This window comes from Flavobacterium rarum (SeqCode), assembly GCF_965234445.1.
GTDB lineage: Bacteria > Bacteroidota > Bacteroidia > Flavobacteriales > Flavobacteriaceae > Flavobacterium > Flavobacterium rarum.
This window is the reverse complement of the sequence record NZ_OZ248490.1, coordinates 1-57,671: the sequence shown is the minus strand read 5'-3', so window position 1 is coordinate 57,671 and position 57,671 is coordinate 1. Positions and strand designations below refer to the sequence as shown.

Sequence of the window (57,671 nt, the reverse complement as noted above, 5' to 3'; positions counted from 1 at the left end):
TGTCTTTTTTATCATAAAAAATAAAATACACTTTACAAATATATTGTAAACTATTCTAGAAAACCAACTTTTTTATTAACATCTATTTGCTGTACTTTCTTTTTCTTAGGAATGTAAATATAAGACCAAATAAGAACAAAATTAGAAGTGGTAGTCCGATAGTTAGGAACTGTGTGAAGGTATAGTTTTCATACACTTTTTCTTTATCCAACAATGGTAAATCAAGATCCTTGCTTCGAATGTTAATAAGTCCGGTGTCGTCCAAAAGGTAATTAACGCAGTTCATCATAAAATCTTTGTTGTCATACAAGTTTCCTGAGCGTTGATCAAACCCCAATTCTACAGGTTGTCCTGCCTTATCCAATTGATTTTTTATAACATCTCCATCCGAAATCACAATCATTTTACTTTCTTTTCCTTTGGCTGTAAATGATTTTTCTTCAAATGGCAATACTCGATTCTCATACATTGAATGAAATGAGCCTTCTAATAATACGGCTAATGGAATATTTCCTTTATTGGCATATTCTGCAGGTGAGGATTGTTCCGAAACCATATTTAGGTTAATTTCGACGGGTGTGCCCACCTTTTTTGAATAAGGAGAAGACTGCAGTAATACCGTTTTTTTGATTCCGTTTTTTAAAGTGTCCATAGCGTTGGCAAAATCAAATTTAATTCCGCCCAGATTTTTTACAATTGGATGTTTGCTGATAGGATACACTTGAGGGGCAAATTTCCAGTTAAAATCTTGGTATTGCGTTCCGCTTCCTTGTTCTCCACTGGCTAGTTTAATTGGACTTCCTTGTTCGTCTTTGACTAAATCGGGATTGATACGCACTCCATATTTGAAGAGCATATCATTTAAATTCAAGTCTTTTGGAAATGCTAATGTTGCTCCCGAAGGATTGTAAAGACTGTCCATTTCAGCATTGACTTGATCTATAAGCCAAAGTGTTTTTCCGCCATGCATGATAAATTGATCCAAAACCAGTTTCTCTTCATCGGTAAAAGCTTCGGTTGGTTTGGCTATAACTGCTAAATCATAATTTTGTAATGATTTTAAAGTTCCTTCTGGATTTTGGGCAACCGAATCCAATGTGAATGGACCTATGAAATAACTTTCACGTACTTGCATCAGGAATTTGGCAATGTGTCGTTCCTGAAGTTCGCCGTTTCCTTTGATGATGGCAACCTTCTTTTGTTTGTCTTTGGAAATTTTATTGATTCCATCCGAGATGGAATATTCAAGATGCTGAACTGATCCAATCACTTTTTGAGTGGTAGATGCGCCCATAATGTTTTTCAACAGCGGAATATTCACTTCTTTATTGTTGTAAACAGCAATTGCCCAAGGAAAAACCATCGATTGAGATTGCTTTCCTTTGTCATCAACAGTAATGTTTATTGGTGTTAAGCCTTTTCTGTACAACTCTTTGATATTGTCCATGCTTTCGTCTTTGTTCTCCAACGGATCCACAAATTCGATGATAATATTAGAATTGAACGCTTGAAATTCTTCCAAAAGTTGTTTGGATTCCAGTTGTAATCGTTTGAATTCAGCGGGTAATTCTCCCTGGAGGTACACTTTTAAAGACAAAGGATTTTTCACCTCTTTAAGTATCTTTAAAGTTGTTGGTGAAAGGGTATAGCGATGATCTTGAGTTAAATCAAAACGATGAAAAACGAAATTGCTTATGATGTTTAAAAGTAGAACAACAGCAACAGTAATTAATAATGATTTGGCGTTTTTTATATTAAATGCATTCATTATGATTTAATGGATTTTAAATTAAAAACTGTGAAAGAAAGGAATAAGAAGGCAACACTTACGAAATAAATTACATCTCTTGTGTCTATAACACCTCTGCTAATACTTTTGTAATGATCTTGCATTCCGAAGTAGGAAATGAAAGTGGAAAAGCTTGGTATAATAGAAGCCAATCCTTGAAATCCAAAATAGAAAAAGAAGCAAAGGAAAACTGCAATAATAAAAGAAACGATCTGATTTTCTGAAATTGAAGAAGTAAATATTCCAATAGAAGAATATGCCGAAATTAAGAATAATAACCCAAAATAAGAGCCAAGAGTGCTTCCCAAATCAAGGTTTCCTTCGGGAGAGCCTAGATTCCAAACCACTTCTACATAAATAAAAGTTGGAATAATTGCCATTACAATTAATAGAAAAGCGCCCAAGAATTTCCCAATTACAATTTCCCAAAGACTAATGGGTTTTGTAAGTAATAATTCAAGTGTTCCTTGTTTTTTTTCATCCGAGAAACTTCGCATGGTTACGGCAGGAATTAAGAATATTAAGATCCAAGGAGCCAAAGTGAAAAAGGGAGTTAAATCGGCAAAACCAGTGTTTAAAATGTTGTAATCTCCTTCAAAAATCCAAAGGAATAATCCATTCCCAATCAGGAAAAGGGCAATTACTAAATATCCAATTGGAGATCCAAAAAAGGATTTTATTTCTCGTAATACAATTGACTTCATTTTTTTTATTTTTTGTTTAAAAAGTTTAAGGGTTTAAAAGTTTAAGGATTTAAAAGTTTAAGGTTTAAAAGTATAATGGTTTTTGAATTGGTTTTTCAATTAAACAACTTTAAACCTTAAACTAAAGAAACTAACTTTTCAACACTCCAAGCCTCGGGTTTTGCATTGAATAATTGTTTGGTGAATGTCCAAACAGTATTGAAAAGTTCCGAATTTCGATAGTTTTCCAAATCAGCTTCGGTTTCCCAATAGCTGTATGTAAAGAAAATGCTTTTATTGTCTTTATCCTGATACAGCTCTAAAAAACGATTTCCTTCCGCATTTCGTATTTTATCTTTCATTATTTCGAAGTTTTCCAAAAAGGCAGGTATATTTTCCTCGTGAAAACTCAGTTTTACTATTCGTACAAACATGGTGATATTTTAGATTTTAGATTGCAGATTTTAGATTTTTGGATTTAATTTAGAACTTGATTTTTATTCAAGGAATTGTGTTTTTTTGTTTTTATAATTTAATCCTATATTTTCTTCATCTACTAATTTTTATGATAATCGATATTCTAGAGTTTACAATTTATAAAATCTATATTCTATGTTCTTTTCTCTCTTTTCTTTTCCAAAATCTACAATCAAAAATCTCAATTCTTAAATTGTATCGAAACCACATCTCTATAATTCAATCCTAATAATGTACTTGCAGAGCCAACGGTCAATGGATTACTTCTAAAAATGGCAATTTCAAGAAAACCAGCTTCATTAAATAGGGCCAGTTTTTGACCTTCATAATACTTTACAGGATATTTGTCTGAATTGGCAATTGCAGAATAATAAGGCAAAATAGTTTTGATACTTTGGTTTCTGAATATAATTTCATAGTCTCTTCCTTTGGCGCTTTCAATAAAGTGTTTTTTTGAAATATTAGTAACTACATTTCCAAAATGATCAATATAAATTACATTTCCTTTCAACAAATTCCCTTCTTCTGTTAGTGTTACTTGTAAATCGGTTACTTGTTTTAAAGTGTTAATTTCCTTTCCAACAACATTTAAAACGCCGCCCTTTGCAATATGGCAAGCCACTTTTACAAAAACATCCAAATCTGATGCGTCACTATGAAGTCGATCGTGAATGGTAATTGCTGCTATTTTTTGTGGAATAATCTTTTGTGTTAGCATACTCAAAATACCATTATCGGCTGCTATAAAGAAATGATCGTCCCATTGCATTACAATATGTTGATTTTCTTTATTCGATTCCAAATCTACTCCAATAATATGAACGGTTCCTTTTGGGAAACTGGAATAAGATGCTGAGATAATATAACTTGCTTCAACGGTGTTGAAAGGATCTATATGATGCGAAATGTCAATAATAGTGGCGTCTGGATACTCAGATAATATTTTTCCTTTCAAAGCACCTACAAAGTGGTCTTTCAAGCCATAGTCAGTTGTAAGAGTAATTATCGACATAAAATTGTTTATAACTATTGGCTTTTGTTGGTGTTGAAACTTTTTTTTTACTAAATTTGAGAAATGCAAAGCTAAAGTATTTTACTCTTTATTTGAATAGATTTTTTATTTGAATTAAAACAAAATGTATGTCAAAGTCAATTTTTATTTTATTTCTTTTCTTTTCTAGCCTATATTCATTTAGTCAGAAGGTCTTGCCTAATGATAAAATGCATTATTCAGAATTTTCTAGTAATGTAATTAAATTTAAAAATGAAAAAGAAAAGAAAGTAAATATTCAAAAACAGAATGAATCTGAAATAGATTTACTTTTAAAAGACAATCTTTGTGAAATATTATCCTTGAAAATTTCAGATTTATTGAATGAATCAATGTTAAAAAAAAAGAACGCTATCGTATAATTTTAAACTAGAATTTTTTAAATTCTAGAAAGATGTTTTGGAGTATTATTTACAGAATTAAAAATTAAAAACTGAGGTCTAAAGGACGCTCAGCGTAAATATTAAAAATTGAATTTATCTCAATTTATTAACTTAAAAACTTCTTATTTTGAACGAAAGAATCATCGAACTCATCGACATTGCTCCAAAAGATTTTTGGGGTGCACAGGACTCACACTTGGAGTCTATTAAAAAATATTATCCAAAATTAAAGATTGTCGCCAGAGGAACAACGTTAAAAGCGTTTGGGGACAAAGAAGTTTTAGATGAATTTGAAAAACGGTTTCAGCGGTTGATGTTGCATTTTACCAGATACAATACTATTGATGATAATGTAATTGAACGTGTCATTCAAAGTGATTCGCAAGAGGATAGGATTGCATATGGACATGATAAAATTTTAGTTCATGGAGTAGGAGGCAAAATCATTAAACCCATGACACCCAATCAGCAATTGTTGGTGGATACAATGGCAAAAAATGATATGGTTTTTGCGGTTGGTCCAGCTGGAACGGGTAAAACCTACACTGGAGTAGCAATGGCAGTAAAAGCACTGAAAGAAAAGCAAGTCAAAAGAATTATTCTAACTCGTCCCGCTGTTGAGGCAGGGGAAAATTTAGGTTTTCTTCCAGGTGACATGAAAGAAAAACTGGATCCCTACATGCAACCTTTGTATGATGCACTTCGGGATATGTTACCCAATGAAAAACTAGAAGATTATATCTTGAAAGGGATTATTCAAATTGCGCCTTTGGCATTTATGCGTGGGAGAACATTAGATCATGCTTTTGTAATTCTTGATGAAGCACAAAATACAACGCATTCTCAAATGAAAATGTTTTTGACGCGTATGGGGAAAAGTGCCAAGTTCATGATCACGGGCGATCCTGGTCAGGTAGATTTACCTCGCAGAACAATTTCGGGATTAAAAGAAGCAATTTTGGTTTTAAAAGATGTTGATGGTATTGGAATAATTTATCTGGACGATAAAGATATTGTACGCCATCGATTGGTTAAAAAAGTTATTGACGCCTACAAACAAATTGAAAATAATGATTATTAAATACGAGACAAATTCTTAGATTTTCATTTAATGATAAAATTAAATAATTTAATTAAAAAGGAGTAACTCTGTTATTGAGTTTCTCCTTTTTTTTAAACAAAAAACAATGGGATTATCAGTTGAGTATGTGTTTTGCCAAATAAAGTTAACATAACTATATAAATACGTTAAATGCGTTTTATTAAAGGCTAACTTTTTGGGTTTCTTCTTCAAATGCAATAAATTTGGCTAATGATAAAAATGCAATTGAAAGAAAAAATGTCGAAACAAAAAATTAAAGTAATAATTAGCGATCTTGACGGAACCTTACTGAACTCAGATCATTCTATTTCTGACTATACCAAATCTGTTTTTCAAGAATTACACAATCAAAATTATTTAATCATCGTTGCAACTGGGCGGCATCATCTGGATGCCATGTCGATTATTGAAAATTTGCAATTTCCTGTTTATTTGGTGACTTCAAATGGAGCAAGGATTCATTCGCCTCAAAAAGAGCTTTTGTATTCTTTTGATATAAAAGGAGATGCAGTTAAATCGGTTTTGGCATTAGATATTGACCCAGAAATCACAACGGTTTTGTTTAAAGAATCCGTTTGGCAAACTTCTAAAACGAATAAAAAGTTAAATGCATTTCAAAAAGATTTGGCTTATCCTCCTGAAGTAGTTGATTTTTCGAAATTGGAAGATTTTAGCGCGATAAAAATGTTTTTTACCCATGATGATCATCAAAAATTAGTCGATTTAAAAGATAAAATTCTGCTGAATCATTCCGATAAGTTTAGTCATGCTTTTAGTTTGCCTATTTGTTTGGAGTTTATGGACAAATCCGTAGATAAAAGTGTAGCTATTGCTAAAATTCTAGAATTGGAAGGTTTTTCTTTTGAAGAATCTATCTCTTTTGGTGATGGTTTTAATGATGAAAAAATGTTGGATACTGCTGGAATTGGCATAATTATGGGGAATGCTCCAGAAAATTTAAAAAATAAATTGCCTCATTTAGAAGTCATTTCTACAAATAACGAAGATGGAGTAGCTCGATATTTAACCGAAATTTTAGAGGGAATTAGAGTTTCATATTAAAATAGTTTTGAGAGCATTGAAAGCATCTATTAGTGCTTGTAAAAGTGCTTTTGGCTTAAAAATAGAACTTTTGGTTTTCCTTGCGTTCTCTATTAAATAGTTTTAAATTTGCATCCATAAAAACAACAACACAACACATAACTACTGATGAGCAATACAATTACCACTACCGACTTTAATTTTCCAAACCAAAAATCAGTATATCGTGGAAAAGTTAGAGAAGTATACAACATAAACGATAATTTATTGGTAATGGTCGCCACAGACAGACTTTCGGCTTTTGATGTGGTTTTACCAAAAGGAATTCCTTACAAAGGACAAATTTTGAATCAGATTGCTACTAAATTCATGGAATTGACTCAAGACATTGTGCCCAATTGGTTGATAGCTACACCAGATCCAAGCGTTGCTGTTGGTCATTTGTGCGAACCTTTTAAAGTAGAAATGGTAATTCGTGGCTATGTTTCAGGTCATGCGGCTCGTGAGTATGCTCTTGGAAAAAGACAAATTTGTGGCGTAACAATGGCGGAAGGGTTGAAGGAAAATGATAAATTTCCTGAACCAATTATCACCCCAACTACTAAAGCTGAAAATGGAGAACATGATGCTGACATTTCTAGAGAAGCTATTTTATCAAAAGGAATTGTAACCGAAGAAGATTATTTGGTTTTGGAAAAATATACTCGTGCATTATTTCAAAGAGGCACCGAAATTGCTGCAAGTCGTGGATTGATTTTGGTGGATACAAAATATGAATTTGGTAAAACAAAAGAAGGTGTGATTGTTTTAATTGACGAAATTCACACGCCAGATTCTTCTCGTTATTTTTATTCTGAAGGATACCAAGAAAGACAAGATAAGGGAGAAGAGCAAAAACAATTGTCTAAAGAATTTGTAAGACGTTGGTTGATTCAAAATGGTTTTCAAGGTTTGGAAGGGCAACAAATTCCGGATATGACCGATGAATACATTGAAACTGTTTCTGAGAGATATATTGAATTGTACGAAAATATTCTTGGTGAAAAGTTTGTAAAAGCAGATATTTCGAATATAAATGAGCGAATTGAAAAAAATGTTTTGGCTTATTTAGCAAATCTTTAATATGGATCCTAAAAATAGAATGGGATGTAAAATCATACTTATTTTTTTTGCATTATTCTGGATAGTTGTTTTTATTGTTATATATTTTACTGTAAATACTACAATTGGTTTATTAGAGGAGCAATCGAAAGATAATGAGTTAGCTGAAGCTGAAAAAAATAGATTTGAAAATCTTCCATTATTAAAAGGGGTAGTTTTGGAAGAAAACAGCATATTAACGCCTTTTTCTAAAGTAAAAGTTAATGTTTGTTTTGTGAATTTTGGGTTGACCAACTCGCATCCTACACATATGGGAGGGTATAAAAATAATAGGCGAAGTTCAACTAGAGTATATGAGACTGAATTTTCAAAAATCAGTACAATTTATAAGAAAAACTCTGTAAAATTACTTATTGATAAAAAAATATATATTCTAAACTCTCACGAAATTATTCTTACGAACATTTACAGCGACCAAATGGATAAGGGTAATAAAATTGGAATATGGGGTGAAACTTTTAGCACGAATGAGGACTACGACAAACTTCTTTTTTTGAATAAATATAAATTTTATAAGCAATATTCCAAAACAACATTACAGCAAGAAAAAGATTATTTGAATAAGATTAAGATATTTTGTTCGTTTAGAAATGAAAATGATCATATAAATTGTTACTACTTAACTAGATTTCATAAAAAGGATATTCCTGAGAAATGCAGTTTTGCAACTGCAGATCGATACCATTTAAGAGAATATATATTTAATGAAGGGGATACTATTTCTTTTAAAGGAAAAATAGTAAATAATAAGATTGTTCCATTATATTGACACTAAGAAAAGTTTAGCTTATTTATAATGCATAAAATAATACCATAATTCAAAATTTGAGTTATGGTTTTTTTTTGTTTTGAAATTAGATTAAATTTATACCTAACAGGTTTGAAAAACCTGTTAGGACAGCACGTTTCCTAACAGGTTTTTTTTAACCTGTTAGGTATTGTTTTACGGACTAAGGAATGAATTGTTGCAATAGGTAATGTTTCCAAAAACAGACTATTTTGGCCATTTAGCCCTGATGGGAGGGAATATTCTTTTGTAGAGACGGGTTTCAAACCTGCCTCTACAAAAGAATTGGAAGGACAGCGGGAATCCTATTTACTGATAAATCCTATTGTTTCGCTCCTTATTTTTATTATAATGATGGTTCTAGAACAAAAAAAACTCTTCGCAAGGAAGAGTTTAGCGTGATTATTTTTTGATGATGTCTTCCAGAACCGCTTTGTCTGAATAATTGATAACTTTCAAAGTTATTTGCTGATTTTTTGTTGTTTTTCCATCAATAATATACAGCTTTCCTTTTTTGAAAGGAACATTACTATTATCGAAATCTACATCTCCAAGTTTTAGCGTGTTTTTTATATCTGTAGTATCAACCCATTTTTGGGATAAAATTAGGGATGCTTTTTCGGAGTAAAGAAATGGTTTTGTGCTTAAATCATTTAAGACTCTCGCATTTGGAAAATAGTTGCAACGGGTGTCTTTTCCGCTAAAAATAGCAGCTACAACAAAAAGACCCATAATTAAACCTACTAGATAATATGCAAACCGATGTATGAATTTCATGTTTTTTAATTTTTCGGCAAAGGTAGTCGAAAGTTTAGTTAAAAAACAATTAAATTAATATCGTTATCGGGTAAATCAAACCAATCTCCAATGGCTTTGTTGGTAAGAATACCGTGATACAAATAGATACCGTTTTTTAGGCCAGCATTGCAGCGAATGGCACTTTCAATTCCACCATCTTCTGCAATTTGTAATAGATAAGGAGTGATTATGTTGCTAATTGAAAGTGATGCTGTTTTGGAATATCGCGAGGGGATATTGGGAACACAATAATGCAATACATTACTCTTAATAAATGTTGGTTTTTCGTGAGTAGTAACTTCAGAAGTTTCAAAACAACCACCTGTATCAATACTTATATCAACAATTACAGCTCCTTTTTTCATATGTTCTACCATAGTTTCAGTGACTACAACGGGACAACGTTCTTTTCCTCTCATAGCTCCAATGGCTACATCGCAACGTCTTAGAGCTTTAAGTAATGATTTTTGTTGTATGGTAGAGGTGAAAATTCTTTGGTTTAAGTTGTTTTGTAAACGACGCAGTTTGGTAATGGAGTTGTCAAAAACTTTTACACTTGCTCCAAGACCAATAGCGGTTTTTGCAGCAAATTCTCCAGCTGTTCCCGCTCCAATTATCACTACTTCGGTTGGTGGAACTCCAGTAATATTACCAAAAAGCAAGCCTTTTCCAAATTCATTGGTAATCATCAATTCGGCAGCAATCAATATAGAAGCTGTTCCTGCAATTTCGCTTAATGATTTAACGGCAGGGTAGGAGCCATCTTCATCTTTTAAATATTCAAAAGCAAGTGCTGTTATTTTTTTTCGAGATAAAGCCTCGAAGTATGATTTTTTTCTAGTTTTTAATTGAATTGCAGATAATACAATCGTTTTTGGTTGCATCATTTCAATTTCAACTACAGTTGGAGGCTCAACTTTTAAAAGCATTGGACAACTAAATACTTTTTTGGTATCTTGAGTTATTTCTGCTCCAGCATCACTGTATTCTTTGTCACTATAACTGGAACTAACTCCTGCTCCAGCTTCAATCATTACCCTATGTCCTTGATAAGTAAGTGAGTTTACTGCATCCGGTGTCAAACAAATACGTCGTTCCTGATAACTAGTCTCTTTTGGAATTCCTATAAATAGTTGGCTTTTGTGTCTAGCAATTTCTAGTTTTTCCTCTTGAGGTAGTAATTGTTCTTTTGTAAATGGACTTATAGACATTGATGTGTTTGTATTAAGTGGTACAATTTACAAAAAAGATTTAAAATTATGATGCAGTTAATGGCGTTCGATTGACAAATAAATTATAAAACGAAAATTTAGTTTATTATTTTTTCCATTTTGATATCAGCTCTTTCGTAAATTCCTTTTTCTACAGGAATTTCAATAAAACCAAAACTTTCGTAAAGGTGTATGGCAGGTTTTAAGATTCTGTTGGAATAAAGTATTAAGGTCGATATTCCTTTTTCTTTAGCAATTGCCAAACAATGAGTCATCAGTTTTTTACCAACTCCCAAACCTTGATTTCCATCAGATACTGCCATTTTTGTCAATTCAAATGTAGAATCGTCTATTTTTAATAAGGAAACTGTTCCTATGATTTTGTCATTATATCGGGCATAAAAAATCATTCCGCCCTTGTCAATTATTTCTCCTTGAGGATCCGAAAGCACTCTTTCGTCTTTGGGTTCTACTTTGAAATATTTGTGAAGCCATTCTAAGTTTAAAATTTTTATAGGTTCTTTCAATTCTATTGAAAATGGAATAATTTCTACTTTATTTGGATCTACATTCATTTTTAAGCTATTTTAAATCTAATAATCGTTCGCCATTTGGAAGCAATTCTATTGAAATTACCGTATGTTGCTCGGGAATTAAGTTCTCGATTTTTTCAGACCATTCTATAAAGCACCAATTGCCGGAATACAAATAATCGTCTACACCCATGTCAAGTGCTTCAGTCTCTTTGTTTAATCGGTAAAAATCAAAGTGATACACAATTTGATTGTTGTTGGTTTGATATTCATTTACAAGAGAAAATGTTGGACTGCTTGTAGCTTCTTCGACTCCAAGAGTTTTGCAAAGCTGTTTGATTAATGTTGTTTTCCCAACACCCATTTCGCCATTAAAAAGGATTACTTTTTGCGGATTTTGTTCAAAAATTTGTTGAGCAACTTTGGCAAGTTGGTCTATAGAAAATGTGATTGTCATTTGTTTTGAATATTCTGTTATGCGTTTTGGGTTATGCGTTTTTTTAGATTTCTTCATAAGCATAATAACTGCTTATTAAAAACGGAACACTGACCACTTCTTTTACTTTGGATTAAAAACCAAAAACGGAATAATCATTTCTTCCAATGATATTCCACCATGTTGATAGCTGTTTTTGTAATAACTTACATAATGATTGTAATTATTGACATAGGCCAAAAACAAATCATTTTTGGCAAAAATATAAGAACTGCTCATATTTATAGCAGGTAAACCAATGAGTTTAGGCTCTTTTACAGCATACACATCTTTTTGCTCATAAGTAAGACTTCTGCCCGTTTTGTATCTTAAATTCAAACTTGTGTTTTTGTCCCCAACCACTTTCGATGGATTTTTTACATTTATTGTCCCATGATCAGTTGTCAGTATTAACTTGAATCCTAGTTTTTGGGCTTGTTGAATGATTTCTAATAGTGGAGAATTTTTGAACCAACTCAATGTTAACGAACGATAGGCTTTGTCATCTGAGGCCAATTCTTTTACCACATCCATTTCGGTTTTGGCGTGGGAAAGCATGTCGACAAAATTGTAAACAATAGTAACCAGATCATTGTCTTTTAAAGATTTAAAACTTTCGGCTAATTTTTTTCCACCTGCCAAGTTGGTGATTTTAAAATAGTCTTGCTTTAAATCCAATCTTAAACGCTTAATTTGAGCAGTCAAAAACTCGGCTTCGTACAAGTTTTTACCTCCTTCTTCTGGATCGTTTTTCCAATATTGCGGAAATTGTTTCTCCATTTCAAGTGGCGTTAACCCAGAGAAAATGGCATTTCTTGCATATTGAGTTGCAGTAGGCAAAATAGCGTAATAAGGAACCTCTTTTTCTAGTTTGTAATAGTTTCCTACTACACTTTCAAAAGATTTCCATTGGTCATACCGCAAATTGTCAATTACAACAAAAAGTACTGGTTTGTCTTTCTTGAGTATTTCAGGAACAACCAATTCTTTGAATAAATCATGAGATTGAACCGGTTTGTCTGCTTTTGGTGCAAACCAATCTTCGTAATTACGTTCGATGAATTTTCCAAATTGAGAATTGGCTTCTACTTTTTGAGATTCTAGAATTTCAATCATTCCTTGGTCGTCAATATTCTCCAGCTCCAATTCCCAAAAAATGAGTTTTTTGTATAATTCGACCCAATCTTCATAGGAATTGACCATTGACATTTCCATTGTGATTTTTCGAAATTCTTTTTGATAATCCAAAGTCGTTTTTTGCGAAATCAATCGGGAATGGTCCAAGTTTTTCTTTAAACTCAACAAAATCTGATTTGGATTTACAGGTTTGATCAAATAATCTGCAATTTTGGAACCAATAGCTTCTTCCATGATATACTCTTCCTCGCTTTTGGTAATCATAATCATTGGAATAGCAGATTTTTTCTCTTTCATTTCCGACAAAGTCTCCAATCCGCTCATTCCTGGCATATTTTCATCTAAAAAAACGATATCAAAATTGTTTTCATCAAAAATATCGATAGCATCGCGACCATTGTTGCAAGTGGTAACGCTATAATTTTTTTTCTCCAGAAATAATATGTGTGGTTTGAGTAAATCGATTTCATCATCAACCCAAAGTATTTTTATGTTGTCCATTTAATTGTAATTTTAGTGCAATTTAATAGTATAGAACTAAAAATATATTAAAAATAGTATAAAGTTGATTAAAAAAAATAAATAGTTTTATTCCAATGTAAACAATTGTATCAGTATTTTATTTGGAATTTGAGAATAGCGTAAAAAAAAGCTCCATTTTGGAGCTTTTAAGACTTTATTGAAATGGAGAAGACCATTTTGAATCGGTATAAATTTTTGTCCCCGACAAGGTTTTGATAAAAGCGGTTAAAGAGTTTACTTCGGTCGCAGTTAAATGTAATTGTTGTCCAAAACCATTGGGCTGCAATCGTGCATCCAAATTTGTATTTCCTGGTGCTAGGTTTATAGCTCCATAATGCCCAATAACGTTTTGTAAAGTAACAAGATTTCCGGTATGCATCATTGGTCTATTTGGCTCACCGTTTGAATTTAACAGATCTCTTAAAGAAGGAGCTCTAGTGTTGGTAATGTCTATTCCAGTGCCGTTTAATACACCTATTATTCCATTGTTTTTGGAGTTTGGATCAATATCAAACTCGGGTGCTGCATGACAAGCGGCACAACCAACGCCACCTGCTGTTCTGTTTCCAGTTGCATCAAAAACTGGAGGACTTAAGAATAAATTTTTTCCTTGGTTTTCTTGTGCTGTAAAATTATTAAAGTTCTGATTTTCATTTACGGCAGTTGCTCTTCCGCTATCATATTTTGAATCAAAAGACTGAATACTTCTGACGAATTGTGCCAAAGCCAATTGAATTTTGGTTTCTGTAATTTCTTCAGATCCGTAAGTGAATTTAAATAATTCTTTGTAATATTCAATGTTTTGAAGTTTGGTAATCAAAGTTGAAATTCCTGCATCTCCATTGGCTCCGCTAAATCCCATTTCGATATGATTTTGAATAGGTTGTGTAGTTTGATTTTCTAAGCTACTAGCTCTTTCATCCCAAAAGAATTTATTTTCAATTGCAAATCTTGAGTTTACCAATCGCATGGAATGTCTCGTAGTAGTACCATTAATACCAATACTTGCAATGGCATCATCCCCAAAAGCATTGGCTTGTTTGTGGCAAGAAGAACATGAGATCGTGTTGTTTGCCGATAAATTTTTATCATAAAAGAGTACTCTTCCTAGAGTAGCTCCTTTATTTGTTATCGGATTTCCATTTGTATTATCTTTTGTAATGTAGTTTGGTATTGACTGATTTTCATAATTGGCCAAGTTGTTTAAATCGATTTTGCCAGTAAATGTTGCAGCTACATTTGGGTAGAGATTTTCAGAAATATCATCAGCAACGGTATCACTTTTTGAACACGAATTAAAAACCATTACAGAAAAGAATAGAACTAAGAATTTGAATTTATCCATAAATAATTTTATTTGAGGTTCGTAGATAATATGTTAACTTTTAATATGACTTTTTAGTTTATAAAAGGTTTAATTGAAATTGTAATTTTTTTCAATCCGTATTTTATTATTATATTTGACCTTTGTAAACTAGCCCTGATAGCAGTGGAAATCCTTTTGTGTTTTTTTTTAAACACAAAAGATTGCAGCGGATAGCAGGAATAGCTCCTAATAAAAAAATAAACTAATTTTAGAATATGAAATGAGCATTACTGTCAATAGGTCGTAAAGAATGAAATAAGTGATGCGAATTACATATGACAAATAAAAAGCAATAAATATTTACACATGAAATTACTAGAAGGAAAAGTTGCCATCATTACTGGCGCAAGTCGTGGAATTGGAAAAGGTATAGCCGAAATTTTCGCAAAAAACGGAGCAAATGTTGCTTTTACATATAGCTCATCTGTAGAGTCTGCTCAGGCTTTAGAAAATGAATTGAATGCTTTGGGAATAAAAGCAAAAGGGTATCAATCTAATGCAGCCGATTTTAATGAAGCTCAAAAATTTGTAGATGCTGTTTTGGCTGATTTCGGAACAGTTGATGTCTTAATAAACAATGCTGGAATCACAAAAGATAATTTGATGATGCGCATGTCTGAGGCTGATTTTGACCAAGTTATCGATGTTAACTTGAAATCGGTTTTCAATATGACCAAAGCGATTCAAAAAACATTTTTGAAACAACGTTCCGGTTCTATTATTAATATGAGTTCTGTGGTTGGAGTAAAAGGAAATGCAGGTCAGACAAATTATGCGGCTTCAAAAGCGGGTGTGATTGGTTTTTCAAAATCTGTAGCGTTGGAATTGGGTTCTCGTAACATTCGTTGTAATGTAATTGCGCCTGGTTTTATTGAAACTGAAATGACGGCAAAATTAAGCGAAGATGTTGTAAAAGGCTGGAGAGAAGGAATTCCGTTGAAACGTGGCGGTTCTACTGAAGATGTTGCCAATGCTTGTTTGTTCTTCGCATCCGATATGAGTGCGTTTGTTACGGGTCAAGTATTAAATGTTTGCGGAGGAATGCTAACTTAAAAAAGTATTCAGTGTTCAGATTTTTAGTATTCAGTTCTGTATTACTAAAAAATCAATGCAAAATTTAAGAACTTTAATTACTGACCACTAAAAAACTGACCACTGATTACTGATAAAATATGACAACAAACACGATTCTATTACTACTACTTTCTTTATTAATAGCGGGTGGTTTGTCGTTTTTTCAATATTTATACAAAGTCAAAAACAAATCAAATGTCGGTTTGTTTTTGACTTTTTTGCGTTTTCTGAGTATTTTTTCGATACTATTGCTATTGATAAACCCAATTATTACAACTAATAAACTCGAAATTATCAAAACGCCATTGCCAATAGTGGTGGATAACTCCAGTTCTATTTCTTTTTTAAATTCTAAAGAAAAAGCTTTAGAACTTGCCCAAAAATTAAATTCTAATAAAGCGCTACAAGAAAAATTTGATGTGCAATCGTATCTTTTTGATGCTGATTTTCGACAATCGGATAGTGTGACTTTTAATGGAACTCAAACCAATTTGGATTTAGTTGCTAAAAATTTGAAGAGCATCTATAAAAATGCATTTTATCCAACGGTAATTATCACTGATGGAAATCAAACTTCTGGGAATGATTATGTCTATAGTTTTGATGAAAATAATAAAGTGTATCCTTTGGTCTTGGGCGATACCACCAAAGTATTGGATTTAAAAATCAATCAGCTGAATGTTAATAAGTATGCTTTTTTAAAGAATAAATTTCCGGTTGAAGTGTTTTTGCAATATTCAGGCGATAAAAGTGTAACCACAAATTTTAGTATTATACAAGGAAATGAAGTTTTGCATAAAGAAAGCGTTTCTTTTTCTCCAACTAAAAAAACAGCAGTCCTAAATGTGCTTTTGCCTGCCAATAAAGTAGGATTGCAAATTTATAAAGCTAAAATTGAATCTAAAGAAAGCGAAAAAAACACCTTCAATAATAGTAAGAACTTTGCTGTTGAAGTCATCGACCAAAAGACAACAGTTGCTATTGTTTCGGCAATAAATCACCCGGATATTGGTGTTTTAAAAAGAGCAATTGAATCCAATTTACAACATAAAGTAATATTGTTGAAACCAAATGAAGTGAAGACCTTGCAGGATTACAATATTCTTATTTTGTATCAGCCAACCACTGCTTTCAAATCGGTTTTTGAAGCAAACCAAAAAGTCAATCTGAATACATTTATCATAACGGGAACAAGCACTGATTTTTCATTTTTAAACCAACAACAAAATAATTTCATTTTTAAGATGAGCGGTCAGGAAGAAGATTATTTGGCGGGTTTTGATTCGCAGTTTAATCTTTTTGCAGTAGATAATTTAGGTTTCGAAAATTTACCGCCATTGCAGAATAATTATGGTTCAATTACCACCAATGGAGAAGTGAATGTATTACTTTCTGCCAAAATCAGAAATATAGATACCAAAGCCCCTTTATTGTCTTTTACGGAGAATCAAGGAAAAAGAGCCGCTTATTTATTTGGAGAAAACAGTTGGAAATGGAGTTTGCAAAGCCATATCGACAATCAGTCTTTTGAAAAATATGATGTTTTTGTCAATAAGATTATACAATATTTGGCTTCCAATAATGCCAAAAAATCATTGGTTGTCAATCACGAAAGCTTCTACAATTCGGGTGAAGCCATCGAAATCACAGCTCAATATTTCAATAAAAATTATGATTTTGATGAAAAAGCACGTTTGACAATTGCAGTGACCAACATCAAAACAAAACAAACCAAGAACTTTGATCTTTTAAAAGGAAATAATACATACAAAGTGAATCTTGACGGACTTTTGGCTGGAAGTTATAATTTTTCGGTAAAAGAATTGAACTCCAAAACTTCGTATTCAGGGCATTTTGAGATTCTGGATTTTGATATTGAAAAACAATTTGTAAATCCAGATGTGCAGAAATTGAAGCAATTGGCGGTTCAAACAAAAGGAAAGGATTTTTATCCGAATCAAATGGATGTACTTATAAAAACATTATTAGAAAACGAGGAATACAAAGCCGTTCAAAAAGATGTTGTAACCAAATCTCCTTTGATTGATTGGAAATGGCTGTTGGTTTTTATTGCTGTTTTTCTTTCTACAGAATGGTTTGTTCGAAAGTATAATGGGATGTTGTAGTGTTTTAGAATAATCAGTGCTTGGTGATTAGTGATGGATAACTTCAAAAAAATAAACTATCTTAGCTTTATGAAAATGAAAGACTCCATACAAATGAAATTAACTGAGTTTTTGGCATTATGCAAAAGTCATAATGTTAAAAATATTTATGCTTTTGGTTCTGCTGTGACTGATAATTTCAATGATGAATCGAGTGATATTGATTTACTAATCGAAATTGACAATGAAGACCCAATCGAGCGTGGAGAAAACTTGATGGATATTTGGGATAAACTCGAAGATTTTTTTCAAAGAAAAGTTGATTTATTGACCAATTCATCTATCAAAAATCCTATTCTCAGAAAAAATATAGACACCACAAAAATTTTACTTTATGACGGAAAAGAGCAAAAAGTATCTTTCTGATGTGTTAATGGCGATACACTTAATTCGCGAATTTACTATTAACATTACAGATTTCAATGTTTATGAAAAGGACAGAAAGACTCAAAGTGCCGTCGAAAGACAATTGGTAATTATTGGTGAAGCCTTAAATAAATTAAGACTTATTGAATCTGGAATTGCAATTGAAAATGACAAACAAATTATTGGCTTTCGGAATCGTTTAGTTCACGCTTATGATAGTATCGATAATTCCATTGTTTGGGCAATTATAAATCGTCATTTAGAAAATTTAAAAACTGAAATCGAGAATTTGCAGAACTAATAAAACTGTTTTCTAAAAAAATACAAATAATGGATTTTAGACTAAAAGTTTTTTTCACTGTCGCAAACCGATTGAGCTTTACCAAAGCGGCTTCCGAGTTATTCATTACGCAACCTGCCATTTCCAAACACATTCAGGAATTGGAAGAAGAGTACAAAATCAAACTTTTTGAAAGAAACGGTTCAAAAATTGCGCTCACCAAGGCAGGTGAAGTGTTGCTAAAGCACACCAAAAATATCTTTGAAATTTATAGGGAAATCGACTTTGATATGAGTACTTTTATCAATGAACGCAAAGGTTTGTTGCGATTGGGTGCTAGTACTACTATTTCACAATATATTATTCCCCCACTTTTGGCCCGTTTTCATCAAAAACTGGAATCCGTGAAAGTAAATTTGCTTAACGGAAATACAGGACAAATTGAAAATGCCTTGCTAAACAAAGAAATTGAAATTGGAATTGTAGAAGGGCAATCCAAAAACCAATCAATAAAATACACTCAATTCATTAGAGATGAGCTGGTTTTGGTCTGTAATTCTAACAATCTATCGGTTAGAAAAAAAGAAATCACCCCAGCCGATCTTAAATCACTCCGGTTTCTTGTTCGCGAACAGGGATCAGGAACACTTGAAGTTATTGAATATGCTTTGAAACCATTCCGTATCAAAATGGAGAACTTACAGATTGAAATGCAATTGGGTAGTACCGAAAGTATAAAATCCTATTTAATGAATTCGAATTGTGTTGCTTTTATGTCAATACATGCAATTGATAAAGAATTGAAAAACAAAGAATTACAAATAATTGATGTCGATAATTTGACAATTGAACGTTATTTCTATATTATTACTTTACAAGGAAAATCCGATTCACTTTCTGAATTATTTATAAAAAACATTTCAAGTTATTATAACCTAAAGTTATAGTGGATTATTTTTAACGATTGGCGTCTATGGGGTTTTATATCGATCTTTGTATTGTTGAAAATGACAAATCAAATGAAAACCCAAAGCGTTAATACCTCAAATTTCCTCAACATCAATACTACAGTACAACAGATTATTTTTGTTTTGTTCCTGCTTCTTTGTTTATTTCCAATTATTTCACTTCCGATAGCCTTGTTGTTGGGTTTAATTGTTGCCAATCTTTTGGGGCATCCTTTTTTACATTTGAATCATAAAGCAACCAATATATTACTGCAGGTTTCGGTAGTAGGACTAGGGTTTGGAATGAATGTGCATAGCGCGGTAGCTGCAGGTAGAGAAGGTTTCTTTTTTACAGTGGGTTCTATTGTGGTGACAATTGCTTTAGGAACATTATTAGGGAAGTGGTTTAAGATTCAAAAGAAAACGTCTCATCTTATTTCTTGCGGAACGGCTATTTGTGGTGGAAGTGCCATTGCTGCTATTGCTCCTGTAATTCAATCGGATGAAAAGCAAACTTCGGTGGCTTTGGGAGTGATTTTTATACTCAACTCGATTGCTTTATTTGTATTTCCTATGGTTGGGCATTGGTTGAATATGTCCCAAAACGATTTTGGTTTGTGGTGTGCTATTGCCATTCACGATACGAGTTCTGTAGTTGGGGCAGCGAACAAATATGGAGCGGAAGCTTTGCAAGTTGCTACCACGGTAAAATTAGCAAGAGCATTATGGATTGTTCCTGTGGCTTTGATTACGGCGTTTGTTTTTAAAAATAAAACCAGCAAACTGAAAATCCCTTATTTTATTGGATTGTTTATTTTGGCAATGATTTGCAACACTTATTTTTCTCCTGTTGCCATTGTAGCTCCCCATTTGGTGTCGATTGCAAAAACAGGTCTTACCGTTACATTGTTTTTGATAGGAGCGGGGTTGAACCGTTCGGTTTTAAAATCAGTTGGATTGTTGCCTTTGCTTCAAGGAGTCTTACTTTGGGTGAGTATTGCGATTGGCACTTTATGGGCAATCTTGTATTTTTAAAATGGCTTTTTCATTCGCTTAATGGCAATTAAATGCAAACGGATGTAATCATAGTAAAATGCAATTAATAGAAAAGCAGCGGCGACAAATAGTGTTTTAAGTGCTAAATGTCCGAATATAAAACCTCCAATAAAACAACCCAAAAAGAAGAATGAAATAATGGATAACCTCAAGTAAATGCTGGTTTTTAGGGATTTTCGTTCTTCTGGTTTTTTATAAAAAAAGAGTTGAGACAATTCAATTCCCAAATCGGTAAAGAGCCCCGTTAAGTGAGTTGTTCTAACGGTTGACTGCGAAATCTTGGTTACTAATGCGTTTTGGATTCCCATTGCGAATAACAGTCCAAAGGCAATCCATTTTCCATTTAAAATATTAAGATCTACTTTCATACCAAATAGTCCCAAAGTGATCAAAATTAGAAATTCAATGGCAATTGCCGGCAAATGAGAAAGTTCTTGTTTTTTTTCGGAAACCAATTCAGCCAAAAAATTGGATGTAAACGCTCCCGCTAAAAAGAATAGTGTATAAATTAAAAAAACAAAGGCGGCTTGATAATCATGCTTGGTTACTTCTTCAGCAAAATAGGCAAAATGACCTGTTACATTTGTGGTCAAAGTTTTTACGGCCAAAACTCCTGTTACATTTACGATTCCGGCTACGAAAGATAATAATATAGCAAGGCGTAAATTGTGTTTGGATGTTCTATTCTTGCCTTGATGTCTAAACATTTTAATTTATTTTCTTTGGATTAACATAAATTTAAACTCAAATTGTTTGAATTATCTTTAAAAAAAATACTTTTGTACTTCAATTAAATAAATATAATGAAAAATTTTAAATTAAAACCTACATTCATTACTTTTTCTGTAATCAGTATTGCTTTTGTAACATTGTCCTGGGGAATTTTTGGTCACGAGCATATCAACAATGCTGCTGTGATGGCATTACCAAAGCCTTTGCAAACTTTTTTTTACAACCATGTTGATTTTATAACCCAAGAATCCACGGTTCCAGATTTACGTAAATACACTTTGCGTGATAAAGCCGAAAATCCTCGTCATTTTATAGATATGGAAAATTTTGGAGCTGTAGATTCAATTCCGCTTCCTTTTGAAGAAGTAAAGAAAAAGTATGATGAGAAGTTTTTATCCAATAATGGAATTTTACCGTGGTACATTCAAGAAACAATGACTAAGCTTACAAAAGCTTTTAAAGACAAAAGAAAGACCGAAATTTTGTTTCTAGCGGGAGATTTAGCTCATTATATTGGTGATGCGCACATGCCTTTGCATACGTCTGCCAATCACGACGGTCAATTGACCAACCAAAAAGGGATCCATTCATTATGGGAATCTCGTCTACCTGAAATGTTTGGTAAAAACTATAATTTTTATACTGGGGAAGCCAAATATATAGATAATGTTGAAAAAGCAACTTGGGATATGATAAAAGACACGCATAGCCAAGTAGAACCTCTTTTGTTGATTGACAGAAATCTGCGAGCAACCTTTACTACTGAGACGATGTTTGACAAGGATGAGAAAGGGAATACTGCCAAAAACAAGTTTGGTGATTTGATTTATTCCAAAGAATATGCTACCCAATTGCATACCGCCTTAAATGGAATGGTGGAAAGCCAAATGCGAAAAGCTATTGTAGTAACTAGCAATTTTTGGTACACTGCTTGGGTAAACGCAGGAAAGCCAAATTTGGATGATTTAGATTCAAAAGAGTTGACTAATCGCAATAAAAAGAATTTGAAAAATGATCTGAAACTTTGGAAAACTGGAAAGCTTTTTGGTTTGGAAAGTGAGAATGATTTTAATTAAGGGGAGCATAATTTAGACACAGATTTCACAAATTATCACAGATTAATTAATGTAAACGGACCTCCATAGTTATCTATCGATTAGTTGTAGAAATTGTTTCAATAATAATATTGATTTTTTTATAAAAAAGCCTTTAAATTTAAACGTTTACAGGCTTTTTTGTATTTCTAAGAATTGAAGTTTGAACTGTGAAGTTTATTTCAACTTTTGATATTTCTTCTTCTTCAATACATCCGAAGCGGTTTGATAAAACGAGATGGTTTCGTTTACAAGATCCGTTCTTTCTTTGTTTAATGGAACTTGGTCGTAGTGGATTTGGTATTCCGAGGGTACTTTTTGATCTGGTTTTAAGGTTAATTGATACTGTTTTACTATTTGTTTTGGAGAAAGTATAGTCAAGACATTGTCTTTTATCAATCCTAAATCATCATAAGTTGCTATTAATGCTCTTGGATTATAATCGGATTTTAAAACATCCTGTCCGTAAAATTTACTTTGGTAATTAAAATTCAATAATCCAAAAAGGGTAGGCATTACGTCTATTTGAGACATTACATTCGAATACTTTTGGGGCTGAATAAATCCAGGGCTGTAAATCATAGCTGGAATTCTATATTTGTCCACGGGAAGTTCTGTTTTTCCAGCACTTGAAGCGCAATGATCGGCAAGAATAACGAATACGGTATTTTTGAACCAAGATTGTTTGCTAGCCATTTCAAAGAATTTTTTCAAAGCATAATCAGTATATTTCACACCACCATCACGAGATTTGGCATCTCCAGGAATATCAATTTTGTTGTTTGGATAGGTAAAAGGACGGTGATTACTCACAGTCATCCAATGATTGAAGAATGGCTTGCCAGTTTTGGCCTGATCATTCATCACTTTTATGGCTTTGTTGGCCATATCTTCGTCACAAACTCCCCAAATATTGGCAAATGTAATTTCTTCGGCTGTAAATGATTTTTTATCGACAATGTCATAACCGTTACCAATAAAGAAGTCTTCCATATTGTCGAAAAAGGCATCTCCGCCATATAAAAATTTGACATCATATCCTTTTTGTTTAAAAAGAGCTCCAGTAGAAAACTTGTCTTTATTGTCTTTTCGTTTTACCATACTTTCTCCAGCTGTAGGAGGGAAGCATAAAGTTACGGCTTCAAGACCACGAACAGTTCTATTCCCAACGGCATACAAATTGGTAAACAACAAACTTTTTTGAGCCAGATCGTCTAGAAATGGAGTAATGTTTTGCTCATTACCATACATTTTCATAAAATCGGCGCTGTAACTTTCTATAGTAATTAAAACTACATTTTTTGGAGTTTCCGCAGTATCACTTTTGATGTCTCTTAAAGTCGAAACACCAGTTATAGAGGGAATCTGTTTTCCTAATAAAGCAAAAGCTTCATTTTCGGGTAGCGTTTTATAAAATTTAAAATAATCCAATTCATTATTGACAAAGGCCAAATAGAAACGATACATTCCGTTGGCTTGCAGTTCATTGGCAAACACATTATGAGAGTTTTCTTTTTTGGCTAAATAAGGAATTGCCAATAAAGAAATGCCAAATAAAGCTAGATAAATTCCAGTAATTTTTAATTTTTCTATAAAAGTTGGTATGATTTCAATGTAGTTTTTGGTTCTCTTTATAATAAAATAAGTTACAATTCCCGCTATTAGAAATAAACCTGAAAACAACGGAATTACAGGATATGATTCCATAATGTTTCCGATAACCTCATTGGTGTAAACCAAGTAATTTACGGCTATGAAATTGTATTTAACGCCAAATTCATTCCAAAAGAAATATTCACTTATTCCGTTTTGAAGAATAAGAACAACGTATAAAAACATCACAAAAGTAAAGAGCCAAAATCTGATTAGGCTTCTATATTTTGGTAAAAAAAGCAAAAGACCAAAAAGTAAAGTCTTGATACCAACAAAAATTAAACCAATTTTGGGTAAAGCGCCACCGTATTCGTTTAGAATTGTTTTTCCAGAAGCAACATAAAGGAACAGCGCTACTAATAAACCAAAAATGATGTAGCCATAGGGTTTGTAATATTTTGAATTGGATATAAAAATAAGATACAACCATAAAAAACTTGTTGCTATTACAAATACAAAGCCATCTGAAATCAAACCAATTGTAAAGATTTTTAAACTATCTATAAAAACAAAAGAGGTTTGAGTTATGGGATGAAATACCAAAACCATTCGCAAAACGAAACTGATAAGGATGTAAAAAAGTGCAAGATTATAAAAAGGAGAAAACTTTTTAAATAGATTCATGATTTATTTTTTTAGCAAAGTTACATTGAGATACAAAGAATGAATCTTAAAGTTATCTTAAGACATGTTTTCAATGTGATATGAAGTATTTTTAAAAAAAACGTATTGAATAGCTATTAGAGGTGAATTTAATTATATTCTTAATTAATGCTAAAAAAATATAAAGTATAAAATTTTAACCATAAAAAAAACATAATTATTATAATTTAATCATTTGTTTATAAAATAGTATTACATATTGATGATTTATTATTATAAATTTTCTTATAAAATATTAAAATTTGCAATGAAAGTTTCTTGGTATTCAGGAAATTATAAAATAACCAAATCTGTACCATTATGAAAAAAATGAAATTAAATTTTAAAAAGTCTAAAGAAAGCATCACATTTTTAATGTTAATTGGATTATTATTTATGACAAGTTGTGAAAAATCGAATCCTAATGAAGAATCAGTAGTAACAACAGAAGTTTTAACGGGTACTAAAGGGTTAACATCAAGAACAGCTTCTACTGCCGGAGAAATTGGGAATGGAGTAAACTTGCAACCTTCTTATTATAATGGTGGGAATTGTGATTTAGGATGGACTTTGATAAAAGAAAATGCAAAAATTAAGTCCGTGCGTATTGAAGTAGAACCTGGACAAGAAACAAATGCCAAACGTTGGATTGCGGAAGCGAAATTAAAAGGTTTTCAAGTTATTGTTACCTATCATAAATCATCAGTTTTGGGTTCAGACAGTGCTTCAGAATTATTGGCAGCAGGAACTTGGTGGAAAAATAACTACAGTTCCCTTGGTGGAGGTTTTATTGTTAATTTGATGAATGAGTGGGGGAGTCATAATATATCTGCTTCGGCCTATGCCACTGCTTATAATGCTGCAATTGCTGAAGTTCGTAAAGTGTATAGTGGTAGTATTATTATTGATATTCCAGGTTGGGGACAAGAAACAGCAACTGCAGCTTGTGCAGTAAAAGGTTGTACTACTGGGCAAACCAAAATAACAGACACCAAAATTATTCTTTCAGCACACATATACCCGGGAGCATACAATCAAGCCAAAGGGCGATATATGATCAAATCAGATTTAGATGATTTAGCTTCTTCAGGAAGAGCTTGTATTTTGGGTGAGTTTGGAAGTATTGGCGGTTCTGGTGCCGATTGGTCTGGTATTGTTGATTATGCAAAAATTAAAGGTTGGACAGTAATTGGTTGGGCATGGGCAGGAGATGGAATCGGAATGAATATGATAACACCTCAGTTCCAATCCTATGTAAGCGGGATGCCTAAAACATATACAAAAACGAGTTACTTTAATACAGTTTATAGTAAGTTGTAATAGTCAATATTGTTTTTTTTTTTAATAATTTGTAACAGTTTAAGGTTTTTAAAAAAACTTTAGACTGTTTTTTTTTGGTCAAAAAGTATAATCATTCTTAAGACCAGATTCTTAAATTTGACTTAAGACATTTTTAATTCTACAATTTTAAGGTTTTTTTTGAGTTAAATTTGTGCATTAAATTTTGTATTTTTATAAAAAATATAAAAATTATGAACAGAAAAGAGTTTTTTGCTAGAGTAGGATTTGGAGCAGCAGCTGTACTAGTGCCAGCTTGTATTGTCGGAGTAGTTTCCAGTTGCAGTAGTGATTCTTCAGATGCTGGTTCTTCACCAGGACCAACGCCAACACCTCCACCTTCTGGAGTAGATTTTAATTTGGATGTAAGTACAGGATCATTAGCAACCAATGGCGGATTTCTTGTCACCAATGCAATTATAGTAGCTAGAACCTTAACAGGGGAGTTTTTAGCAGTTTCTTCATCTTGTCCGCATGAAGGGACGAATGTTAATTACAGTTCATCAGGAAATAATTTTGTTTGTCCAAATCATAATTCGCAATTCACAAATAAAGGAGTTGTTACTCAAGGGCCAGCTAAGTCCAATTTAAAAGAATACAAAACAGCATTGAACGGAAATACATTAAGAGTTTTTTCTTAGTTTAAAATTATAATGTTAAAAAATGAAACCTATAATCACCTTCTTTTTATTAATTGTTGTTAGTTTTGGATATTCTCAAAATTGGAAAACCAATTTTGAAGATGTAAAAGTCAAAGCAGAAAAGGAAAATAAAAACATTTTACTGGTTTTTTCAGGCTCAGATTGGTGTGGACCTTGTATAAAATTGGACAAAGTGGTTTGGAAATCTCCAGAATTTCAGGCAGAAGCTGATAAAAGCTGGGTAATTTACAAAGCAGATTTTCCAAAGAAAAAAGTCAATCAGCTATCGTCAGAATTGACAGAAAGCAATAATAAGTTGGCTGAAAAATACAACAAAAACGGCAGTTTTCCATTGGTGTTGCTTTTGGATAAAAAAGGAAAAGTACTTGGTATGACTGGTTTCAAAAACGTAACAGCAACAGATTATATTAAACTAATTCATTCTTTCGAAAAATAATGAAAAAAATACTATCCATTTTTTTTCTATTCTTAGCATACTCATCCTTAGCACAGATAACCCATAAACGAAAATTATCGATGTTGGGCAGTCCTTTTGAAATAACTGTTGTTGCCAAAGATACTATCGAAGGCAATAGTTACATCAATATGGCCGTTGGTGAAGTAAAAAGAATTGAAAATGAAATTTCGGATTGGATTCCAACAACTCCAATTTCTGAAGTGAGCAGAAACGCTGGAATAAAACCTGTAAAAGTACCTCTTGAAGTATTTGAGTTGGTCGAAAGAGCGATTAAAGTTTCAGAATTGACTTCGGGAGCCTTTGATATTTCGTATGCTTCAATGGATAAGATTTGGAAGTTTGATGGTTCTATGAAAGTGATGCCAACTCCTGAAGCAATAAAAAAATCTGTTGAAAAAATTGGTTACAAGAATATTATTTTAGACAAAAAAGAACATTCCATTTTTCTTAAAATGGAAGGAATGAAATTAGGTCTTGGCGGAATAGGTCAAGGTTATATTGCCGATAAAATTCACGTTTTGTTGTTTTCTAAAGGTTGTAATTCGGGATTGGTAAACGTTTCTGGAGATATATTTGCATGGGGGAAGCAACTTGATGGAAAACCTTGGACAGTAGGGATTGTAAATCCTATGAATAAAAATAAAATATTCGCCACATTTCCATTAGAAAATAGCGCTGTAGAAACCTCTGGTAGTTATGAAAAGTTTGTCATTTTTGATGGAAAAAGGTATTCACACATTATAGATCCAAGAACAGGTTATCCAGCAATGGGAGTGGTAAGTGTTTCAGTATTTGCCAAACAAACTGAGATTGCAGATGCTTTGGCAACTGGAATTTTTGTTCTAGGTGTAGAAGTTGGTTTGGATTTAGTCAATCAGCTCAAAGGAATTGAATGCATTATTGTTGATGATAAAGGAAAAATCTTTACATCAAAAGGGATAGATATTAAAAAATACAGTAATTAATAAGAAGAAACATGAAAAAAATAATAGCAATTGTTGCATTAATAGTGTTGCAATCTTGTGATACTGTAAAAGAATATCAAAAAGTAAACATTAATGATCCCGAAATGAAGTTAACTGCAAAAAATGCAGAAAGGTATGAAACTACTTTTCAGGTGTATAGAGAAGCAGCGGCTGGTGCCAATGGAGGAAAATCGGGTGGTGGTTGTGGTTGTAATTAGTTTTTTTTTAAAGTTGCTAAGATGCTGAGTTTCTACGTGTCAAAGCTTTTAGTTTATAGTTTTAAAAAAAAATAAGAATTATTCTAAAAATAGCGAATTAATTTCCTTACGTATCGAAAAACATAGGCCTTACTTAGAATCTTAAAAAACTTTTTTACCAAATAAAATTACAAAAAATGAAAATTTTAAAAGTTGTATTTCTTTTTTTTCTCTTCAGTTTCGTTTCTTTTAGCCAAGAAAAAGATTCTACGGTTGTATTTAAAAAGAGAGTTTTAGAAAGTACCGAAGTTGATTTTTTGGCCAGTTATTATGATCAGGACGGAACTCATTCTGCCGTTTCGGGTGGTATTGGTTCTGAAAAACTAGATGATATAGCTGTAAATATTATTGTTGCAATGCCGCTAAATGATGATGATGTCTTAACAATTGATTTGGGTTTGTCTGCCTACACTTCTGCATCATCTAGTAATATAAATCCTTTTAATTCTACTTCTGGAGCATCGAGTGGAAGTGCATCAAATGGTTCTGGTCCAACTCCTTGGCAAGCCTCTTCTGGTGCCTCTGGAAATGATGAATTGAAGTCAGTTGTAGCCAATTATACACACAATAGTGATGATCGAAATATTATTTGGAATGCCGATGTTTCTTTTTCAAGTGAATATGATTATACATCAGTTGGTTTTGGAGGTGGAGTTTCTAAACTATTTAACGAAAAAAACACAGAAATTTCAATAAAAGCAAATGCGTACTTAGATCAGTGGCAGCCTATTTATCCATCAGAACTTATAGAATATGAGCTTTATGGATCTAATTTTCAAAATCAAGGGTATTTTTTTAATGTAACAATTTTTGATCAAAATGGTCAACCTAGTAAAACTTATTTGCCTTCAAAATTTGCAACTGTTACAACTGTTAATAGAAACTCCTATTCTGCTTCTTTTGCTTTTTCACAAGTGGTAACAAAAAAATTCCAGTTTTCGCTATTTTTTGATGTTTTGCAACAACAAGGATTATTATCTTCACCCTATCATAGAATGTATTTTGCTGACAAACCAAATTATTATGTAGGTTTGCCTGAATTTATAAATCAATACACGAGTTCAAGTAATAATGGGGTTTATCAATTGGCAGATGATATCGAAAGGTTACCAGATAATCGATTTAAGTTACCTATAGGCGGACGATTTAATTATTACATTAATGAACGTTTTATTGTAAGAACTTATTACAGATATTATATGGATGATTGGGATTTGTCGGCTCATACTTTCAATGTTGAACTTCCTGTTAAAATTTCGGATAAATTTACGGTTTTCCCTATGTACCGTTTTTATACGCAAACGGAATCCAAATATTTTGCTCCTTTTGAAACTCATTTGTCAACAGAAGAATTCTATACTTCGGATTATGATTTGTCAACCTTTTCAGCAAATCAATACGGATTTGGAGTTTCTTATACCGATTTGTTTACTTCAGCAAAAATTTTCAAATTTGGTATGAAAAACATAGATTTCAGGTTTAATCATTATGTAAGGAGTGATGGTTTGATAGCAAATATTGGTACAATTGGTTTTAAATTTGTTTTACAGTAAAAATGAAATGAGTATGACTTAAAACTGGTTGCAAAAGCCAATGTTGATATGCGACCCGAGCGAAATCAAATAGGCAAAGCATTTACATTTGACCACTAAATAACAATAAAAATCTGCATATGAAAATCCTAATTGTTGAAGACGAAATAGGAATTGCCAATTTTCTAAAACAAGGATTGGAAGAGGAAGGATACGATGTTGTGGTTGCCAATGATGGGAAGGTAGGTCTTGAATTGGCCAAAACCCAAAAAGTTGATATCATTTTATTGGATTGGATTTTGCCTCAAATACATGGAATTGATGTCTGTAGAGAAATTCGAAAAACAGATTCAAAAACACCAATTTTGTTTTTGACTGCCAAAGATACCATTCAAGAAACTATTGAAGGTTTGAAAGCTGGCGCCAATGATTACATCAAAAAACCTTTTAGCTTTGATGAATTGGTGGAGCGAATAAAAATTCATTTTCGAAAGGATGATCAAGATAATTTACTTACACTTGGTAGAATTAAAATTATTCCTTCCAAGCACCAAGTAACAGTGAATGAGAAAGAAGTTTCTCTTACTCAAAGGGAATATGAATTGCTTAATTACTTGATTAAAAATAAGGGTAAAGTATGTACTAGAAATGAAATTATTACTGATGTTTGGGATATTCATTTTGAATATGATACAGGTGTAATTGATGTTTTTATGAATGCTATTCGAAAAAAACTCAACTTGAACAAAGAAGAAGATCTTATAAAAACCATTCGAGGAGTTGGCTATATTGCAAATGATATAAATTAAATTAATGTTTTCATTCTCGTATAAAAATAGAATTGCTTTTAATTATATTTTAAGTACAGCATTATTGATTTCGGTAGTGTTTTGTTTTATATATAAAATTACTTCCTATAGTATTAACAAACATATCAACGAAGATATTTTGCAAGAATCAGTTGAATATCATAAAGATATTGAAATTGATAGCAATAATGCTTATTTAATTCAAGTCAATCAATGGAAAGAACGAGATAATAATAGGATTAATGTAAATCCTGTATTTGTTCAGTTTTTAGACAACAATAATAAATTGATTGATAAGTCTCCTAATCTTCTGGGCTTTCAATTGCAATTGAATAAAGTCAATTATGACAATCAATTTGTAGATGCCTTTTTGAATAAAAAGCCAATCCGCCAAATACAAGTTCCGATTTTTAATAAAAATCAAAGAGTGGGTTATATTTTTGTAGCAATGTCCCTGGATGAGGCTACTTTAATATTAACTAATCTTAGAAATACTCTTTTTGTAGCTTTTCCATTAATTTTACTACTCTTGTTTTTTATTGCAAGACTTATTGCTGGCAGGAGTATAAAACCGGTAACTTTAATAACCCAAACTTCAAGCAAAATAACAAAAGACAACTTAAAAGATCGAATTATTTTGCCACATAACAAAGATGAGCTCTATCTGCTTTCCAAAACCATTAATGATTTATTGGATCGAATAGGAAATGCAGTAGAAAGAGAAAAACAGTTTACTTCTGATGCTTCTCACGAATTAAGAACTCCATTAACCGTTTTAAAAGGAACGCTAGAAGTATTGATCCGTAAGCCAAGAACACAAGGGGAATATGAAGAAAAAATAAATTTTAGTATTTCAGAAGTGAATCGATTGAATAATCTAGTAGATCAATTGCTTTTATTGGCTCGTTTTGAAAATCAAAAGAAAAGTTTGCGAATAGAAAAAGTATATTTAAATGCTATAATTCTCGATGTACTTGCTTTATATTCTAGTAAAATAATTGATAAAAAAATTGATATTTTATATGAATTTTCGAATGATTATTTTGTCAAATCCGATAATTATCTGGTGTCCATAATTGTAAGTAATGTCATTTCAAATGCTATTAAATATTCCAATCCGAAAGGAAAAATTTCAATAAATATCTCCAAAAGTGGATCAAAAACTATTTGTTCTATATCCGATAACGGAATTGGAATTGCACCAGAAGATTTAGACAAAATTCTAAATCCGTTTTTTAGATCCAATCCAACACTGCATCCCGAAATTAAAGGATCTGGTTTAGGACTTTCAATTGTAGAAAAAATAACACAATTGCTTACTATTGAATTTAAAATAAAGAGCGAATTAAATAAAGGCACTCAAGTCTTTTTTGTATTTTGAAAATGTACATTTGGAAAAGGACAAGTGAATTAAGCCAATTTTAAAGATTAAATTAAAAGAACATAAGAGAATTACATTATCTTTAAAACAAATAATTTTTTACTCATTAAAACAAATAAAGTTATGAACGACGCACATTTACACATGGTTGTAAACCATTTTCCTATTATTGGAACCATTTTTGGATTTGGTATTTTAATAATAGGTTTAGTTATAAAGAATAAAACATTGATAAATACATCCTATGTATTATTCATTGTTGCCGCTATTTTCGCTGCATTGAGTATGGGAACAGGAGAAGGAGCAGAGGAATTGGTTGAAGATATGCCAAATATAGGTAAGCAAATTATTCATGAACACGAAGAATTAGCCGAAAAACTAGCTATAGTTTTATATGCTTTGGCAAGCTTGTCACTTCTTGGTTTGTATTTGAATTTTAAAAATAATATAAAAGCAAAACTTCTTTCTTTCTTTATTGTAGCAATTTCTACTATTGGTTTGTTTTTGGCGCAAAAAGTAGGAACTTCAGGTGGAGAAATTCGTCATACCGAAATCAGAGTAAATGCTTCAACACTGAATAGCGGAGAAATTCAAAAAACGGAAACCAATGAAGAAGTAAAAGACTAATTTAATTTTCAAAATATTAATAAAGACCCAAAATGGATGTTTGTATTAAAACATCCATTTTGGGTTTTTTGTTTATAAAACAATTATAAAAAATAGTGCCATTTTAAAAATAGAATAATTATTACAAATTGATCATTTTTCATTGAACTTAGTTCAGTATAAATGTTAAAAAAGAAAAAGTTATTCATACTATCACGTTGTCGTAAAGAAGTGATTAACTTGTTGTAGATTTTATTCTATTTAAATGTATACTTTAGGACACTATATTTAAGAATAATTAATTTAAGTGTGTTTAAAATAGTTTTTGATTAAAAATTAACTTTTTTATTGCGTTTACTTATTTTATAAAATTGTTTCATTGATAATTAACAACCCCCAAATTATGAATAAAAGATTACTTTTTAGAAAGGCACTTTTTTTGTGCTTGTTTATGTTTTCAATTCTAGGAGCTAATGCTCAAACTTTTAAAGATGATATAATGTTACAGGCATTCAGTTGGGATGTTCACAATCAAGCTTCAGTAACTGCAGAAGGCGGATTGTATAATTTTCTTAATAATAGATCGGGTAGTTATGCAGCAGCAGGTATTACGGTGCTATGGATGCCACCTCCAAGTAAATCTTCTGGAGGAGTAGGTTACATTCCGACAGAATTGCATAATTTTTCGCAAACGGTATATGGTACAGAAAGCCAATTGACTACTTTGTTGACCAATTTAAATTCAAGTAGCCCAAAAATTCACGCTATGGCAGATATTGTAGTGAATCACAGAGGAGGTTCGACAAATTGGACAGACTTTACCAATCCTACATGGGATTGTAAATCTATAACAAGTACCGATGAAGCTAGTACAGGTGTAATTACCGGTGTAAGACCTTGCGGTACCTCAGATACTGGAGATGATTTTAATGGAGCAAGAGATTTGGATCACCGCGACATTCAAGTTCAAAATGGAGTTAAAGAATATTTAACTAGACTAAAAGCTTTAGGTTTTGATAGTTGGAGATGGGATATGGTTAAAGGTTTTTCTGCTAGCTATGTCGGAACTTACAATACCGATTCTGCTCCACACGGTTCAGTAGGTGAATATTGGGATGGAAATACAACTAATGTTAAAAACTGGGTAGATGGAACAAACAAAAAATCAACGGCTTTTGATTTTCCTTTGTATTATAACTTGAGTAGTGCACTTTTAGGAAATTATACTAAACTAGCTGGAACACCAGGTTTATCTAGTCAGACTGGATATAAAGATTTGGCGGTGACGTTCATTGATAATCATGACACTTTTGTTAAAACAGAATGGATTGCAGAAGCCAATGTAATGAAAGGATATGCTTATATTTTGACACATCCTGGTATTCCATGTGTGTTTTTCTCTCATTATTACGGGGGAACTTTTTCAAAGGATAATGTAACAAGAACTTATACCTCTCATGAAAATGAAATTAATGTTTTAATGGCTGTTCGAAAAACAAATACAATAAATGCTTTAAGTTCAGTAAGTATTCAAACAGCTACAACCGCTGAATATTTAGCAATTATAGATGGTAAAGTAGCTGTAAGACTTGGTAATACAACTACATTGCCTACAGGTACTGGTTGGATTGAAAACGCATCAGGAACTGGGTATAAAGTTTGGTCAAAAGTTGCTGTTAATGTAGCGCCAACAATTGCCATAACTCCAGTTGGAGGCTCGTTTGTTGCAGGAACAACTCAATCTATTACTATTGCTGCTACTGATGACAAAGTTGGATCAATTATTTATTATACAACAGATGGAACCACACCAACAATAAGCTCTTCTGTTTATTCAACTCCAATTAATGTGACAGCAAATACAACGATAAAAGCTATTGCAAAAGATGTTGACGGATTGTTCTCTGGAGTAGCTTCACAAACGTATACTTTTTTGGCTGTGGGTAATATTACAGTTCGTTTTTTACCACCATCCTCTTGGGCAAAACCTATAAATGTTCATCACTGGAATGCAGTTCCTTCTACTAATCTTGCGGGATCTTCTTGGCCTGGTAAAGCAATGACAGGACCTGATGCTGGAGGATATTATTCATATACTTTTAGTAATATAGCTAGTACTAATTTGCTTTTTGATAGTGGTACAGGTGCTCCGCAAACTGCTGATATCATTGGGGTAAATAAAAACACCTGCTACAATATGTCTACAGGAACAATTGTTGAAGAAACCTGCGGAAATTTAGGTTTGGATACTCCGCTAAAAGAAGGGAACAAGATTGCTTTCTATCCAAATCCAGTTTTAGATTCATTTAAAATAAACACAGTGGTTTCAAACCTTTATATTTATGATTTAAATGGTAGAATTGTAAAACAGCAATCGAAATCATTAGAATCAAATACGGCTATTGATGTAAGCGACCTAGGAAAAGGAATCTATTTTGTAACAGCAAAGGATGAAAATGGTTCGAATTTTACTTTGAAAATAATTAAGAAATAAAAAATAGTTAGTGTTAGTTAGTTAAAGAAAGGCTGTTTGAATTGTTCAAACAGCCTTTCTTATTTGTTTTAATGAGTTAAATAATACCTTTAGACTTTAAATTTACCTTTATAAAAAAATCTACTTCTACGTCTGTTCGAGTGTTTCGTTAAAAAATGCGATAGCTTTTTTTAATGAAATGTATCGAGAACCACCACCTTGTAGGCTTCCAAATTACTCCAAGAGACGTTGCTTTTTATTGCAGTAAAATAAAAGGTTAAATGGTATAATTACCTATTACTCAACTTAGCTTTTTCTTTTATAATGTCACCAATTTTTCGATTCTCTATTTTACTTTCCAACCAGGAAATAATATCAAGATAAAGGAATGCTCTTTTCTCATATGTGTTTTTCTCTAATTCTATAAAACGAACTCTTGCTTTTATAAACTCTTTTTTGATATCACTTGGGTATAAAGTGCTTAAATTCTTTAAGAAACGTATGATCTCTTTTTGTACCTCATGTAAATCATTCATTTTAAGTAAAAACTTATACGTGTTTTTGAGTTGGTTTTCCAGATTATAATCATTGCCGAGCTCATAATGTGCAATTAAACACAAAAGTCTTGCAAAACACATCAAATCTTCACGCATAGTAAGATTTTTGTTGTTGATGATTTTTTCTAAATAAACGATGCATTCTTGGTGTTTTTCATTACCAAAATAGATACAGGCAATTTTGTAATAAAACATCATTTCATGGTGCTCATCCAAGTGCTCACTGTGCACTTTCATTTTATTTAAAATAACAGGTACTAAATATTCGCTTTCCGCAAAAGTGCCTTCCAATATATGATAATTCAATTTATTGTTGTACAAATAGAGAAATGAAAGTGAAGCAATATTGTCATTTACTGGAAAACGAGGATCATCTATGGTTTCCTCTAGCAATTCTAAATATTTTTTAAAATTGGATTTGTATTTGAGCATAAACAAAGACTCCAATAAATAATGATTCCCTTTTAGAAAGAAAACAGGATTTAGAAAAATCATATTTTTATTGTCATAGAAAAGTGTTACCCATTTGTAGGCATATTTATAACAAGAAAGAAAATCTTGTACCAAAAAGCTTCTCCAAAGATTGGCATTATAAAACCAATATTTTTCTCTAAACTCAAATTTGGATTGGTCAAAATGGGCAATGTGTTTTAAAAAATAGTCATTTATGTATTTGTATTCATCATCGCTTTTTACAAAACCAGTTTTAAGCATTATGCCATATAATTGAAGCGATAAATTGGATAGTTTACTCGAAATAGTATTTCTGTAATTTAATTCTTTGGCTTGAATAACTAACTCGTCTGCTCGTCCTTGGATACTTCGGGTAATGTATTGCGATTCTATAAGTTTTTCAAACTCAACTATTTCAAAAGCCATGTATTTTTCATCATTTTCGATGGCTTGTTGTTTGGTTTTATCCAATATTTTTAGACTTTGTTTATAAAGTCCTTTGTTGTAAAGGATTGCGGCAAAATCGATTTGTTCTCTCAGTTGGTAACGAATGTTCTGACTTGGTATATTCAAGCGAATACTAACTAATATTTGCTTATACAAGTACGATTTCAGATTCGATAATTGTACTTTTTTGATCAAACCATTCTTTAATATCAGTTTTTCATCATACACTTCAGATTTGTCCAAAATATTAAATAACTCGATAAACTTGGTATTGGAACTAGTCTCCAATCGACTTGCAAATATTTTAAATTGTCTTTTTTCAGATTTGGAAAGGGATTTTATTAATACAAATAAAAAATCTTTTTGATGGTTAGCCATTGTATTATAAAAGTATTTAACGTGTTGTTTATCAGTTTGTTGTGTAGATATTTTTTGCTTTATAAGTAGTATATTTACTTAAAACAGGTTTAGTTTTAAGTAAATGAAAACTATTTTTGTTTTAAGATGTGAAATTACATTAAATAAATTAAAATGAATAGAGAGAAAGTCCAAATTTTTGATACCACTTTAAGAGACGGTGAACAGGTCCCAGGATGCAAATTAGACACCAATCAAAAACTCGTTATTGCCAATCGACTTGACGAAATGGGTGTTGATATCATAGAAGCTGGTTTCCCTGTTTCTAGTCCAGGTGATTTTTTATCTGTTTCTGAAATATGCAAAATTGTAAAAAATGCAACTGTTTGTGGTCTTACTAGAGCAGTTGAAAATGATATTGATGTTGCTGCAGCTGCTTTGAAACATGCTGTTAGACCTAGAATACATACCGGAATTGGAACTTCTGAATCTCATATTATTCACAAATTGCAAACAACTCGTGAAGATGTAATTGCTAGAGCTAAACATGCAGTAGCTCACGCTAAAAAATATGTAGAAGATGTTGAGTTTTATGCCGAAGATGCCGGTAGAACCGAAAATGCTTTTTTGGCCAAAGTTTGCGAAGAAGTTATCAAATCGGGAGCAACTGTTCTTAATATTCCAGATACTACTGGATATTGTTTGCCAGAAGAATACGGTGCCAAAATAAAATACCTTAAAGAAAATGTAAAAGGTATTGAAAACGTAATTCTTTCTTGTCATTGTCATAATGATTTAGGAATGGCAACAGCCAATTCAATTGCTGGAGCGGTTAATGGAGCCCGTCAAATAGAATGTACAATCAATGGAATTGGTGAGAGAGCAGGAAATACAGCACTTGAAGAAGTAGTAATGGTTTTTAAACAACATCCTTATTTGAATTTATATACAGATATAAACAGCAAACAGTTGAACGAAATGAGCCGATTGGTATCTGAAAGTATGGGAATGATAGTGCAACCAAATAAAGCCATTGTTGGTGCCAATGCTTTTGCCCACAGTTCTGGAATTCATCAAGACGGTGTGATAAAAAACAGAGCTACTTATGAAATTATGGATCCGTTGGATGTTGGTGTCAATGAGTCATTAATAATATTGACAGCTAGAAGTGGAAGAGCAGCACTAGCTTATAGAGCTAAAAAAGTGGGCTACGAACTTACAAAAGTGCAATTGGACATTGTATATGTTGAATTTTTGAAATTTGCTGATATAAAAAAGGAAGTTTTAGATAATGATATTCACCAAATTATAGAAGCTAGTAAAATTAATATGAACTAATTAAAGTTAGTTTTAATTCTTTAAAAATATATAATTATGAACTTGAAAATAGCTGTACTTGCAGGAGATGGAATAGGGCCAGAGGTTATTTTGCAAGCTAAAAAAGCATTGTATGCTATTAGTGTTGCTTATGATCATGAGTTTATTTTTGAAGATGCTCTAATAGGAGCAACTGCAATAGAAAAAACTAGAAGTCCGCTTCCAGAACAAACCTTAAATCTTTGTTTGAATACCGATGCAGTCTTATTTGGTGCTATCGGAAACCCCAAATACGATAATAACCCAGAAGCTAAAATTCGTCCAGAGCAAGGATTATTGAAACTTAGAAAGGAATTAGGGCTTTTTGCAAATATCAGACCTATAAAACCTTTTAAAAATTTATTGGATGCTTCTCCAATTAAAAGAGAAGTTATAGAAAATGTTGATTTTGTAATTTTTAGAGAATTAACTGGAGGATCTTATTATGGTGAGAAAGTAATTAATGAAGAGGGGACTTTTGCATCTGATATCTGTGAATATTCTGAAAATGAAATCAATCGTATCACACATCAAGCTTTTAAGGCAGCTCAAGGCAGAAGAAAAAAAGTAACATTAGTAGATAAAGCTAATGTTCTAGAAACATCAAGATTGTGGAGGAAAATTGTTAAAAAAATAGCGCTTCAATATCCAGATGTCAAATTGGAATGCCAATATATTGACAATGTTGCGATGCAAATAATTACCGATCCAAAACAATATGATGTCATCTTAACTGAAAATTTGTTTGGTGATATTCTGTCTGATGAAGCTTGTGCTATTATGGGGTCAATTGGGTTAATGGCATCTGCATCAATTGGAAATAATAATGTGCTTTTTGAACCGATCCATGGATCGTATCCTAAAGCAAAGGGCAAGAATATAGCTAATCCGATTGCGTCTATTTTATCTGCAGCTATGTTATTGGAACATTTCGGATTAGAAAAAGAGGCGAAAAAAGTATATGAAGCTGTAGAAAAAGCCATTGAATATAAAGTAGTTACTATTGATTTAAATCCAGATTCAAGATTTGGGACTAATGATGTTGGGGATTTTATTTCAAATGTCATATTAAGTAAAGATGATTTGTATTTTAAAAATGATAATGTTCAAATTGGGCAATCGACTATCGTTTAATTAGTAAAAATCATAAAACATTGCATTATATCACTAAAAACGATTAGATTGTTGATAAAATGTTTTTTAATTGAGTTTATTTTTAATACTTTTGCAGAGTTAAAAATAAAAAAATGAAACGCATTACCAACGTCCTTGTAGTTCTAAGTGTCATTGTGATTATCACATATGAAAAGGGATTGGTATAAATATAAGTGAAAACATATTTAAAACCTCCCATAATTTTGGGAGGTTTTTTTTTAGGTAAAATTTAAATACACAAATTAACATAGAATGGAATTAAATAAATACAGCAAGACAATTACACAAGATGTTACACAACCAGCTGCACAAGCGATGTTGTATGGAATTGGTTTGACAGAGGAAGATTTAAAAAAAGCTCAAGTTGGAATTGTAAGTATGGGGTATGAAGGAAATACTTGTAATATGCACTTGAACGATCTTGCCAAAGATGTCAAAAAAGGAGTCTGGAATGCAGATCTTGTTGGGTTGATATTTAATACAATTGGTGTTAGTGATGGAATTTCAAATGGTACAGAGGGTATGCGTTTTTCTCTTGTTTCAAGAGATGTAATAGCAGATTCTATTGAAACAGTTATGGGTGCACAATGGTATGATTCAATGATTGCTATTCCAGGCTGTGATAAAAACATGCCAGGAGCATTAATTGCTATGGGTAGAGTAAATCGTCCATCTCTTATGGTTTATGGTGGTACAATTCATTCTGGAAAATGGAAAGGAGAAAGTCTTAATATTGTTTCGGCTTTTGAAGCATTAGGTAAAAAGTTTCAAAATACAATTTCTGATGAAGATTTTAAAGGTGTGATTCAAAATTCTTGTCCTGGCCCTGGAGCTTGCGGAGGGATGTACACAGCCAATACTATGTCTTCAGCAATTGAAGCTTTAGGGATGAGTTTGCCATACAGTTCTTCAAATCCTGCTTTAAGTGAAGAAAAAAAACAAGAATGTCTTGATGCTGGAAAAGCAATCCGAATATTATTGGAGAAAGATATTAAGCCAAGAGACATTATGACTCGTGAAGCATTTGAAAATGCGATTACACTTGTAGCTGTTTTGGGAGGTTCAACTAATGCAGTGATGCACCTGATTGCAATGGCACATTCGGTTGATATCGAAATCACTTTAACTGATTTTCAGAATATAAGCGACAAAACTCCAGTACTTGCCGATTTGAAACCAAGCGGTAAATACATGATGGAAGATTTACATGCCGTTGGAGGGGTTCCTGCCGTAATGAAATATTTATTAAAAGAAGGTTTTATTCATGGAGATTGTTTGACTGTAACTGGAAGAACAGTAGCTGAAAATTTAGCAGCTGTACCAGATTTAAATGACGGTCAAGAGGTGATTCATGAAATTCAAAAAGCATTAAAACCTACTGGAAATATTCAGATTTTGTACGGGAACTTAGCCTCAGAAGGTTGTGTTGCAAAAATAAGTGGAAATGAAGGGGAATATTTTGAAGGAACAGCAGTAGTTTTTGAAAGTGAATTTACCGTAATTCCTGGAATTCAAAGCGGTTTGGTAAAACCCGGAGACGTAGTGGTTATACGTTATTGTGGACCAAAAGGAGGTCCCGGAATGCCAGAAATGTTAAAACCAACTTCGGCCATTATGGGGGCAGGTTTGGGAAGTAGTGTAGCCTTAATTACGGATGGTCGTTTTTCTGGAGGTTCACACGGTTTTGTAGTGGGGCACATTACACCAGAAGCTTATGATGGAGGAGGTATAGCTCTTGTTGAAAATGGTGATATCATTACTATTGATGCTGTTAAGAATACCATTAACTTGAAAATTAGCGACGAAGAATTTGCTAAAAGAAAAGCCAACTGGGTACAACCGCCATTAAAAGTAGCAAAAGGGGTACTTTTAAAATATGCAAGAGCTGTATCTAGCGCATCAACTGGATGTGTTACCGATAAATAAGAATTAATAGCAATTTCAAAATTCAATATCAATTGCAATTACAATTTAAATTTTAACGATTTTTAATATTGAATTTAAACATTGACATTGAAATTGAATTTTAAAAAAAGGCAATTGCCAAAAGAAAAAAAAGTAAAAATGAAAATATCAGGAGCAGAAGCCGTTATCAGATGCTTATTAGCCGAAGGAGTTGACCTAATTTATGGGTATCCTGGAGGTGCAATAATGCCTGTATATGACGAATTATATAAATTTCAAGATCAATTGCATCATGTTTTGGTGCGTCATGAACAAGGCGCAACGCATGCAGCACAAGGGTATGCAAGAGCTACAGGAAAAGTTGGGGTTGCTATTGCTACTTCTGGTCCAGGTGCTACAAACTTAGTAACTGGAATTGCAGATGCTCAAATAGATTCTACCCCAATGGTGTGTATCACTGGACAAGTAGGGAAACATTTGTTAGGATCGGATGCTTTTCAAGAAACAGACATTATTGGAATTTCTACTCCAGTGACCAAATGGAATTATCAAGTTACTGAGGCTCATGAAATACCAGCAATTATCGCAAAAGCTTTTTTTATAGCGAGATCTGGTCGCCCTGGGCCAGTATTGATTGATATTACAAAAAATGCGCAATTTGACGAACTGGATTTTAGTTATGAAAAATGTACCAGTATAAGAAGCTATACACCTAAGCCTGCTTTAAATCTTGAAAAAGTGAAAGAAGCGGCAGACTTAATTAATAATGCCAAAAAACCCTACATCATTTTTGGTCAAGGAATTATTCTTGGCGAAGCAGAAGAACAATTAAAAGAATTGGTTGAAAAGTCTGGTATTCCAGCAGCATGGACCATTTTAGGACTTTCAGCTTTGCCTACAGACCATCCTTTAAATGTTGGGATGTTAGGGATGCACGGAAATTACGGACCAAATGTTTTGACAAACGAATGCGATGTATTGATTGCATTGGGAATGCGTTTTGACGACCGTGTTACTGGTAATTTGGCTACTTATGCCAAACAAGCCAAAGTAATTCACTTTGAAATTGATCCTGCTGAAGTTGATAAAAACGTTAAAACTACTGTTGCAGTTTTGGCAGATGTAAAGGAAGCATTAACAGCTTTGATTCCACTTGTAGAAAGTAAATCACATGAAGCATGGCACAACGAATTCAAAGAGAAATATAAAATTGAATTAGAATCAGTTATTAACGAAGAGTTAGCACCAACTAACAATCGTGGAATTTCAATGGGAGAAACAATTGAAATGATCAATAAACATTCAAAAGGTGATGCTATAATGGTTTCGGATGTAGGACAACACCAAATGTTTACTTGTCGTTACTCTAAGTTCAATACATCCAAAAGTAACATTACTTCGGGCGGATTAGGTACTATGGGTTTTGCTTTACCAGCAGCAATTGGAGCCAAAATGGGAAGGCCAGATCGTGAAGTTGTTGCTATAATTGGTGATGGAGGATTTCAAATGACAATTCAAGAACTCGGAACAATTTTTCAAACTAAAGTTCCAGTAAAAATTGTGGTTTTGAACAATGAATTTTTAGGAATGGTACGTCAGTGGCAACAATTGTTTTTTGACAAAAGATATGCTTCTACCGAAATGATTAATCCAAATTTTATAGCTATTGCCGAAGGGTATTATATAAAATCTAAAAAAGTAACCAAGAGAGAAGATCTGGATGATGCTGTAGCCGAAATGATGGCTTCAAAAGAGTCCTATTTTCTTGAAGTTATGGTTGAAAAAGAAAATAACGTATTTCCGATGATTCCAACAGGAGCTTCAGTTTCTGACATAAGATTATCTTAAAATGGTTTAAAAGTTTAAAATGGTTTAAAAGAAGCTCTGATTTCAGTAAATAGCTTTAAATTTTAAACAAGCTTAAACAACTTTAAACTTTAAACAATAAAAAAATGGAAAATAAAATGTTCACTATTTCTGTTTATTCAGAAAATAACGTAGGCTTATTAAATAGAATATCAGGAATATTCTTAAAACGCCACATCAATATATTAAGTCTAAATGTTTCTGAATCTGAAATCGAAAACGTTTCTAGATTTATTATAGTTGTAAACACTACAGAAAAGTGGGTGCAAAATATCGTTGGTCAAATAGAAAAACAAATTGAAGTTATCAAAGCGTTTTATCACATCGATGAAGAAACAATCTTTTTGGAAAGTGCTTTGTTTAAAATAGAATCCAGTTTGCTTTTTGACGAAAGACAAATTCAAAATATCATAAAAGAAAGCAAATCAGAAATTGTAACGGTTTCAAGAGATTTTTTTGTGATTTCAAAATCAGGAAAACGTTCTGAGATTGAAGAATTATACGCAAAATTAAAACCTTTTGGAATCATGCAATTTGTACGTTCTGGAAGAATATCGGTTTCAAAAGAAAAAATGCAAATTTCAACTTTGTTAGAAACGCTTTCTTAGCTAGTAATCGGTACACAGTCTCAATTTACATTCATAGTTACTGTTTCAATAGAAAGTTCTTTAAATATTAGAACAAAATAATTACAGTTTTTAGAAGCGACAATTTCTTTTTTATTTTTTAGCTTTTTTAGCTTTTTCAATTTTTAAATCAATTATTAAAATTTTACATTCATTAAATATTAAAAAAAATGGCAAATTATTTCAATTCATTACCACTTAGATTACAATTAGAACAATTAGGAGTTTGCGAATTCATGGATAAAGCTGAATTTTCAAATGGAATAGCTGCATTGGCAGGAAAAAAAGTAGTTATCGTAGGTTGTGGAGCTCAAGGTTTGAATCAAGGTTTGAATATGAGAGATTCAGGATTAGATATTTCTTATGCATTACGCGCTGATGCAATTGCTGAGAAAAGAGCTTCTTTTAAAAATGCTTCTGATAATGGTTTCAAAGTGGGAACTTATGAAGAATTAATCCCAACAGCTGATTTGGTTTGTAATCTTACACCGGATAAACAACATACTGCTGTAGTTACAGCAATCATGCCTTTGATGAAACAAGGAGCGACTTTGGCTTATTCTCATGGTTTTAATATAGTTGAAGAAGGAATGCAAATTCGTAACGATTTAACTGTAATTATGTGCGCTCCTAAATGTCCAGGATCTGAAGTGCGTGAAGAATACAAAAGAGGATTCGGTGTTCCAACTCTTATTGCTGTTCACCCAGAAAATGATCCAAATGGTGAAGGATTAGAACAAGCAAAAGCCTATGCAGTTGCTACAGGTGGTCACAAAGCAGGAGTTTTAAAATCTTCATTTGTAGCCGAAGTAAAGTCAGATTTAATGGGAGAACAAACTATTCTTTGCGGAATGTTGCAAACCGGATCTATTTTATGTTTTGATAAAATGGTCGAAAAAGGAATCGAACCTGCTTATGCATCTAAATTAATTCAATACGGATGGGAAACTATTACCGAAGCTTTGAAACATGGAGGTATTACAAATATGATGGATCGCCTTTCTAATCCTGCAAAAATTGAAGCTTATGAATTGGCAGATGAACTAAAAGATATTATGCGTCCATTGTTTCAAAAACATCAAGATGATATTATTTCAGGAGAGTTTTCAAAAAACATGATGATTGACTGGGCTAATGATGATATTAATTTATTGACATGGAGAGCTGCTACTGGAGAAACCAATTTTGAAAAAACAGCTCCAACAACTGCTGAAATTTCAGAACAAGAATACTTTGATAATGGAGTATTGATGATTGCCATGGTAAAAGCAGGTGTTGAATTGGCTTTCGAAACAATGACAGAAGCTGGTATTATCGAAGAATCAGCATACTATGAATCTTTGCATGAATTGCCTTTGATAGCCAATACAGTAGCTAGAAAAAAATTATTTGAAATGAATCGTGTTATTTCGGATACTGCAGAATATGGTTGTTATTTGTTTGACCATGCTTGTAAACCATTATTGACTGAGTTTATGAAAACGGTTGAAACCAATATTATCGGTCAACCTTTTTCTACTACAAATGGCGTAGACAACGCTATTCTTATTGCAGTTAACAAAAGTATTCGTCAACACCCAATTGAAGAAGTTGGAGCATGGTTGAGAGAATCTATGACTGCAATGAAAAAAATTGGATAATTACATAAAATTAGGAATTACCACACATGAGGGTGTGCTGGGATTTGCATAATATCAAATAGGTTTAAATATTTTGAATTAGTAAGCACTTATTGGATAATTGAAAGATATTTATGCATTATTACATTCACTTAACTTCGTATAAGTGTAAGTTAAGTGAAGTAATCCCTAGTTATTATAAAATTGATTTTCTAGATTTTATAAATAAAAATAATTGTTGTTAAATATTGTTAATAAAAGGGCATATTAGTATTCTATTATGTCCTTTTCTTGTTTAAATTTCGAAGATAAATCTAAAATGTTATGGAAAACCTATTAAATTTTGAATAAGTCCCAATTTTTATTATTTTTTTTGGAACATTTTGCAAATTAATAGTTTTGAAAACCGAAGAGATTTAATACTTTTATAAAAAATTAAAAAAGATGAGTTATTTTAAAATTGATAGTTTAGAACAATACTTTAAACATTATAATAAATCGATACGCGAACCAAGAAAATTTTGGGGGAAAATTGCTGAAGAAAATTTCACATGGTACCAATATTGGGATAAGGTTGTCGATTTTAATATGGCCGAAGCTGAAGTAAAATGGTTCGTTGACGCCAAAGTAAATATTACCAAGAACTGTATTGACAGACATTTAGCCAAAAAAGGAGAAAAAACGGCTATTATTTTTGAACCAAATGATCCTTCTGAAGAAGCATTACATATTAGTTATAATGAGCTATACGAACGGGTATCCAAAATGGCAAATGTTTTGCGTGAGCAAGGGATAACCAAAGGAGATCGGGTTTGTATTTATTTACCAATGATTCCAGAATTAGCAGTTGCCGTTTTGGCTTGTGCGAGAATAGGAGCAATACACTCTGTTGTTTTTGCAGGTTTTTCTGCAACGGCAGTTACATCAAGGATAAACGATAGTCAATGCAAAATGGTTATCACCTCTGATGGTGGGTACCGTGGTAACAAAACCATAGACTTGAAAGGAATTATTGATGATGCCTTGGAGAATTGTCCATGTGTAACTTCAGTTTTAGTAGCCAAAAGAACCAATGCCGAAATTAACATGAAATCAGGTCGTGACCAATGGTTACAGCCACTTCTAGATAGTGCAATCAATAATAGTGTTGCCGAGATTATGGATGCCGAAGATCCTTTGTTTATTTTATATACATCTGGTTCTACTGGAAAACCAAAAGGAATGGTTCACACAACGGCTGGATATATGGTGTATACCGCATATACTTTTAAAAATGTATTCAATTATGAGGAGAATGATATTTTCTGGTGTACAGCCGATATTGGTTGGATAACTGGTCATTCTTATATCTTATATGGTCCATTATTGAATGGAGCTACTACAGTAATTTTTGAAGGAATTCCTTCTTATCCAGATTTTAGTCGCTTTTGGGAAACAATAGAAAAACATAAAGTAACTCAATTCTATACCGCACCAACGGCTATTCGTGCTTTGGCTAAGGAGAATTTATCATACGTTCAAAAGTTTCCTTTAAAATCATTAAAAGTTATTGGTTCTGTTGGAGAACCTATTAATGAAGAAGCTTGGCACTGGTACAATGACCACGTAGGAGGGAAGCGTTGTCCTGTTGTCGATACTTGGTGGCAAACAGAAACAGGAGGTATTATGATTGCACCATTATCTTTTATAACCCCAACAAAACCAACATATGCCACATTGCCATTACCGGGAATTCAACCTGTTTTAATGGATGATAAACGGAATGAAATTGAAGGCAATCAAGTCGATGGAAGTTTGTGTATTAAATTTCCATGGCCAGGTATAGCAAGAACTATTTGGGGAGATCATCAAAGATATAAAGACACTTATTTCTCCGCTTTTCCAGGAAAATATTTTACGGGAGATGGTGCATTGCGTGACGAAGTTGGTTATTATAGAATTACTGGTCGAGTGGATGATGTGGTAATTGTTTCTGGACATAATTTAGGAACTGCTCCAATAGAAGATGCAATTAATGAGCATCCAGCTGTTGCAGAATCTGCTATTGTTGGTTTCCCACATGATATCAAAGGAAATGCATTGTATGGTTATGTTATCTTAAAAGAATCAGGTGAATACCGAGATAGAGAAAACTTGACCAAAGAAATCAATCAACACGTTTCAGATCACATTGGACCAATTGCTAAATTGGATAAAATTCAATATGTTACTGGTTTGCCAAAAACAAGATCTGGAAAAATTATGCGACGCATTTTACGTAAAATAGCAGAAGGAGATTATTCAAATTTTGGTGATATTAGTACATTATTAAATCCTGAAATAGTAGATGAAATTGTTCAGGGAAAAATAGTATAACCTATTTCTTACTACATATTAAAGAGCTGCTTCATTATTTGAAGCAGTTTTTTTTATATCTAATGTTAAACTTTTGCTAATACAAGTAACATTGTATTTGATTTACAGTCTATTCAATAACAGTTTTGATGAAGAATTATAATTTAGACTCTGCTATTTTTTAAAGTATAATTTATATAATATCAATTTCTTCAATGAAACTATATGATAAGTTAATAATAAGTTAAAATCAAGTACTATGTGAAACACAATACCTTCTTTTAGACATATATTTGCATAGGATATTATTATATGATTTTAATATCTATAAATCATCAATCAAAGAGCGAACAATTTATTAAAAAAAAATCAATCAAAAAACAAAAATTAATCACAAACAATCAAAAAACAATCATCATGAAAAAATCAATCGTTTATTTAGGAGTAGCTTTTGTAGCTTTTGCAAATGTATCTTTTGCATCAAATTTCAATTCAGTTTCAAACAACAAAAACATTTTAGAATTTTATGATTCATCATCCCCATTGACTGTAGCAATCAGTAAAGGAGATATTGAAGTAGTTAAAAAATTTATTGAATATGGAATGGATGTAAATGAAAAATCAAATGGTATGACTCCATTAATGGTAGCGGCTCGTTACAATAAAGTCGAAATTATTAAAATTCTAATTGAAAAAGGAGCTCATCTTAATGAGAAAGATGAGAATGGTTTCACAGCTTTGAAATATGCTGAGCTTTCAAATGCAACCGAAGCAATTGCATATTTAAAAAAATCTTAAAGAATCTATGATGAAGCATCATTGCTTAAAATGATGCTTCATTTATCAATCATTCAATCAATCAATCAATCAATCAATCAATCAATCAATCAATCAATCAATCAATCAATCAATCAATCATGAAAAGTTTAATTTTTATTTTAGGAATTACATTAGTGCCTTTTATTAGTGTTTGCAAGGCTTCAAATAAATATGAAAAGCAACTTAATTCATTTCAAGAAGTTTATTTATCAACTGATAATTGCTGCATTAATCAAAATCAAATTACAGCAATCAAAAATCCATCTTTAGTAAAGGATTCAGAAGGGTTTAATCCAGATGCAGTTATTGTTTATAATCAAAAAACAATGAAAGATATCATTGATGAAGGGGATGTAATTACAGAATTTTCCGCTTCGGACGATATGAATTTTAAGGAATATGAAAATGCTATGAAAGCAATAATAGCACAATTTGATTTAATTACAGAAAATAGCGTTTCCAATGATGTGTTTCCTCTTACAGAAGCAAGAACAATAGAAAACCAAATTGCTGAATTGGAACAAATTATTGAAAGTAAAGAAACAAACGAATTTAGCCCGTTGGATTTTAATAAAATCAATTCTAATTCAATGATGACAAACACATTCAATTCTAAAAGATTTCTTGGAATGAATTAATTATGAATGCAACTTAATAATAGAAAATGCTAAATTTGGATTTCAAAAAAGCACCATTATAAAGAGTATAATGATGCTTTTTTTATGAGCAAAATCTAAATTATATTTTTGATATTTGTACGTCTTGAATTTTTGAAAATAATACTAAAGCAACAATTGCTCCAATCGTTGCAAACAACATATCCGATTGTGTATCCCAAACATATCCTTGTGTTCCCAAAAAAGCATCTCCACCATCTCCTGTAACAATTGAAACGAGCCATTCAATCCATTCATAAGCAGCGCTAATTGCCAAGCAAATGGATACAATTATAAAATTAAAGAAGTTTTGATTTGCAATGACTTTTTTTCGAATAAATAGTTCTCGAATGATTAAGGCAGGCACAAAACCTTGAGCAAAATGACCAACTTTATCATAATTATTTCTGCTTTGATGAAAAACCTCTTTGATATAATCGAATAAAGGAACCTCGGCATAGGTATAATGTCCACCAATAAATAAAATAATACAATGTATTAGAATCACTGTATAAGTAAAATTGGTAAATCGAAAACTTTTGAATGTAAAAGTCAATGCCAAAAGCCCAATTATTGCTGGAATAATTTCTAGAAAACAAGTAAATCCTTCTTTGGGATTTATTATTGACCAAAGCAAAATTAGAGTAAATAGGGTTAATAAAACGTAGATGTATTTCATTATAGGATTAGATTTATTTAATAACTTGTATCATCAAGTTGTACTTTTCCATTGAAGGTTTTATACAAAAAGAAAAAATAAGCAGCTAATAAAGGTGCGCCAATAGCAACAATTGTCAACATAATTCCTAATGATTTTTGAGAAGAAGCTGCATTGTAAATGGTAACGCTAAACTTAGAGTCAATTGTCGAAATTAAAAGCGTTGGATACAATTGCAAAGCAACAAGAATCAATAAAAAAGCCATTGTCAAAGAAGAAAACACTAGCGCCAACATATATTGTTTTTTTGAAACCAATCGAGGTACATTAGCAACAGCTAAAAAGGAGATAATAGGAACAACAAAATAAAGGGGATTTGCTCGAAAATTAGCTGTTACTTCAGGAATAAAAACCAATGTATAAAGTGTGGTTATTCCGAAGCTTATAATGAAAAATATCATTCCTTTTTGGAGTAAAAATGTAAGTCTAGCATGCAATCTGCCTTCTGTTTTTAATAAAAGATAAATAGCACCTTGTGTCATAAAAATGGATAGAGTTGTCAATCCTACCATTATAGCATATGGATTTAAGAATGAGAAAAATATGCCTCCTTTATAACTGAAATTTGGCCCCAAAGCAAATCCTTGCAATATATTTCCTAATACAACACCAAGCAAAAAAGCAATCAGGATACTAGAAATACTATAAATGACATCCCAACTGTTTCTCCACCACTTCATTTCTTCAACACTTCTAAATTTTATGGCTGCTGCTCGAAGTACATTTAACATCAAAAAAAGCATAAAAGGAACATACATTACTGATAGCATGGTTGCGTACATTACTGGAAATCCTGCAAATAGTGCGCCACCTCCAATAATTAACCAAACTTGATTGGCATCCCAAACTGGAGCAATAGCGTTTATTGCAATTCTTCGGCTTAAATCTTTTCTGAAAAACAAATGCCAAGCGCCTGCGCCAAAGTCAAAACCTTCTAAAATAGCATAACCAGAAAATAATAATCCGATCACTAAATACCATAATGTTGGGTAATCAATGCCTAAAAAAGTTTCCATACTATAAGAATTAAAAGGATTTGAAAGTTATTGGTATATTGGGTTCGTCATAAGGCCCATGTTTTATTTTTTTATTTACTGTATATAGAAATAAAGCTAACAATAAAGAATAGATTACTGTGAACATGACCAATGAAAACACAATTTGATTCGAGGAAACTTCTTGTGAAAACGCATTACTGGTTCGCAATTGTCCATAAACTACCCATGGCTGTCTTCCCATTTCGGCAGTAAACCAACCCACTTGATTGGCTATTTGTGGTAAAATGACAGCAAAAGAGAAAACCCATAAAACCCATTTGGTTTCAAATAATCTTCCTCTCCACCACAAAAAACAGGCGTACAAAGTAAGTCCAATTAAAGCCATCCCAATTGCAACCATAATATGATAAAATTGAAATACTGCATTTATTTGGCTAGGCCTGTCTTCAACTGGAAAATTATTTAATCCTTTTATTGGAGCATTAAAATCCTGATGGACTAAGAATGACAATCCGCCTGGGATACCAATTCCGGTAACTTTTTGATGTTCTTTGTCAACCCAACCCAGTAGGTATAAATCGGCAGGCATGTCCTTTTCAAAATGACCTTCCATAGTAGCGAGTTTTACAGGTTGATTAACAGCAACTCCGTCAGCTGAGCTATGACCTGATATCAATTGAGTAAGAGAGAAAATAGTTGCTACTACCAAAGATATTTTAAATGCTTTTTTTGATATTTCGATATAGCGTCCTTTTCTGATGTAGTATGCATGAACACTTAAAACTAAAAAGGCTCCTGCCAAAATAGCTCCTTGCCAAGTATGAATGATTCGATCAATACTTGAAGGATTGAAAACCATTGCCCAAAAATCGGTTACTTCGGCACGAGCATTTAATCCTTTCCCAACAATATGGTAACCTGCAGGAGTTTGTTGCCAAGAATTGGCAACTACAATCCAAACTGCCGAAAACATTGACCCTAAAAATACTCCTAAAGTAGATACAAAATGGACCCAAGGTTTAACACGATTCCACCCAAAAAGCAATATTCCAAGAAAAGTACTTTCAAGACCAAAGGCAAATAATCCTTCGGCGGCCAATGCACTTCCGAAAATATCACCAACATAACGGGAATATACCGCCCAATTGGTTCCAAATTCAAATTCCATTATTATTCCAGTGGCAACACCTATTCCAAAAGTTAAAGCAAATATTTTAATCCAAAAGCGTGTTAAAATTTCGTAATCTTTATTTCCTGTTTTAAGGTAAAGGCCTTCCGTAATTACCATTATTAAACCAATTCCAATACTTAATGGGGGATAGATATAATGAAAGGCAATTGTAAAAGCAAATTGTATTCGAGCAAGTATTTCAACATCCATAATGAAAATATTTTATCTAAAGATATGCGTAAATTTACGATAGAAACAGGACTATTTGATATAATAAATCAATATAACTATTACTTTTTGCAATGCTTTAGACTACTTTTTTTATGATTCTTAGGGCAAATTTTTAATGGGTTGATATTTAGAATTTAAACATAGAATTTCAATTAAAAAAGTAATTATAAGAAATTGTTTTTCATAAAAAAAGCACCATTTGAAAATGGTGCTTTCGCTTTTATTTAAAATAAGAGAATGTTTCGTTATTTTCTATCTTCAGTAACGTTTCATAAATCAATTTAATAACATTTTCTACGTCATCTCGATGTACCATTTCAACCGTTGTATGCATGTAACGTAAAGGTAAAGATATCAAAGCAGAAGCGACACCTCCATTACTATATGCAAAAGCATCAGTATCTGTTCCTGTCACACGCGAAGAAGCCAATCTTTGAAAAGGAATGCTTTTTTCTATTGCAGTATCCAAAATTAGTTCTCTCAAATTGTTTTGAACGGCAGGAGCATAAGTTACTACTGGTCCTTTTCCAATTTTTGTGTCACCTTCAATTTTCTTTTCAATCATTGGAGTGGTAGAATCGTGACATACATCAGTAATAATAGCAACATTGGGTTTAATGGTTTGCGTAATCATTTCGGCTCCTCGTAAACCCACTTCTTCTTGAACAGAATTGGTAATGTATAAACCAAATGGCAGTTTTATATTGTTTTCATGTAATAAACGGGCAACTTCGGCTATCATAAATCCTCCCATGCGGTTGTCTATGGCACGACAAACAAATTTGTTTTCGTTCATAATCATAAATTCATCAGGATAAGTAATAACACATCCAACATGAACTCCCATTTTTTCAACTTCTTCTTTGGTTTCGCAACCCAAATCAATAAAAATATTGCTTATTTTAGGGTTTTCTTCTTTGTCTCTATTTCTAGTATGAATTGCCGGCCATCCAAAAACGCCCTTTACAATTCCGTTTTTAGTATGGATGTTCACCCTTTTTGATGGAGCAATTTGATGGTCTGAACCTCCATTTCGGATTACATAAACCATTCCCTCATCTGTTATGTAATTGACATACCATGCAATTTCATCAGCATGCCCTTCAATAACAACTTTGTACGAAGCCTCTGGATTAATAACTCCAACTGCTGTTCCATAGGTGTCCGTAATAAAAGTATCTACGTATGGTTTTAAATAATCCATCCATATTTTTTGACCTTCGGCTTCAAAACCAGTAGGAGAGGCGTTGTTTAAATATTTTTCTAAAAAGGCAATAGAGGATGCGTTTAATATTGAATCTGAACTCATAAAATTATTTTTTTGCTAAATTATAAATTTGTCTTTAGAGTTCTGTATATAATGTATAATTTTGTGCTAAAATTATTTCTTTATGAACTTTTACAAATTTCTTGCTTTCGCTTTATTCATCACTATTTCTGTACAAGCACAAGACACAAAAATAGGCAATACAGAAATGGGGTATGTCTTAACCGAAGCCGATAGTATTTTTGGAGACACTATTGTTTTACCAGAATTAGTCATCGAAAGGAATAAATTAAGTGAAGAGGATAGAAAGCAATTGGTATTGTTACAGAAAAGGGTTTATATTACGTATCCCTACGCAAGAATTGCAGCCGAAAGATTGACAGCGTTAAACAATGGGATGGTAAAGTTCACTAATAAGAAAGACAAAAAGAAATATTTCAAGATTGTAGAAGATTACTTGAGTAATGAGTTTGAAGCCAGACTGAAAAAACTCTCCAAAAAACAAGGCCAAATTTTGGTTAAGTTAATAGATAGGCAAACTGGAACTACAACTTATGATTTGATTAAAAACCTAAAAAGTGGTTTTAAAGCTTTTGTGTCCAATACCACAGCTAGTATGTTTGATATTAATTTAAAATTAAAATACCAGCCTTATGATGTCAATGAAGACTATTTAATAGAAACTATACTTGTAAGAGCGTTTGAATCGGGCAGATTAAGAAATCAAGTTCCTGCAAACCCCATAGATTATGATAAACTTATGGAGTCATGGGATAACAAGGCAAGTAAATAGTAGAATTAAAATTATATAAAGACAAAAAAGAGGCAATTACTTAGTGATTTGCCTCTTTTTTTTTGTTAATCCATTAGTTTCAAAATTAGGAGCTAATTCCTGCTATCATTCCAATCTTTTCTGTCTCGAGGAAAAATCGGGACAAAAAAGGACTTTCCCTTCTATCAGGGCTAGTGCCTTGGTTTTTATAAAAAAATTTGTTTTTATAAATTTTCAAAAGGGACACCTTAATATATAGGAAGGCTACTGTGAAGTAAAAACCTGAGTAATCCCTGTAAAACCAGACTTTTTTAAATTGAAAAAGTGATATTGGGCTATACCTTATATATAGGTATAGAAAACAGTAATTAAATTATTGTTGTTAAAAGATAAAGAATCCGTGTAAATACGTGTTTTTGCTTTAGCGAATCCGTTTCATCCGCGTCACATTCATGCTCAGATTAGATTAAATGGGGCTGCAGAGAGAGCTTGGGCGTTAAATCCGGCACTAAATCGGATAAAAGGCGTCATAATATATAGGATAGAAAGCTCCAAAGGCAAAAATCCGCATAAATCCGTTGTATCGGTTAGATCCGTGGCCAATTTTAGCGCGCTAAAACGCAGGTCCAAACCCCCAAACCTCCCTAAAACTGATGAAATCATTAAAAACGCCTATTAGAAATTCAGAAATCCTCAAAAAGGTGGGGTTGTAAATTTCGATATATCAATGTGTTAAAAGATAAGTGTAAAATTAAGGTAAAATAAATGTAAAAAGTCATTGTTTAAACGAATAAAGGGTCTACTTTTGCACCCGCAACAGCGACTAAGTTCTTTAATACATTGACAAGCGAGAAGAGATCGAGAGAAAATTTATTTTCAAAAAAAGATTTAAAAAAGCTTGTGAGAAGTAAAAGAGTTTATTACTTTTGCACCCCGCTAAACGCGCAACGATCCTTGACATACTGCTAAGAAAGCGAGAAGAAATAGAGATTAAATTTTCTAAAAAAAACTTCAAAAATTTCTTGCCAGTAACAAAAAGAAGTTGTAGTTTTGCACCCGCTTCGAGAGACACACAAAGTGAGTTGAATGAGGTGAAAAACAAGAAGAACAACGTTCCTAGACATATTGAATTGACAGCCGTCTCAATCGAAAGAGAGAGACAAAAGAATAAGAGTAATAGAATTGAAAGATTTGAAAAAACCACTAGACCTTCAGTCAAATAAACAAAGAGACGCAAGTCTTAAATAATATACGATGAAGAGTTTGATCCTGGCTCAGGATGAACGCTAGCGGCAGGCTTAACACATGCAAGTCGAGGGGTATAGTTCTTCGGAATTAGAGACCGGCGCACGGGTGCGTAACGCGTATGCAATCTACCTTTCACAGAGGGATAGCCCAGAGAAATTTGGATTAATACCTCATAGTATAGCAGTTTCGCATGAAACCACTATTAAAGTCACAACGGTGAAAGATGAGCATGCGTCCCATTAGCTAGTTGGTAAGGTAACGGCTTACCAAGGCTACGATGGGTAGGGGTCCTGAGAGGGAGATCCCCCACACTGGTACTGAGACACGGACCAGACTCCTACGGGAGGCAGCAGTGAGGAATATTGGACAATGGGCGCAAGCCTGATCCAGCCATGCCGCGTGCAGGATGACGGTCCTATGGATTGTAAACTGCTTTTGCACAGGAAGAAACAACGCTACGTGTAGCGTCTTGACGGTACTGTGAGAATAAGGATCGGCTAACTCCGTGCCAGCAGCCGCGGTAATACGGAGGATCCAAGCGTTATCCGGAATCATTGGGTTTAAAGGGTCCGTAGGCGGTTTAGTAAGTCAGTGGTGAAAGCCCATCGCTCAACGGTGGAACGGCCATTGATACTGCTAGACTTGAATTATTAGGAAGTAACTAGAATATGTAGTGTAGCGGTGAAATGCTTAGAGATTACATGGAATACCAATTGCGAAGGCAGGTTACTACTAATGGATTGACGCTGATGGACGAAAGCGTGGGTAGCGAACAGGATTAGATACCCTGGTAGTCCACGCCGTAAACGATGGATACTAGCTGTTGGGAGCGATCTCAGTGGCTAAGCGAAAGTGATAAGTATCCCACCTGGGGAGTACGTTCGCAAGAATGAAACTCAAAGGAATTGACGGGGGCCCGCACAAGCGGTGGAGCATGTGGTTTAATTCGATGATACGCGAGGAACCTTACCAAGGCTTAAATGTAGATTGACCGGTTTGGAAACAGACTTTTCGCAAGACAATTTACAAGGTGCTGCATGGTTGTCGTCAGCTCGTGCCGTGAGGTGTCAGGTTAAGTCCTATAACGAGCGCAACCCCTGTTGTTAGTTGCCAGCGAGTCATGTCGGGAACTCTAACGAGACTGCCAGTGCAAACTGTGAGGAAGGTGGGGATGACGTCAAATCATCACGGCCCTTACGCCTTGGGCTACACACGTGCTACAATGGCCGGTACAGAGAGCAGCCACTGGGTGACCAGGAGCGAATCTACAAAACCGGTCACAGTTCGGATCGGAGTCTGCAACTCGACTCCGTGAAGCTGGAATCGCTAGTAATCGGATATCAGCCATGATCCGGTGAATACGTTCCCGGGCCTTGTACACACCGCCCGTCAAGCCATGGAAGCTGGGGGTGCCTGAAGTCGGTGACCGCAAGGAGCTGCCTAGGGTAAAACTGGTAACTAGGGCTAAGTCGTAACAAGGTAGCCGTACCGGAAGGTGCGGCTGGAACACCTCCTTTCTAGAGCTTTAGTGTTAGTATTTATACACGCTAAAGAAAGAAGACGAAAAGGAATAGAGGAAACAAATAATGAGATTATATTACTCTTGCTGTTAATTTAAATAAATTAAGATTTAAGAATTTAGATTTTAGATTGCTCTAGGGAGTGGAATCTAAAATCAGAAATCAAAAATCTACAATACTGATGTCTCGTAGCTCAGCTGGTTAGAGTACTACACTGATAATGTAGGGGTCGACAGTTCGAGTCTGTCCGAGACAACAAAAAAAGTATTAAATACTTAGAATTAAGTATTAAGATTAAAAAAAAGAATAAAACACGTTCATTTATACAAAGGAAATTTTAGAAGTTGAGAATTCAACCAAAAGAAATTAGAACTACAATTCAAAAATCTAAAATCTGAATTCATAAAATCTAAAATCGATACGGGGGATTAGCTCAGCTGGCTAGAGCGCCTGCCTTGCACGCAGGAGGTCAACGGTTCGTCTCCGTTATTCTCCACTATCTTTAAGAAGATAGAATATAGAAAAAAGAATATAGACTAAGTCTATTCTCTAAACTCTATGTTCTTTATTCTAAAAAAGAAGAAGTTCATT

50 protein-coding genes, 2 tRNA genes and 1 rRNA gene are annotated in these 57,671 nt (G+C 32.8%); 36 read left to right on the top strand and 17 right to left on the bottom strand.

What is annotated here, in order from left to right:
• Positions 1–82: 82 nt before the first annotated feature.
• The 4 genes from gldG to AC8GF4_RS08375 form a co-directional block, all read right to left on the bottom strand.
• Positions 83–1,768, bottom strand: coding sequence for a gliding motility-associated ABC transporter substrate-binding protein GldG (gldG, locus tag AC8GF4_RS08390; RefSeq protein ID WP_506593838.1), 1,686 nt, complete (start codon positions 1,766–1,768; stop codon positions 83–85).
• Positions 1,768–2,493, bottom strand: coding sequence for a gliding motility-associated ABC transporter permease subunit GldF (gldF, locus tag AC8GF4_RS08385; RefSeq protein ID WP_506593837.1), 726 nt, complete (start codon positions 2,491–2,493; stop codon positions 1,768–1,770). The genes gldG and gldF overlap by 1 nt, the downstream gene beginning before the upstream one ends.
• A gap of 116 nt (positions 2,494–2,609) precedes the next feature.
• Positions 2,610–2,906 carry a putative quinol monooxygenase gene (locus tag AC8GF4_RS08380; protein ID WP_506593835.1) on the bottom strand — a complete coding sequence of 99 codons (297 nt, stop codon included), beginning with the start codon at positions 2,904–2,906 and terminating at the stop codon, positions 2,610–2,612.
• Between the two features lie 224 nt (positions 2,907–3,130).
• Complete coding sequence (locus AC8GF4_RS08375; RefSeq protein ID WP_506593833.1) at positions 3,131–3,961, bottom strand: SAM hydrolase/SAM-dependent halogenase family protein; 831 nt, start codon at positions 3,959–3,961, stop codon at positions 3,131–3,133.
• A gap of 128 nt (positions 3,962–4,089) precedes the next feature.
• On the opposite strand from AC8GF4_RS08375, the gene AC8GF4_RS08370 reads away from it, so the two are divergent.
• The 5 genes from AC8GF4_RS08370 (at position 4,090) to AC8GF4_RS08350 (ending at position 8,456) form a co-directional block, all read left to right on the top strand.
• Positions 4,090–4,362: a hypothetical protein gene (locus AC8GF4_RS08370; RefSeq protein ID WP_506593831.1), complete on the top strand. Its 273-nt coding sequence runs from the start codon at positions 4,090–4,092 to the stop codon at positions 4,360–4,362.
• A gap of 148 nt (positions 4,363–4,510) precedes the next feature.
• On the top strand, positions 4,511–5,464 hold the full coding sequence (locus tag AC8GF4_RS08365; protein WP_506593829.1) for a PhoH family protein: 954 nt from the start codon (positions 4,511–4,513) through the stop codon (positions 5,462–5,464).
• A 258-nt stretch (positions 5,465–5,722) separates the two neighbouring features.
• On the top strand, positions 5,723–6,547 hold the full coding sequence (locus AC8GF4_RS08360) for a Cof-type HAD-IIB family hydrolase (protein ID WP_506593827.1): 825 nt from the start codon (positions 5,723–5,725) through the stop codon (positions 6,545–6,547).
• 147 nt (positions 6,548–6,694) lie between these two features.
• Positions 6,695–7,648: a phosphoribosylaminoimidazolesuccinocarboxamide synthase gene (locus tag AC8GF4_RS08355; protein ID WP_506593825.1), complete on the top strand. Its 954-nt coding sequence runs from the start codon at positions 6,695–6,697 to the stop codon at positions 7,646–7,648.
• 1 nt (position 7,649) lies between these two features.
• Positions 7,650–8,456 carry a hypothetical protein gene (locus tag AC8GF4_RS08350; protein WP_506593823.1) on the top strand — a complete coding sequence of 269 codons (807 nt, stop codon included), beginning with the start codon at positions 7,650–7,652 and terminating at the stop codon, positions 8,454–8,456.
• A gap of 420 nt (positions 8,457–8,876) precedes the next feature.
• Here AC8GF4_RS08350 and AC8GF4_RS08345 read toward each other — a convergent pair whose 3' ends face one another.
• From AC8GF4_RS08345 to AC8GF4_RS08320, 6 genes are all read right to left on the bottom strand, one after another.
• The gene (locus AC8GF4_RS08345; protein ID WP_506593822.1) at positions 8,877–9,251 is read right to left on the bottom strand and encodes a DUF4258 domain-containing protein; all 375 of its coding nucleotides are present in this window, start codon (positions 9,249–9,251) and stop codon (positions 8,877–8,879) included.
• A 38-nt stretch (positions 9,252–9,289) separates the two neighbouring features.
• Positions 9,290–10,483 carry an alanine dehydrogenase gene (locus tag AC8GF4_RS08340; protein WP_506593821.1) on the bottom strand — a complete coding sequence of 398 codons (1,194 nt, stop codon included), beginning with the start codon at positions 10,481–10,483 and terminating at the stop codon, positions 9,290–9,292.
• 98 nt (positions 10,484–10,581) lie between these two features.
• On the bottom strand, positions 10,582–11,058 hold the full coding sequence (locus tag AC8GF4_RS08335) for a GNAT family N-acetyltransferase (protein WP_506593820.1): 477 nt from the start codon (positions 11,056–11,058) through the stop codon (positions 10,582–10,584).
• Positions 11,059–11,065: 7 nt separating this feature from the next.
• On the bottom strand, positions 11,066–11,473 hold the full coding sequence (tsaE, locus tag AC8GF4_RS08330) for a tRNA (adenosine(37)-N6)-threonylcarbamoyltransferase complex ATPase subunit type 1 TsaE (protein ID WP_506593819.1): 408 nt from the start codon (positions 11,471–11,473) through the stop codon (positions 11,066–11,068).
• 102 nt (positions 11,474–11,575) lie between these two features.
• A complete protein-coding gene (gene porX / locus AC8GF4_RS08325; RefSeq protein WP_506593818.1) occupies positions 11,576–13,129 on the bottom strand; it encodes a T9SS response regulator signal transducer PorX in 1,554 nt (517 codons plus the stop codon).
• A 175-nt stretch (positions 13,130–13,304) separates the two neighbouring features.
• Positions 13,305–14,495: a cytochrome-c peroxidase gene (locus AC8GF4_RS08320; RefSeq protein ID WP_506593817.1), complete on the bottom strand. Its 1,191-nt coding sequence runs from the start codon at positions 14,493–14,495 to the stop codon at positions 13,305–13,307.
• Between the two features lie 327 nt (positions 14,496–14,822).
• Between AC8GF4_RS08320 and fabG the strand changes: the two genes are divergently transcribed.
• The 6 genes from fabG to AC8GF4_RS08290 all read left to right on the top strand — a co-directional run bounded on the left by fabG (position 14,823) and on the right by AC8GF4_RS08290 (position 20,383).
• Positions 14,823–15,569 carry a 3-oxoacyl-[acyl-carrier-protein] reductase gene (gene fabG / locus AC8GF4_RS08315; protein WP_506593816.1) on the top strand — a complete coding sequence of 249 codons (747 nt, stop codon included), beginning with the start codon at positions 14,823–14,825 and terminating at the stop codon, positions 15,567–15,569.
• A gap of 119 nt (positions 15,570–15,688) precedes the next feature.
• On the top strand, positions 15,689–17,716 hold the full coding sequence (locus AC8GF4_RS08310; protein WP_506593815.1) for a hypothetical protein: 2,028 nt from the start codon (positions 15,689–15,691) through the stop codon (positions 17,714–17,716).
• Between the two features lie 75 nt (positions 17,717–17,791).
• Complete coding sequence (locus AC8GF4_RS08305) at positions 17,792–18,121, top strand: nucleotidyltransferase family protein (RefSeq protein ID WP_506593813.1); 330 nt, start codon at positions 17,792–17,794, stop codon at positions 18,119–18,121.
• Entirely contained in the window at positions 18,090–18,422 is a 333-nt protein-coding gene (locus AC8GF4_RS08300; RefSeq protein ID WP_506593811.1) for a HepT-like ribonuclease domain-containing protein, read from the top strand. Before AC8GF4_RS08305 ends, AC8GF4_RS08300 begins: the two co-directional genes overlap by 32 nt.
• 29 nt (positions 18,423–18,451) lie before the next feature.
• On the top strand, positions 18,452–19,348 hold the full coding sequence (locus tag AC8GF4_RS08295; protein ID WP_506593809.1) for a LysR family transcriptional regulator: 897 nt from the start codon (positions 18,452–18,454) through the stop codon (positions 19,346–19,348).
• A 72-nt stretch (positions 19,349–19,420) separates the two neighbouring features.
• On the top strand, positions 19,421–20,383 hold the full coding sequence (locus AC8GF4_RS08290; RefSeq protein ID WP_506593808.1) for a YeiH family protein: 963 nt from the start codon (positions 19,421–19,423) through the stop codon (positions 20,381–20,383).
• Here the strand turns inward: AC8GF4_RS08290 and AC8GF4_RS08285 are convergent.
• Positions 20,380–21,111: a YoaK family protein gene (locus tag AC8GF4_RS08285; RefSeq protein WP_506593806.1), complete on the bottom strand. Its 732-nt coding sequence runs from the start codon at positions 21,109–21,111 to the stop codon at positions 20,380–20,382. The two genes, AC8GF4_RS08290 and AC8GF4_RS08285, sit on opposite strands and share 4 nt — an antisense overlap.
• A 96-nt stretch (positions 21,112–21,207) precedes the next feature.
• Between AC8GF4_RS08285 and AC8GF4_RS08280 the strand changes: the two genes are divergently transcribed.
• The gene (locus AC8GF4_RS08280) at positions 21,208–22,212 is read left to right on the top strand and encodes a zinc dependent phospholipase C family protein (protein WP_506593805.1); all 1,005 of its coding nucleotides are present in this window, start codon (positions 21,208–21,210) and stop codon (positions 22,210–22,212) included.
• 195 nt (positions 22,213–22,407) lie between these two features.
• On the opposite strand, the gene AC8GF4_RS08275 is transcribed toward AC8GF4_RS08280, so the two are convergent.
• On the bottom strand, positions 22,408–24,507 hold the full coding sequence (locus AC8GF4_RS08275) for an LTA synthase family protein (protein ID WP_506593804.1): 2,100 nt from the start codon (positions 24,505–24,507) through the stop codon (positions 22,408–22,410).
• Between the two features lie 339 nt (positions 24,508–24,846).
• On the opposite strand from AC8GF4_RS08275, the gene AC8GF4_RS08270 reads away from it, so the two are divergent.
• The 10 genes from AC8GF4_RS08270 (at position 24,847) to AC8GF4_RS08225 (ending at position 35,026) form a co-directional block, all read left to right on the top strand.
• Positions 24,847–25,845 carry a cellulase family glycosylhydrolase gene (locus AC8GF4_RS08270; protein ID WP_506593803.1) on the top strand — a complete coding sequence of 333 codons (999 nt, stop codon included), beginning with the start codon at positions 24,847–24,849 and terminating at the stop codon, positions 25,843–25,845.
• A gap of 212 nt (positions 25,846–26,057) precedes the next feature.
• Positions 26,058–26,504 carry a QcrA and Rieske domain-containing protein gene (locus tag AC8GF4_RS08265; RefSeq protein WP_506593801.1) on the top strand — a complete coding sequence of 149 codons (447 nt, stop codon included), beginning with the start codon at positions 26,058–26,060 and terminating at the stop codon, positions 26,502–26,504.
• Positions 26,505–26,526: 22 nt separating this feature from the next.
• Positions 26,527–26,961, top strand: a complete 435-nt coding sequence (locus AC8GF4_RS08260) for a thioredoxin family protein (RefSeq protein ID WP_506593800.1) — start codon at positions 26,527–26,529, stop codon at positions 26,959–26,961.
• Positions 26,961–27,947: an FAD:protein FMN transferase gene (locus AC8GF4_RS08255; protein WP_506593799.1), complete on the top strand. Its 987-nt coding sequence runs from the start codon at positions 26,961–26,963 to the stop codon at positions 27,945–27,947. The genes AC8GF4_RS08260 and AC8GF4_RS08255 overlap by 1 nt, the downstream gene beginning before the upstream one ends.
• An 11-nt stretch (positions 27,948–27,958) precedes the next feature.
• A complete protein-coding gene (locus AC8GF4_RS08250) occupies positions 27,959–28,165 on the top strand; it encodes a DUF4266 domain-containing protein (protein ID WP_506593797.1) in 207 nt (68 codons plus the stop codon).
• A gap of 176 nt (positions 28,166–28,341) precedes the next feature.
• On the top strand, positions 28,342–29,757 hold the full coding sequence (locus AC8GF4_RS08245; protein WP_506593796.1) for a DUF3570 domain-containing protein: 1,416 nt from the start codon (positions 28,342–28,344) through the stop codon (positions 29,755–29,757).
• A gap of 119 nt (positions 29,758–29,876) precedes the next feature.
• Positions 29,877–30,545, top strand: a complete 669-nt coding sequence (locus AC8GF4_RS08240) for a response regulator transcription factor (RefSeq protein WP_506593795.1) — start codon at positions 29,877–29,879, stop codon at positions 30,543–30,545.
• A 4-nt stretch (positions 30,546–30,549) separates the two neighbouring features.
• The gene (locus tag AC8GF4_RS08235) at positions 30,550–31,926 is read left to right on the top strand and encodes a sensor histidine kinase (RefSeq protein ID WP_506593793.1); all 1,377 of its coding nucleotides are present in this window, start codon (positions 30,550–30,552) and stop codon (positions 31,924–31,926) included.
• Between the two features lie 123 nt (positions 31,927–32,049).
• Positions 32,050–32,553 (top strand): hypothetical protein, encoded by a 504-nt coding sequence (locus tag AC8GF4_RS08230; RefSeq protein WP_506593792.1) that lies wholly within the window; start codon positions 32,050–32,052, stop codon positions 32,551–32,553.
• Between the two features lie 382 nt (positions 32,554–32,935).
• The gene (locus tag AC8GF4_RS08225; RefSeq protein WP_506593791.1) at positions 32,936–35,026 is read left to right on the top strand and encodes a chitobiase/beta-hexosaminidase C-terminal domain-containing protein; all 2,091 of its coding nucleotides are present in this window, start codon (positions 32,936–32,938) and stop codon (positions 35,024–35,026) included.
• A gap of 269 nt (positions 35,027–35,295) precedes the next feature.
• Here AC8GF4_RS08225 and AC8GF4_RS08220 read toward each other — a convergent pair whose 3' ends face one another.
• Entirely contained in the window at positions 35,296–36,840 is a 1,545-nt protein-coding gene (locus AC8GF4_RS08220) for a hypothetical protein (RefSeq protein ID WP_506593790.1), read from the bottom strand.
• Positions 36,841–36,993: 153 nt separating this feature from the next.
• On the opposite strand from AC8GF4_RS08220, the gene AC8GF4_RS08215 reads away from it, so the two are divergent.
• The 9 genes from AC8GF4_RS08215 (at position 36,994) to AC8GF4_RS08175 (ending at position 49,137) form a co-directional block, all read left to right on the top strand.
• A complete protein-coding gene (locus AC8GF4_RS08215) occupies positions 36,994–38,157 on the top strand; it encodes a 2-isopropylmalate synthase (protein ID WP_506593788.1) in 1,164 nt (387 codons plus the stop codon).
• Between the two features lie 36 nt (positions 38,158–38,193).
• Positions 38,194–39,309 carry a 3-isopropylmalate dehydrogenase gene (gene leuB / locus AC8GF4_RS08210; protein WP_506593787.1) on the top strand — a complete coding sequence of 372 codons (1,116 nt, stop codon included), beginning with the start codon at positions 38,194–38,196 and terminating at the stop codon, positions 39,307–39,309.
• Between the two features lie 273 nt (positions 39,310–39,582).
• Positions 39,583–41,256: a dihydroxy-acid dehydratase gene (gene ilvD / locus AC8GF4_RS08205; RefSeq protein WP_506593786.1), complete on the top strand. Its 1,674-nt coding sequence runs from the start codon at positions 39,583–39,585 to the stop codon at positions 41,254–41,256.
• A 138-nt stretch (positions 41,257–41,394) separates the two neighbouring features.
• A complete protein-coding gene (gene ilvB, locus AC8GF4_RS08200; protein ID WP_506593784.1) occupies positions 41,395–43,083 on the top strand; it encodes a biosynthetic-type acetolactate synthase large subunit in 1,689 nt (562 codons plus the stop codon).
• Positions 43,084–43,187: 104 nt separating this feature from the next.
• Positions 43,188–43,709, top strand: a complete 522-nt coding sequence (gene ilvN / locus AC8GF4_RS08195; protein WP_506593783.1) for an acetolactate synthase small subunit — start codon at positions 43,188–43,190, stop codon at positions 43,707–43,709.
• A gap of 188 nt (positions 43,710–43,897) precedes the next feature.
• Complete coding sequence (gene ilvC, locus AC8GF4_RS08190) at positions 43,898–45,367, top strand: ketol-acid reductoisomerase (RefSeq protein ID WP_506593782.1); 1,470 nt, start codon at positions 43,898–43,900, stop codon at positions 45,365–45,367.
• Between the two features lie 423 nt (positions 45,368–45,790).
• Entirely contained in the window at positions 45,791–47,701 is a 1,911-nt protein-coding gene (gene acs, locus AC8GF4_RS08185; protein WP_506593781.1) for an acetate--CoA ligase, read from the top strand.
• Positions 47,702–48,097: 396 nt separating this feature from the next.
• A complete protein-coding gene (locus AC8GF4_RS08180; RefSeq protein ID WP_506593779.1) occupies positions 48,098–48,478 on the top strand; it encodes an ankyrin repeat domain-containing protein in 381 nt (126 codons plus the stop codon).
• Between the two features lie 119 nt (positions 48,479–48,597).
• Entirely contained in the window at positions 48,598–49,137 is a 540-nt protein-coding gene (locus AC8GF4_RS08175; RefSeq protein WP_506593778.1) for a hypothetical protein, read from the top strand.
• Positions 49,138–49,237: 100 nt separating this feature from the next.
• Here the strand turns inward: AC8GF4_RS08175 and AC8GF4_RS08170 are convergent, their stop codons facing one another.
• The 4 genes from AC8GF4_RS08170 to AC8GF4_RS08155 form a co-directional block, all read right to left on the bottom strand.
• Positions 49,238–49,834, bottom strand: a complete 597-nt coding sequence (locus tag AC8GF4_RS08170) for a DUF2238 domain-containing protein (RefSeq protein WP_506593777.1) — start codon at positions 49,832–49,834, stop codon at positions 49,238–49,240.
• Positions 49,835–49,851: 17 nt separating this feature from the next.
• A complete protein-coding gene (gene cydB / locus AC8GF4_RS08165; protein WP_506593776.1) occupies positions 49,852–50,889 on the bottom strand; it encodes a cytochrome d ubiquinol oxidase subunit II in 1,038 nt (345 codons plus the stop codon).
• Positions 50,890–50,899: 10 nt separating this feature from the next.
• Positions 50,900–52,252, bottom strand: a complete 1,353-nt coding sequence (locus tag AC8GF4_RS08160; protein ID WP_506593775.1) for a cytochrome ubiquinol oxidase subunit I — start codon at positions 52,250–52,252, stop codon at positions 50,900–50,902.
• Between the two features lie 241 nt (positions 52,253–52,493).
• Positions 52,494–53,582, bottom strand: a complete 1,089-nt coding sequence (locus AC8GF4_RS08155) for a M42 family metallopeptidase (protein WP_506593773.1) — start codon at positions 53,580–53,582, stop codon at positions 52,494–52,496.
• Positions 53,583–53,664: 82 nt separating this feature from the next.
• Between AC8GF4_RS08155 and AC8GF4_RS08150 the strand changes: the two genes are divergently transcribed.
• The 5 genes from AC8GF4_RS08150 to AC8GF4_RS08130 all read left to right on the top strand — a co-directional run bounded on the left by AC8GF4_RS08150 (position 53,665) and on the right by AC8GF4_RS08130 (position 57,576).
• Positions 53,665–54,333, top strand: coding sequence for a DUF4294 domain-containing protein (locus AC8GF4_RS08150; protein ID WP_506593772.1), 669 nt, complete (start codon positions 53,665–53,667; stop codon positions 54,331–54,333).
• 1,001 nt (positions 54,334–55,334) lie between these two features.
• Positions 55,335–55,535, top strand: coding sequence for a hypothetical protein (locus tag AC8GF4_RS08145; protein WP_506593770.1), 201 nt, complete (start codon positions 55,335–55,337; stop codon positions 55,533–55,535).
• Between the two features lie 28 nt (positions 55,536–55,563).
• Positions 55,564–57,077: ribosomal RNA gene (locus AC8GF4_RS08140) — 16S ribosomal RNA — on the top strand.
• 185 nt (positions 57,078–57,262) lie between these two features.
• Positions 57,263–57,336 (top strand) — tRNA-Ile (locus AC8GF4_RS08135).
• Between the two features lie 166 nt (positions 57,337–57,502).
• A tRNA-Ala gene (locus AC8GF4_RS08130) sits at positions 57,503–57,576 on the top strand.
• Positions 57,577–57,671: the final 95 nt, after the last annotated feature.

Coding starts and splice junctions, on each gene's coding strand:
- AC8GF4_RS08360 (WP_506593827.1), top strand. CDS start 5,723: ATGTCGAAACAAAAAATTAAAGTAATAATTAGCGATCTTGACGGAACC.
- AC8GF4_RS08155 (WP_506593773.1), bottom strand. CDS start 53,582: ATGAGTTCAGATTCAATATTAAACGCATCCTCTATTGCCTTTTTAGAA.
- AC8GF4_RS08180 (WP_506593779.1), top strand. CDS start 48,098: ATGAAAAAATCAATCGTTTATTTAGGAGTAGCTTTTGTAGCTTTTGCA.
- ilvC (WP_506593782.1), top strand. CDS start 43,898: ATGGCAAATTATTTCAATTCATTACCACTTAGATTACAATTAGAACAA.
- AC8GF4_RS08150 (WP_506593772.1), top strand. CDS start 53,665: ATGAACTTTTACAAATTTCTTGCTTTCGCTTTATTCATCACTATTTCT.
- AC8GF4_RS08380 (WP_506593835.1), bottom strand. CDS start 2,906: ATGTTTGTACGAATAGTAAAACTGAGTTTTCACGAGGAAAATATACCT.
- AC8GF4_RS08320 (WP_506593817.1), bottom strand. CDS start 14,495: ATGGATAAATTCAAATTCTTAGTTCTATTCTTTTCTGTAATGGTTTTT.
- AC8GF4_RS08215 (WP_506593788.1), top strand. CDS start 36,994: ATGAATAGAGAGAAAGTCCAAATTTTTGATACCACTTTAAGAGACGGT.
- AC8GF4_RS08335 (WP_506593820.1), bottom strand. CDS start 11,058: ATGAATGTAGATCCAAATAAAGTAGAAATTATTCCATTTTCAATAGAA.
- tsaE (WP_506593819.1), bottom strand. CDS start 11,473: ATGACAATCACATTTTCTATAGACCAACTTGCCAAAGTTGCTCAACAA.
- AC8GF4_RS08295 (WP_506593809.1), top strand. CDS start 18,452: ATGGATTTTAGACTAAAAGTTTTTTTCACTGTCGCAAACCGATTGAGC.
- AC8GF4_RS08250 (WP_506593797.1), top strand. CDS start 27,959: ATGAAAAAAATAATAGCAATTGTTGCATTAATAGTGTTGCAATCTTGT.
- AC8GF4_RS08280 (WP_506593805.1), top strand. CDS start 21,208: ATGAAAAATTTTAAATTAAAACCTACATTCATTACTTTTTCTGTAATC.
- AC8GF4_RS08175 (WP_506593778.1), top strand. CDS start 48,598: ATGAAAAGTTTAATTTTTATTTTAGGAATTACATTAGTGCCTTTTATT.
- AC8GF4_RS08275 (WP_506593804.1), bottom strand. CDS start 24,507: ATGAATCTATTTAAAAAGTTTTCTCCTTTTTATAATCTTGCACTTTTT.
- AC8GF4_RS08235 (WP_506593793.1), top strand. CDS start 30,550: ATGTTTTCATTCTCGTATAAAAATAGAATTGCTTTTAATTATATTTTA.
- AC8GF4_RS08290 (WP_506593808.1), top strand. CDS start 19,421: ATGAAAACCCAAAGCGTTAATACCTCAAATTTCCTCAACATCAATACT.
- AC8GF4_RS08285 (WP_506593806.1), bottom strand. CDS start 21,111: ATGTTTAGACATCAAGGCAAGAATAGAACATCCAAACACAATTTACGC.
- AC8GF4_RS08305 (WP_506593813.1), top strand. CDS start 17,792: ATGAAAGACTCCATACAAATGAAATTAACTGAGTTTTTGGCATTATGC.
- AC8GF4_RS08370 (WP_506593831.1), top strand. CDS start 4,090: ATGTCAAAGTCAATTTTTATTTTATTTCTTTTCTTTTCTAGCCTATAT.
- ilvD (WP_506593786.1), top strand. CDS start 39,583: ATGGAATTAAATAAATACAGCAAGACAATTACACAAGATGTTACACAA.
- ilvN (WP_506593783.1), top strand. CDS start 43,188: ATGGAAAATAAAATGTTCACTATTTCTGTTTATTCAGAAAATAACGTA.
- AC8GF4_RS08255 (WP_506593799.1), top strand. CDS start 26,961: ATGAAAAAAATACTATCCATTTTTTTTCTATTCTTAGCATACTCATCC.
- AC8GF4_RS08310 (WP_506593815.1), top strand. CDS start 15,689: ATGACAACAAACACGATTCTATTACTACTACTTTCTTTATTAATAGCG.
- cydB (WP_506593776.1), bottom strand. CDS start 50,889: ATGGAAACTTTTTTAGGCATTGATTACCCAACATTATGGTATTTAGTG.
- AC8GF4_RS08345 (WP_506593822.1), bottom strand. CDS start 9,251: ATGAAATTCATACATCGGTTTGCATATTATCTAGTAGGTTTAATTATG.
- acs (WP_506593781.1), top strand. CDS start 45,791: ATGAGTTATTTTAAAATTGATAGTTTAGAACAATACTTTAAACATTAT.
- ilvB (WP_506593784.1), top strand. CDS start 41,395: ATGAAAATATCAGGAGCAGAAGCCGTTATCAGATGCTTATTAGCCGAA.
- AC8GF4_RS08240 (WP_506593795.1), top strand. CDS start 29,877: ATGAAAATCCTAATTGTTGAAGACGAAATAGGAATTGCCAATTTTCTA.
- gldF (WP_506593837.1), bottom strand. CDS start 2,493: ATGAAGTCAATTGTATTACGAGAAATAAAATCCTTTTTTGGATCTCCA.
- AC8GF4_RS08220 (WP_506593790.1), bottom strand. CDS start 36,840: ATGGCTAACCATCAAAAAGATTTTTTATTTGTATTAATAAAATCCCTT.
- AC8GF4_RS08265 (WP_506593801.1), top strand. CDS start 26,058: ATGAACAGAAAAGAGTTTTTTGCTAGAGTAGGATTTGGAGCAGCAGCT.
- AC8GF4_RS08260 (WP_506593800.1), top strand. CDS start 26,527: ATGAAACCTATAATCACCTTCTTTTTATTAATTGTTGTTAGTTTTGGA.
- leuB (WP_506593787.1), top strand. CDS start 38,194: ATGAACTTGAAAATAGCTGTACTTGCAGGAGATGGAATAGGGCCAGAG.
- AC8GF4_RS08225 (WP_506593791.1), top strand. CDS start 32,936: ATGAATAAAAGATTACTTTTTAGAAAGGCACTTTTTTTGTGCTTGTTT.
- fabG (WP_506593816.1), top strand. CDS start 14,823: ATGAAATTACTAGAAGGAAAAGTTGCCATCATTACTGGCGCAAGTCGT.
- AC8GF4_RS08350 (WP_506593823.1), top strand. CDS start 7,650: ATGGATCCTAAAAATAGAATGGGATGTAAAATCATACTTATTTTTTTT.
- AC8GF4_RS08270 (WP_506593803.1), top strand. CDS start 24,847: ATGAAAAAAATGAAATTAAATTTTAAAAAGTCTAAAGAAAGCATCACA.
- AC8GF4_RS08245 (WP_506593796.1), top strand. CDS start 28,342: ATGAAAATTTTAAAAGTTGTATTTCTTTTTTTTCTCTTCAGTTTCGTT.
- AC8GF4_RS08355 (WP_506593825.1), top strand. CDS start 6,695: ATGAGCAATACAATTACCACTACCGACTTTAATTTTCCAAACCAAAAA.
- AC8GF4_RS08300 (WP_506593811.1), top strand. CDS start 18,090: ATGACGGAAAAGAGCAAAAAGTATCTTTCTGATGTGTTAATGGCGATA.
- AC8GF4_RS08230 (WP_506593792.1), top strand. CDS start 32,050: ATGAACGACGCACATTTACACATGGTTGTAAACCATTTTCCTATTATT.
- gldG (WP_506593838.1), bottom strand. CDS start 1,768: ATGAATGCATTTAATATAAAAAACGCCAAATCATTATTAATTACTGTT.
- porX (WP_506593818.1), bottom strand. CDS start 13,129: ATGGACAACATAAAAATACTTTGGGTTGATGATGAAATCGATTTACTC.
- AC8GF4_RS08170 (WP_506593777.1), bottom strand. CDS start 49,834: ATGAAATACATCTACGTTTTATTAACCCTATTTACTCTAATTTTGCTT.
- AC8GF4_RS08375 (WP_506593833.1), bottom strand. CDS start 3,961: ATGTCGATAATTACTCTTACAACTGACTATGGCTTGAAAGACCACTTT.
- AC8GF4_RS08160 (WP_506593775.1), bottom strand. CDS start 52,252: ATGGATGTTGAAATACTTGCTCGAATACAATTTGCTTTTACAATTGCC.
- AC8GF4_RS08340 (WP_506593821.1), bottom strand. CDS start 10,483: ATGTCTATAAGTCCATTTACAAAAGAACAATTACTACCTCAAGAGGAA.